Raw genomic sequence first — 55,604 nt, 5'->3', positions numbered from 1 at the left:
CTGCTCGGCAATCCCGGCACGTGCTACGAATGCGGGCACGAGCTCGGCAGCGGCGATCGTTGCCTCTCGTTCCATTTCGGACCGGTCTATATGGAACGGATCGTGGCCGGCGTGCCGGGCGCCAGGAAGCTGGCCTTCGAGGCGCCCCGCCTGCCACCTTTGCCGATCTTGGCGCCCTTGCTCGCCGAGGCGGAAACCGCACGCGAGATGGCCGACATCGACGCCTTCGAGGAACTCGGGCTGCGCATTGCCGGTGCCGCCGTGGCAAAAGTCTATGGGCCGACGCCTGTCAGGCGCACGCCAAGTCGCCGCGATCAGAAACGGGTTGCCGAGGCGGTGCGGCGGATCGAACTCGATGCCGACGGGCCGGTCTCGCTTGCAGCGCTTGCCGATGAGACCGCGACCAGCCCCTATCATTTCCTGCGTGTCTTCCGGCAGGTCGCGGGCATGACGCCCTATCAGTTCCTGCTCAAGACCCGGCTGCACAGAGCAGCGATGCGGCTGCGCATGTCGGATGATGCGGTCTCGGCGATCGCCTTCGAGGCCGGCTTCAACGATCTGTCGACGTTCAACCGCCGGTTTCGGCGTATCATGGGCGAAACGCCCGGTCAGTATCGCGCCTGCCGTGGTGCATTTCGCGACATCCGGGTCGCTCCGGTCTCGTGAAATCCGCGCCCACCCGCTCAGTGCTCGCAAAGGCAGCCACGGGTCCAATTCATCGCGCTCGTGGCTTTCGCTCAGGGAAAACGGTCGATTGCGGGCTTTTGCCTCGGTGGTGGAGAAACCGCCTTGGCCATATCGTCGCAATCAGTGGTATCCTTTTGAAATTACCACCAAAAATGACACTGGAAAAGTGCCTGACATGTTGGAGTTTCGGCCTTGCTTCCTATATAAGCACCGAGTGATTCCTGATTAGATTGTGATCCGATTTGACCGACCAGAAGACACCGCGCGGCGCCGACGGCGGCCCCACCGGCATCGAGCCGATATCCATCGTCGAGGAGATGCAGCGCTCCTATCTCGATTACGCCATGAGCGTGATCGTCAGCCGTGCGCTGCCCGACGTGCGCGACGGCCTGAAGCCGGTGCATCGCCGCATTCTCTTCGCCGCCCATGAGAGCGGCTACCACTGGAACCGCAAATATGTGAAGTCGGCGCGTCCCGTCGCCGACGTGATGGGTAAATACCATCCGCATGGCGACGCTTCCATCTACGACGCCTTGGTGCGCATGGCGCAGGACTGGTCGTTGCGCGTGCCGCTGATCGACGGACAGGGCAATTTCGGCTCCATCGACGGCGATCCGCCGGCGGCGATGCGCTACACGGAAGCGCGGCTGACCAAGGTTGCGCACGAGCTCTTGGAGGATATCGACAAGGACACCGTCGATTTCCAGGACACGTACGATGCGTCGGGCAGCGAACCGAAGGTTCTGCCTGCACGGTTTCCCAATCTTCTCGTCAACGGCTCGGGCGGCATAGCCGTCGGCATGGCGACCAACATCCCGCCGCACAACCTCGGCGAGGTCTGCAACGGCGCGATTGCCATCATCGACAATCCGGCGATCGATCTGCCGGCGCTGATGGAGATCATTCCGGGACCGGATTTCCCGACCGGCGGCATCGTGCTTGGCCGTTCCGGCATCTACAGCGCTTATGCGACCGGCCGCGGCTCAATCGTCATGCGTGGCAAGGTCAACATCGAACAGCGCGGCAATGACCGCGAGTCGATCATCATCACCGAAGTTCCCTACCAGGTGAACAAGTCGTCGATGATCGAGAAGATGGCCGAACTGGTGCGCGACAAGCGCATCGAAGGCATTTCCGACATTCGCGACGAGAGCGACCGCCAGGGCTACCGGGTCGTCATTGAGCTGAAGCGCGACGCCGTTGCCGACGTCATCCTCAACCAGCTCTATCGCTTCACGCCGCTGCAGACCTCCTTCGGCGCCAATATGGTGGCGCTGAACGGCGGCAAGCCGGAAGTGATGAACCTGACCGATATGCTGAAGGCGTTCGTCGCCTTCCGCGAGGAGGTGATCACAAGGCGGACGAAATTCCTGCTGCGCAAGGCGCGCGACCGCGCCCATGTGCTGGTCGGTCTCGCCATCGCCGTCGCCAACATCGACGAGGTCATCAAGCTGATCCGCACCGCGCCGGATCCGCAGACGGCGCGCGAGCAGTTGATGGAACGGCGCTGGCCGTCCGGCGACGTCGAATCGCTGATCCTCCTGATCGACGATCCGCGCCATCGCATCAACGAAGACGGCACTTATAATTTGTCCGAGGAGCAGGCGCGCGCCATCCTCGAACTGCGCTTGCAGCGCCTGACGGCGCTCGGCCGCGACGAAATCGCCGACGAGTTGAACACGATCGGCGCCGAAATCATTGATTATCTGGACATTTTGTCTTCCCGAGCGCGTGTCCAGCAGATCGTCAAGGACGAGCTTGCCGCCGTGCGCGACGAGTTCGGCACGCCGCGGCGCACCGAGCTCTCCGAAGGCGGTTCGGACATGGAAGACGAGGACCTGATCCAGCGTGAGGACATGGTCGTGACGGTGAGCCATTCCGGCTATATCAAGCGCGTGCCGCTGTCGCTCTACCGGGCTCAACGCCGCGGCGGCAAGGGCCGCTCCGGCATGTCGACCAAGGAAGAGGATTTCGTCACCCGGCTGTTCGTCGCCAACACCCATACGCCAGTGCTGTTCTTCTCCTCGCGCGGCATCGTCTACAAGGAAAAAGTCTGGCGGCTGCCGATCGGCAACCCGCAGTCGCGTGGCAAGGCGCTGATCAACATGCTGCCCCTGGAGCAGGGGGAACGCATCACAACCATCATGCCGCTGCCCGAGGACGAGACCAGCTGGGGTGAGCTCGACGTGATGTTCGCCACCACGCGCGGCACTGTGCGCCGCAACAAGCTTTCCGACTTCGTCCAGGTCAACCGCAACGGCAAGATCGCCATGAAGCTGGAGGAGGAGGGCGACGAAATCCTCGGCGTCGAGACCTGCACCGACAATGACGACGTGCTTTTGACCGCCAGTTCCGGCCAGTGCATCCGCTTCTCGGTCGGCGACGTGCGCGTCTTCCAGAGCCGCAATTCGGTCGGCGTGCGTGGTATCGCGATGGCTAAAACCGACAGGGTGATTTCCATGGCGGTGATCGAGAACGTCGATGCGCCGCCAGCCGAGCGCGCCGCCTATCTGAAGCGGGCGGCGGCCGAACGGCGGCTTGCCGCCGGCATCGCTGCCGGCGAAGAGGAAGAGATCGCGCTGACCAACGAAGAGGTCGGCGAGGAGACCGAGCTTTCCGACGAGCGCTACGAATTCCTCAAGGCACATGAGAAGTACGTGCTGACGGTGACGGAATATGGCTACGGCAAGCGCTCTTCGTCCTACGATTTCCGGCTGACCGGACGCGGCGGCAAGGGCATTCGCGCCACCGATGTTTCCAAGGTAGCCGAGATCGGCCGGCTGGTGGCGACCTTCCCGGTCGGCAATGACGATCAGATCATGCTGGTATCAGACGGCGGCACCGTCATCCGGGTGCCGGTCAACGGCATCCGTTTCGCCAGCCGCGCCACCAAGGGCGTGACCATCTTCAATACGGCCGAAGGTGAAAGGGTGGTTTCGGTCGAGCGGATCTCTGAGCCGCAATCGGACGAGGAAGAGATCGTTGAAGTCGGTACCGAGGCCACTCCTGCGCCTGATGCCGGTCCCGAAGGTGCGGAGTAAGCACGGCATCCAGAGTTCGATTTTGACATAGCAACGCCGGCCCATCGGCCGGCGTGGCAGCAAGTCTGGACCGACTTAGTGGTGACGATACGGCTTGCGGGGGCCGAAGCCTTCGAAGCGTTTGGTGTTAGCCTTGACGCGGACGCGTTGTGCCTCATGATGCAGCCCAAGTAGGGTGGCGATCAGCATGGCGACGGTCATTGCGATGGCGAGCATGTAGATCAGCATGTGCGTGTTCTCCTGCGCCTTACAACGGATAGGTGGGATTTTGGTTTCATCTTATTAAGGCGCAACCTAGTGAACGCTGCGTGAAGGCTCCGTGATCAGCGTGTTCATCTGTCGTCCATGTGCCGGAAAAGGTTCACGGCCGGCGCGCCAATCGGATTTGCCTTTGCGAGAGAGGCTCGCTAGAGCCTGTTCCATCTTGATGGACGGAAGATGGAACAGGCTCTAGCTTTCATTTGAGCATGATCTTTTCCAAAAACCGGTTTCCACTTTTTGGGATCATGCATTAGAAGCACCAGCCATGACTGAACGCATCGCCCTCTATGCCGGCTCTTTCGACCCGCTGACCAATGGCCATCTCGACGTGCTGAAGGCGTCGCTGGCCGTGGCCGATGTCGTTTATGCGGCGATCGGCATTCATCCGGGCAAGCAGCCGCTGTTTTCCTTCGAGGAACGGGTGAAGCTGATCGAGACGGCGACGAAAGCGGAATTCGGCCGCGACAGCACCCGCATCAAGGTCGTCGCCTTCGACGGTCTGGTCATCGACGCTGCCAGGAAGCAGGGCGCGTCGATCATGATCCGCGGCCTTCGCGACGGTACCGACCTCGACTACGAGATGCAGATGGCCGGCATGAACGAGACCATGGCGCCTCAACTGCAGACGGTTTTTCTGCCCGCCAGCCCCTCCGTGCGCACCATTACCGCCACACTTGTCCGCCAGATTGCCTCGATGGGAGGCGACATTCGCCCCTTCGTGCCGGCGGCGGTTGCCGGTGCGCTCACCGCCAAATTCGCAAAATAAGTTTCTCGGAGAAAACCATGCAGCTGAAGAAGCTCGCCTCGTTCCTCGTCGTGTTTGCCGGCCTCGTGACCGCATCGGTCTCGGCTTTCGCCGCCGACCCGGAAAACACCATGATCATCACGCTGAAGGACGGCGATGTGACCGTTGCTCTTCGGCCCGACCTCGCACCCAAGAACGTTGCCCAAATCAAGACGCTGGTGCGCCAGGGCGCCTATGACAACGTCGCCTTCCACCGCGTCATCGATGGTTTCATGGCGCAGACCGGCGACGTCAAGTTCGGCAACATGACGAAGGGTTTCAGCGCCGAGGCCGTCGGCACCGGCGGTTCCGATCTGGCCGATCTGCCGGCTGAATTCTCGCAGACCGAACGCTTCAAACGCGGCGTGGTCGGCATGGCCCGCTCGCAGGACCCCAACTCCGCCAATTCGCAGTTCTTCATCATGTTCGCACCGGCGCCGCCACTTGATGGCCAGTACACCATCGTCGGCAATGTCGTCAGCGGCATGGAGCTGGTGGACAACATCAAGAAGGGCGACGAAGCGGACAATGGCACGGTCACCGATCCTGACCGGATGATCAAAGTGCGCATCGCCGCCGACAAATAACTATGTTTTTTCAAAAGGATATCTGACATGGCCGAAATCAAAGATCGCGAGAACGCGCTCATCATGGAAACGACGAAGGGCAATGTGGTCATTGAACTTTTCCCCGACCTGGCGCCCGGCCATGTCGCCCGCATCAAAGAACTGGCCCGCGAAGGCGCTTATGATGGGGTGGTCTTCCACCGCGTCATCGAGGGCTTCATGGCGCAGACCGGCGACGTCAAGTTCGGCAATTCGACCAAACCGACATTTGCTCCATCCCGCGCGGGCATGGGTGGCTCGGAGAAGCCGGACCTGAAGGCCGAATTCTCAAACGCCAACCATGGCCGCGGCACCTGCTCGATGGCCCGTTCGCAGAATCCGAACTCGGCCAATTCGCAGTTCTTCATCTGCTTCGACGATGCCGCCTTCCTCAACCGCCAGTACACGGTCTGGGGCCAGGTCATCGAAGGCATGGACAATGTCGACAAAATCAAGCGCGGCGAGCCGGTGCAGGATCCCGACAAGATCGTGTCGCTGAAGGTCGCGGCCGACGTCAAGTAAGGGTAATCGATGATGATGGGCGTCGTATGGTCGCTTCTCGGCATCCTGTCCGGCGCCTTCATTGCCATTCAGGCGCCAATCAATTCGCAACTGGCGCGCGATCTCGGGCTTCCGGTCGCGGCGGCGGCGTTTTCGTTTCTATCGGGCGCGATCGTGCTTGGCGTCATCTCCCTCGCGGTGGTGAAGCTGCAAGGCATCTCGCTCGAATGGAAAGCGCCGGCGCCCTGGCTGTTCGTCGCAGGCGGAATGCTCGGCGGCTTCTATGTGACGCTGTCGACGATCCTGACACCGCGCATCGGCGCCGCCGCGCTGATGGCGTTTCTGGTGGCCGGCCAGTTGCTGGCCGGCATGCTCATCGACCGCGTCGGCTTCCTCGGCGTCGCGGTGCGTGAAATCTCGCTCGGCCGCGTTGCCGGCGCGGTGCTGCTGCTGGCCGGAGCGCTGCTCGTCCGGCTCTATTGATGCGCGTCGACCTCTTTGATTTCGAATTGCCGGAGGAGCGCATCGCGCTTCGTCCGGCAGAGCCGCGCGACAGCGCCAAGATGCTGGTCGTGAAGCCAGGCGAGGGGCTCGACGACCGCACGGTTAGTGACCTGCCATCCTTGCTCAGGGCCGGCGACGTGCTGGTGTTCAACGATACCAAGGTCATTCCGGCGCAGCTCAAAGGCATCAGGCGGCGCGGCGAGGCGGCGGCACAGGTAGAGGCCACGCTGCACATGCGCATGGCACCCGACCGCTGGCTGGCCTTCATGCGGCCGGGCAAGCGCATTGCTGCCGGTGACCGCATTCATTTCGGCCATGACGGCAATTCCTGTTTTCTCGGCCAGCTTGACGCTACGGTGATCGAGAAAGGCGAGGGCGGCGAGGCGCTGCTTGGCTTCGATCTGTCAGGGCCTTTCCTCGATGAGGCGCTGCACGCGGTCGGCCACATTCCGCTGCCGCCCTATATTGCCTCGAAGCGCGATGACGACGAACGCGACCGGGCCGACTACCAGACCATCTATGCCCGCGAGGAAGGTGCCGTCGCGGCACCGACAGCGGGCCTGCATTTCACGCCGGAGCTTTTTGCAGCGCTTGACGCCAAGGGCATCGAACGCCGCTTCGTCACCTTGCATGTCGGCGCCGGTACGTTCCTGCCGGTGAAGGCGGACGATACCGCCGACCACAAGATGCATGCCGAGACGGGTTCAGTCAGCGCAGAAACCGCCGACGCGTTGAACGCAGCGAAGGCGAGGGGCGGACGCATCGTCGCCGTAGGCACAACCTCGCTGCGCCTGCTGGAGAGTGCTGTGCGTGAGAACGGTGCCATGGCTGCCTGGTCCGGCCCAACCGACATCTTCATCACGCCCGGCTATCGTTTTCGCACCGCCGACTTGCTGATGACCAATTTCCATCTGCCGCGCTCGACGCTGTTCATGCTGGTTTCGGCCTTCAGCGGACTTGATACGATGCGTGCGGCCTATGAGCATGCCATCGAGAACCGTTACAGGTTCTATTCCTATGGCGACTCAAGCCTGCTTTATCGAGCGGAGACGAGCGATGGACGATGACCTCAAGAACATGGACCGCGACGCCCTGATCGCGGAGGTGAAGAAACTGCGCGCCGGCATTCGTGCCCACCGCGATGCAACAGGGCATGATCTGTGCTGGCATCACTCCGATTTGTGGTCGCTGTTGCCGGAGAGGATCGAGCCGGCGATCGCCGTGCCGCCCTGGCCCAAATTCATGCGCGGCTGCATCCACTACCGGCAGTCGCTCGACAGGCAGGCACCCGGCGCACCGGTCCATGACAAGGAATTCAATGGCTAAGCCGTTCAGCTTCAAGGTTCTGGCGACTGACGGCAGAGCACGGCGCGGCGTGATCGACATGCCGCGCGGTGAAATCCGCACGCCGGCGTTCATGCCGGTCGGCACCGGCGGCACTGTCAAAACCATGTATATGGACCAGGTGCGCGGTGTCGGTGCCGACATCATCCTGGGCAACACCTATCATCTGATGCTGCGGCCCGGCGCCGAGCGTGTGGCGCGGCTCGGCGGCTTGCACGAGTTCGCGCGCTGGCCACATCCGATCCTGACTGACAGCGGCGGTTTCCAGGTGATGTCGCTGTCGAAGCTGAGAAAACTGACCGAAAAGGGCGTCACCTTCCGCTCGCATATCGATGGCGCCGCCTACGAGATGTCGCCGGAGCGCTCGATCGAGATCCAGGGACTGCTCGATTCGGATATCCAGATGCAGCTCGACGAATGCACGGCGCTGCCGGCCCAGATGAAGGAGATCGAGCGCGCCATGGAGTTGTCGCTGCGCTGGGCCGAACGTTGCAAGACGGCGTTCGGCGACCAGCCGGGCAAGGCGATGTTCGGCATCGTGCAAGGCGGCGATAACGCGGCACTACGGGTGCGGTCGGCGCAGGCGCTGAGCGCGATGGGGCTGAAGGGCTACGCTGTCGGCGGTCTTGCCGTCGGCGAACCGCAAGCGGTGATGCTCGAGATGCTCGACATCACCTGTCCGGAACTGCCTGATGACAAGCCGCGCTATTTGATGGGCGTCGGCACGCCTGACGATATCCTGAAATCCGTGGCGCGAGGTATCGACATGTTCGATTGCGTGATGCCGACACGGGCCGGCCGCCATGGCCTTGCCTATACAAGGCGCGGCAAGGTCAATTTGCGCAATGCCCGCCATGCCGACGACCCGCGTCCATTGGACGAGGAGAGCGATTGCCCTGCCGCCCGGGACTATTCGCGTGCCTATCTGCACCATCTGGTGCGCTCGCAGGAGGCGCTTGGGGCGATGCTTCTGACATGGAATAATCTTTCCTACTATCAGAAGCTGATGCAGGACATTCGCACCTCGATTGGGGCCTGCGCGTTCGAAGCGCGCTCGGCAGAGATCGCAGAAGGCTGGGCAAAGGGCGATATCCCGTTGCTGTGAAGCCTCAGGTGCTGAGTGAATTCGAGGCGCGCAGGCTGCAGCCGGTGATCTGGAAGGTGCCGTCGGGCTGCTGCTGCAAGGTGTAGACAGCCTCGTAGTCCTTGCCGTCGGGTCCGACGATAAGCACCTGCTGGACGATCGAACCCGGAGCCGTCTCCTCGACCTTGCCGAAAGAGTAGGTTTGCGGCTTGCGCACCGGCGGATAGCCGTTGGTCACCATGTTCATGAAGGCGTCGACGGTCGGAAAAATCCGTTTCACGTTCGGTGCGGCGAAACTGTAGGCGGTGGCGCCGTCATTGGCGATGAGAGCCTTCAACTGGCCGTCGATGACGGACTGCGCTGCCTTGATCTCAGCGTCGCCGGCAAACGCCGACGACACCAAGATGAATGGAATGACTGCGAATGCGAAAAAGGCGCGGCGCATGGCCTGTCTCCATTGGCTCGCGAAATATCTTCCCTCAAAACGTGCTGTCCGAAGACGCATCATAACATACGCTTGGCGGTGCATCCCGGTTTCAGCGATTGGTGAATATTCATCTCGCCCGGTTAGACGCGGCATGTCGGTGGCGGAGCTGCGGGAACCGCAGCCCGAGCCCAGGCCGGCTGGATACGGATTCCAGCGCTTGAAAGCCCGCCTCCAGTCTGCCAGAAGGGCCGCTTGGACTTGGATGTTTAGCGGGACGAAGCCATGAAGGCATTTTTCGTGCAGATCAAATGCGAACTGGGCAAATCCTATGAGGTTGCCAGCGCGCTTGCCGATGCCGAGATCGCTTCGGAAATCTACTCCACCGCCGGCAACTACGATCTGCTCGCCAAATTCTATGTCGACGACGAGGAAGACGTCGGTCATTTCGTCAACGAGAAGGTGCAGATTCTCCCCGGCATCAAAGACACATTCACCGTCGTCACGTTCCGCGCTTTCTAGCTGGAAAACCACTTGCCCGGACACGAGGCAAAGCCTGATTACTGTTGTATTTCAGCTGCCTCAATTTTAGGCAGCCGCAACATACTGATCGTGCGTATCTCCCAAATCACCGATTGCGCTTGATTTTCTCCGGCGACGCCAGTGAAATGGTGTCACAGGGGAGTATGCGATTGGCAGCGTTCGATGAAATGCTTCCGGAAGTTTCCGGATTGAGAAGACCGTATTCGGCTTATGATCGCTGGCTGAAGGAGCAGGATCCGGCCAGGCTTACCGAGAAGATGCAGGACGCCGAACGCGTCTTCCGCAAGACCGGCATCACCTTCGCCGTCTATGGCGAGCAGGAAGCCTCCGAACGGCTGATCCCTTTCGACATCGTTCCCCGCATCATTTCGGGCAATGAGTGGCGGCGTCTCACGCAAGGCATCGAGCAGCGCGTGCAGGCGCTGAACGCGTTCCTCGACGACATCTACCATCGCCAGGAAATCCTGCGCGCCGGGCGCGTCCCAAGGGAACTGATCGCCAGGAACGAAGCATTCCTGCCGGAAATGATCGGGGTCAGGCCGCCGGCCGGCGTCTACACTCACATTATCGGCGTCGACATCGTCCGCATCTCAGAGGACGAATTCTATGTGCTGGAGGACAATGCGCGCACGCCGTCGGGCGTCTCCTACATGCTGGAGAACCGCGAGACGATGATGCAGCTGTTCCCCGAGCTGTTCCAGAAAATCAAGGTGCGGCCTGTGGAGAACTACCCGCAGCTTCTGCGCCAGTCGCTGGCGGCAGTGCGGCCGCAGAGCACCAAGGGCGCGCCGACAATTGCGGTGTTGACGCCCGGCAGCTTCAACTCCGCCTATTTCGAACACGCCTTCCTGGCCGACCAGATGGGCGTGCAACTGGTCGAAGGCCAGGATCTGCGGGTCGTCGACGGCCATGTCGCGATGCGCACGACCGAAGGCTACAAGCAGATCGACGTGCTGTACCGCCGCGTCGACGATTCGTTCCTCGACCCGCTGACCTTCCGCCCTGACTCTACACTTGGCATACCTGGCATCATGGATGTCTATCGTGCCGGCAACATCACCATCGCCAATGCGCCGGGCACCGGTATCGCCGACGACAAGGCGATCTATTCCTACATGCCCGAGATCATCGAATTCTATACCGGCCGCAAGGCGATCCTCGGCAACATTCCGACCTGGCGCTGCTCGGAACCCGACAGCCTGAAATATGTGCTCGAACACATCGATGAGCTGGTGATCAAGGAAGTCCATGGGTCCGGCGGCTACGGCATGCTGGTTGGGCCGGCGGCGACCAAGAAAGAATGCGAGACGTTTGCCAAGAAGCTGGCGGCCAAACCCTCCAATTACATCGCCCAACCGACATTGGCGCTGTCGACATGCCCGATCCTGACGGAAAAAGGGCTGGCTCCACGCCACGTCGATCTCAGGCCCTACGTGCTGGTCTCCGACCGCATCCAGATCGTCCCCGGCGGGCTAACCCGCGTCGCGCTGAAGGAAGGCTCGCTGGTCGTCAACTCCTCGCAAGGCGGCGGGACGAAGGATACGTGGGTGCTGGATGATTAGAGCGAATAGCGAATAGTGAATAGCGAATAGGGGAAGGAGGGCAGCAAGACGGCGATCAATTCTTACAGGGACTTAATTGTCTGGAAGGCAGCCGTCGAGTTGGCTGTAGATTGTTATTCCGTAACGAAAGCCTTCCCAACCGGCGAAATCTACGGGATGACCTCTCAGATGCGGCGGTCGTCCGTATCAATTGCCGAGAACATCGCCGAAGGACATGGGCGAGAAAATACAGGATCATTCATTCAGTTTCTGCGCATGGCGCAGGGATCTCTCAAAGAGTTGGAAACACACCTGATCTTGTCTGAAAAAGTAGGGTTAATGGTTGAGGCGGAGGTGGTGCGTTTGCTTAGCAAAGCCGATGAGATCGGGAAAATGCTGCGTTCCATGATCAGGAGTTTGCAACAAAAGTCATGAAGCCGATATTCCGCTATTCGCTACTCGCTATTCGCTATTCGCTCAAAATCGGGGCACGTTGACATGCTTCTCGGCCGCACCGCCAACGGGCTTTACTGGATGAACCGCTACATAGAGCGGGCGGAGAATATGGCGCGGCTGGTCGATGCCGGCCTGCGCATGGCGCTGACCCGCACCCAGAGCGCGTCGGAAGAGTGGAATTCGGTGCTGCTCAGCGCCGGTTCCGACATCACCTTCAGCCAGAAATATTCTGACTATACCGCCGCCAATGTCGCCGACTTTCTTTTGCGCGACACGTCGAATCCCTCGAGCACAATGTCTTCGATCGAAACGGCCCGCAACAATGCCCGCATGGTGCGCACCGCGCTGACGCGCGAGACCTGGGAAAGCATCAACGAAGCCTGGATGGCGCTGAAGCGGATGCTGGCAAGGCCGATCGACGAGCGCGACCTACCCAGCGTGCTCGACGCCATCAAGCGCGAGACGGCGCTGATCCGCGGCTCGTTCTATGGCACCATGCTGCGCAACGAGATCTTCGATTTCTCGCAGCTCGGCACCTATGTCGAGCGCGCCGACAACACGGCGCGCATCCTCGACGTGAAATACTACGTGCTCTTGCCGTCGATCTCCTGGGTCGGCTCGACGCTCGACAACTACCAGTGGGAATCGATCCTGCGTTCGGTGTCGGCGCATCGCTCCTATCGCTGGGTCTATGATGCCGACTACAAACCGACCAACATTGCCGACTATCTGATCCTCAATGTCCGCATGCCGCGTTCTCTGACCTTCTGCTATCGCTTCCTGTCCGAACATCTGAAGTTCCTCGGCGACGACTATGGCGAGCGCCATGCCTGCCACGCGACGGCGGACAAGACGCAGGCCATGCTTAGAGCAGGATCGATCAAGGACATATTCGACGCGGGCCTGCATGAATTCCTGGCCAATTTCATTCGCGACAACACCAGGCTTGGCGACGAGATCGCGCAGGACTACCGGTTCAATTGAGCATGACTCCGAAAAGTGGGACAAGATCATGCTCACAGGCGGGACATAGCGCATGCGGCTGAAGATCACCCACCGGACCGAATACCGCTACGATGCACCGGTGCACTATCTGTTGCAGCGCTTGCGGCTGCTTCCGGTCAGCGGATCGACGCAGACCGTTCTGTCCTGGGCTCTGACCATCGAAGGCGCGCGCGAAGAGGTTCGCTTTGTGGACCATTTCGGCAATGACACAAGGCTGCTGAGCGTCGAGGGTGAGCGCGACTTCATCACGGTGGAAGCATCAGGCGAAGTGGTGACGCGCGACACGGCAGGCGTCTCCGGACCACACCAAGGCTTCACGCCGCTCTGGCTGTACAGCCATGAAACGCCATTGACGGCGATCGGCAGCGGTGTTCGCGAACTCGCCGCATCGATCGGCAAGGGCACTGACATCGAAAGGCTGCACCGGCTGATGGCAGTCATCGGCGAGCGCGTCGCCTACACGTCCGGCACTACCAATGCGACGACGCCCGCGGAGGAAGCCTTGGCGCTCAAAACCGGTGTCTGCCAGGATCACACCCATATCTTTGCCGCCGCGGCGCGCGCCATGGGCTTTCCAGCCCGCTATGTCAGCGGCTATCTGATGCTGGATGCGACGGTCGAGCAGGCCGCAAGCCATGCCTGGGCCGAAGCGCATGTTTCGGGCCTCGGCTGGGTTGCCTTCGATGCCGCCAATGGCATTTCGCCTGACGAGCGTTATGTAAAGGTGGCGACGGGACGCGATTACCGCGACGCTACGCCGGTGTCGGGAATTCGGCTGGGACAGGCGGAAGAACAGCTTGCCGTCACCGTCACGGTGGAGCAGTAATCCTTCGCAAGATTGCCGGTGGGGCGGTTCGTCGTTTCACGAAAACGATGAACCACTCCACTTGTTTTGTTTGGAGCAATTCCGGGCGGAAAACCGCCTTACACTTTTTCTGGAATTGCTCTAGGGAGATTCCATGACTTATTGCGTTGGCCTGAAGATCGATCGCGGGCTCGTGTTCATGTCCGACACGCGCACCAATGCCGGCATGGATTCGATTTCCACCTTCCGAAAGATGCATGTCTGGGAGCAGCCGGGAGAGCGCGTCATCGTGCTGATGTCGGCGGGCAACCTGGCGACGACGCAGGCCGTGGTCAGCCTGCTTGACGAACGCACCAAGGCCGTTGCCGATCGTCACGCCACGCTGCTGGAGACGCCATCAATGTATCAGACGGTGCGGCTGGTCGGCGATACAGTCAAGGAGGTCATCGCCAATTCGTCGCCTGCGGGCGAAAAGGCAGATTCCTACTTTAATGCCTCCTTCATCCTCGGCGGCCAGATCAAGGGCAGCGAACCGCGCCTGTTCATGATCTACCCCGAAGGCAATTTCATTGAATCGACCGATGACACGCCGTTCTTCCAGATCGGCGAGACCAAATACGGCAAGCCCATCATCATCCGCGCCTATGAAAAGTCGATGAGCCTTGCCGAGACGGTGAAGCTGCTGCTGGTGTCGTTCGATTCGACGTTGAAGTCGAACCTGTCGGTCGGCTTGCCGCTCGACCTGCTCTTCCTTGAGAAGGACGCCTTCACGGTCGGGTTGAAGAAGCGGTTCGGTCAGGACGATCAGTACTATCGCACGATCTCGGACGGCTGGTCGAATGCGCTGAAGACGGCTTTTGCCAGCCTGCCGGAATTCCCTGGATAGCGAAGACGCGCCTCTGTTCCTTCCTGCCAGGTACACCTGCGTCGGGCGCGTCTTGCTCGAAGCGATTTAACGCACAGAAATAGGTATGAGTATCGTTTTTGAACCTTTGCGTCTAAACCAGGTTATTGCTTCCGAATCTGAATTAGAGCGCACGATATCGACTTCCAAATAGTAGTCTCCACCCTTCAAGGGCGCGTTCAACGTGATCTCGACGGTCTCGGACTTCCCGGGCTCAATTGGTGTGTCGAAGGGCGTTAAAGGATTGTCTGCTGATATCACATCTCCGTTTTGGTCGATGAGGCGATAACCAACCGACACCAGATAGTCTTTATCAGTTGAAGACCACGTCTTCGTGCTCTTGTTTGCTACCAAAACCGGGATGATAATTACGCCTCCGGCAGCACTCTGCGCCAGAGGGAGGCTTCCTTTGTACTCCAATTCAGCCAGGTATGCCGGGTATCCTTTAGGAGGCCCTACGCTCAGATCGAATGTAAAATATCCTCTACCGTCGAGGTAAGATAGACAAAATGATTGACGCAAGAAATATCCTTAAGGCCTGTTGGACTACACCATGCATGATTCCAATGGTGAAGATATTTCTATTCCTAATGAACAGAAAACTACACGCGGTGCCGAAAATCATGGTGGCGACCATCAGTATTATGTTTGGCGCGTGGATAAGGCAAAATACAAATGATGAGCAAAGAATCGCTGTCGGCTTGTTTCTAAATATTGCTAGCGTTCGTTGCAGAATAAAGCTCTGCAGAAGAAATTGCTGAGCCGTGCCAGACAGGATGGCTACAAAAATGTCTGATAATAAAGTCCTGCCAGTTATTTTCTGTTTTGATAGATATCCATCTATTGATAAATAGTTATTTGATATGGCCATGATGGCGATTGCGCATATACAGATAATGAGAACTAAATATATGCAGTCGCGTCCTGAGATCCAAATGTTTCTAGTAGTAAGACCCATTTCTCGCGGCGAAGTACGTCGTATGTAGATGCTTGCCAGAATAAAGCATACAATTGAAGCGATCAGAAATGATCGTATAAAGTTCTTTTCTAGCCAAATCTCGTAGAAGAATGCCGATACGCTGTCCGGAACCGCGATATTTAGACGATATATGCTCCAAAACCAGAGCGGCACTATCCATAGATAAGTGACGAGCAATCCAATTAAAAACAAAAGTTCAAATAAAGAGGCCCCTCTGGGATATCTCTTATAGATCCATCTCAACCACACCAAATTGAAAGCCCCCATTTACGACAATAGGTCGTAGTTATTTTTTGATCGATTTAAGTTCACGCGCCAGCGCAAGTCAATAACCTCCGGAGAGGCTGGATGTTCTGGTTGGAATCTGCCGGAGGCGAATGGGAAATGACCGTGGGGACAAGCGATCTGACTTAGAAAGTTGAGAATCTGATCTCCAGTTGGCCCAACTGTCGATCTGCCATTTCCTGGTTCTCGACGTAGAATAGGATCAGGTCTTCATTCCGGCCGTTGGTGGGGAACTGCACGACTGTGAAGCGATGCCGCCGCTGCTGGATCGATTTCGACCCTCAAGAAGATCAATGTCCGGGAGCCTGGCGAGCGCGTGCGTCGTCGTGCTGGCGATCTGGCGACGACGCAGTTTGTGATCAGGCCGCTGGACGAACACACCAAGGCAATTCTACCGTCGCGCCGCAGAGGAAATGTCCACTCCAAGGGGGATACGATGAACAGTGATGATTTTCGGCAGTGGTCGCGGCGCGCCGCCGACTGGGGCGCCGACTATCGCAACACGCTGCGCGAGCGGCCGGTGCGGCCACTCGTCGAGCCCGGCGACATCTTTAGAAGCATAGAGGCTTCGCCGCCGGAAGACGCCGAACCGATGGACCGGATCTTCGCCGACTTCGAAGAGAAGATTTTGCCTGGCATGACGCATTGGCAGCATCCGCGCTTCTTCGCATACTTCCCGGCCAATGCGGCGCCTGTTTCGGTGGTGGCGGAATATCTGGTTTCGGCGATGGCCGCGCAATGCATGCTTTGGCAGACGTCGCCAGCGGCAACCGAGCTCGAAACACGCACCGTCGACTGGATGCGCCAGGCGCTCGGCCTGCCGGAAGGGTTTTCCGGGGTGATCCAGGATTCAGCCTCGTCGGCGACGCTGGCCGCGGTGCTGACCATGCGTGAACGGGCGTTGGACTGGCAAGGCAACAAACAAGGGTTGGCCGGGCAGGCGCGGCTGCGCATCTATTCCTCCGACCAGGTGCACACCTCCATCGATCGGGCGATCTGGATTTCCGGCATCGGCGAGGACAATCTCGTGCGCATTCCTGTCGGCGACCGTTTTCTCGCCATGGACACGGCAGCGCTCGAGGCGGCAATCGTCGCCGACCGGGAAGCCGGCATGCTGCCGGCGGGGATCATCGCTTGTGTCGGCGGCACCAGCACCGGCGGCACCGACGACATTGCAGCGGTCGCCGAGGTGGCGCGGCGGCATGGCCTTTATCTCCACGTCGATGCCGCCTGGGCCGGATCTGCGATGATCTGTCCGGAGTATCGACATTTCTGGACGGGCGTTGAAGGTGCCGATTCGGTCGTTTTCAATCCGCACAAATGGCTCGGAGCCCAGTTCGACTGCTCGATCCAGTTCCTGCGCGACCCGGAAAGCCATGTCAGGACGCTGGCCATCAAACCGGATTATCTGAAGACGCATGGCCGCGACGGCATCATCAACTATTCCGAATGGTCGGTGCCGCTCGGCCGGCGCTTCCGCGCGCTGAAATTGTGGTTCCTGTTGCGTGCTCATGGGTTGGAAAGCCTGCGAACGATGATCCGCAACCACGTCGCGTGGAGCGAAGGGCTTGCCGCGCGGCTGGCAAGCGAGCCGGACTTCGAGATCGTCAGCGAACCGATGCTGTCGTTGTTCTCGTTCCGGCACAACGCGGTAACCGACGCAGATACGGACGCGCATAATCTACGGCTTGTGAATGCGATCAACGACGGTGGCCGCATCTACCTGACGCAGACGAAAGTCGATGGGCGGATAGCAATCCGTTTCCAGGTCGGCCAATTCGAAGCGACCGCCGCCGATGTCGATATGGCTTTCACCGTCATCACGGAAATCGCTCGGGGTACGGCCTGATCTGGTCCGGCCGGAATTGCGCTGGCGTTTGCCTTTCCAATCATATGCATTTCATTAGCCGGCTTATACCTTTTCATTGGTTTCGTTTTCGACTATAGACAAGAAAAACGAAAACGGGAGGTTGTCCTATGTATTTGTCGCCACGCCATGCCGAAATCATCCAGATGGCCAAGGATCATGGTCGGGTGCTGGTCGAGGATCTGGCCACACATTTCAATGTGACGCCGCAGACCATACGCAAGGATCTCAACGACCTGTGCGACCAGCGGCTGCTTTCGCGCATCCATGGCGGCGCGTTGTTCCCGTCCGGCATCGAGAACATGGAGTATGAGGCCAGGCGCAAGATCGCCGCCGACGAGAAGGAGGCGATCGGCCGGGCGGCAGCCAGGCTGATTCCCGACAACGCCTCGCTGTTCATCAACATCGGCACCACGACAGAGTCGGTCAGCAAGGCGCTGCTCGATCATACCGGCCTGATGGTGATCACCAATAACATCAATGTTGCCAACAGGATGCGGATATATCCGTCGATTGAGGTTGTGATTGCGGGTGGCGTCGTGCGTGGTTCCGATGGTGGCGTCGTCGGCGAAGCGGCGGTCGACTTCATCAGGCAGTTCAAGGTCGATTATGCGGTGATCGGCGCCTCGGCGATCGACCATGACGGCGCCTTGCTCGACTTCGATTTCCGCGAGGTCAAAGTAGCGCAGGCAATCATCGCCAATGCAAGGCATGTCATCCTGGTTTCCGACCAGACCAAATTCGAGCGAACCGCACCGGTGCGCATCGGCCACCTGTCGCAGGTCAACACCTTCATCACCGACCGTTGCGACATCCCGTCGGTGCGCAAAATCTGCCAGGAGGCCGAGGTTCAACTGATCGAGACTTCGCTCGCCTAGGCGATTTCGGCTTGGCATCACACGCTCGTGATATTTCGTTTGACATTCGTTATGATTTCGAAATAATCCCGACACGGTTTCGTAAAAGGCCAAAAATGGTGCAATGCGAAATCGTTGGAGGAATTTGTGGAAGCATCTCCGATCCGTGACATTTTCGTCATAGGCGGCGGCATCAATGGCTGCGGCATTGCCCGCGATGCTGTCGGGCGTGGCTTTTCCGTCTTCCTCGCCGAGATGAACGACCTCGCCAGCGGAACCTCCTCAGGCTCGACCAAATTGATCCATGGCGGCCTGCGCTACCTCGAATTCTACGAATTCCGCCTGGTGCGCGAGGCGCTGATGGAGCGCGAGGTTCTGTGGAAGAACGCGCCGCACATCATCTGGCCGATGCGCTTCGTGCTGCCCTATGCCAAGGGCCTGCGCCCGGCCTGGCTGATCAGGCTGGGTCTGTTTCTCTACGATCACATTGGCGGGCGCAAATTGCTGCCGGCGACCAGGACGCTTGACATGGCCAGGGATCCGGCCGGCAAGCCTTTGAAACCATTGTTCAAGAAGGCCTTCGAATATTCGGATGGCTGGGTCAATGATGCACGGCTGGTGGCGCTGAACGCGCGTGATGCCGCCGATCGTGGCGCAACGGTCCGCACCCGCACGAAAGTGGTCGGCGCGCGCCGCGAAGGCGGTTTGTGGACGGTTCAGATCGAGGACCTGCAGACCGGCAAGACCGAAGAGATCAAGGCGCGCCTGCTGGTCAACGCCGCTGGCCCCTGGGTCGATCATGTGCTGTCCGGCGTCGTTGGGCTCAACGATGTGCACAATGTCCGCCTCGTGCAAGGCAGCCATATCGTCATCGCCAAGAAATTCGACGATCCGCGGGCCTATTTCTTCCAGAACAGGGATGGTCGCATCATTTTCGCCATTCCTTACGAGGACGAGTTCACCCTGATCGGCACCACGGACCAGGATTACCCCGGCGACCCGCATGACGTGAAGATCAGCGACAAAGAGATCGACTACCTCTGCGCCGCGGCAAGCGAATATTTTGCGCAACCGGTCAAGCGCTCGGACATCGTCTGGACCTATTCGGCCGTGCGTCCGCTCTATGATGATGGCGCCTCCAAGGCCCAGGAAGCGACGCGCGACTATGTGCTCAAGGCAGATGGCGGCGAGGGCGCTGCCCCGATCATCAACGCCTTTGGCGGCAAGATCACCACCTATCGCCGGTTGTCGGAATCGATGCTGGAAAAGATCGAGGGTTTTCTCGGCAAGCGCGGCAAGCCATGGACGGCAAACGCGCCATTGCCGGGCGGCGATTTCCCGGCCACCGGTTTCGATGCCGAAGTGGCGAAGCTGAAAACCGCCTATCCGTTCCTCGACGCGCGCCTGGCCCGGCGACTGACCAGGCTCTACGGCACCCGCGCAAGGATGCTGTTGGGGTTGGCCAAATCGAATGCCGATCTGGGCCGCAACTTCGGCGCCGATCTTTTTGAGGCTGAGGTGCGCTATCTCGTTCAAAACGAATGGGCTGTCACCGCTGAAGATGTATTGTGGCGCCGGACCAAGCGCGGTCTGTATCTCAGCCGCGAGCAGGTAGCGGTGCTCGATGAATTCATGCACGGCATAAGCCGGCGACATGTCGCGGCTGCGGAATGAAGAGGGTTTGAGCTGATGCAGAAAGCCTGGGAGGAGGCGTCATGCTGGAACTAAGGAACGTCACCAAGACGGTTGGTGCGGTCGAGCATATCCGCGACGTGTCGCTGACGCTCCAGCATGGCTCGCTCAACGTACTGCTCGGGCCCACGCTTTCCGGCAAGACCAGCCTGATGCGGCTGATGGCCGGCCTCGATGTGCCGGCCTCCGGTTCGATCTGGTTCGACGGTCAAAATGTCACCGGCGTGCCGGTGCAGCAGCGCAAGATCGCCATGGTCTACCAGCAGTTCATCAACTATCCGGCGATGACCGTCTACGAGAACATCGCCTCGCCGCTCAGGGTGGCTGGCACCGAACAGGCGAAGATTGACAAGGAAGTGCGCAATGCCGCCGCACTTCTCAAGCTGACACCTTATCTCGACCGCACGCCGCTCAGCCTGTCCGGGGGCCAGCAGCAGCGCACCGCACTGGCGCGTGCCATCGTCAAGAATGCCAGCCTGGTGCTGCTTGACGAGCCGCTTGCCAATCTCGACTACAAATTGCGCGAAGAGCTGCGCGCCGAACTGCCGAGGATCTTTGCCGCCACCGGCGCCATCTTCGTCTATGCCACGACCGAGCCGCACGAAGCGCTGCTGCTCGGCGGCAATACGGCGACACTTTCCGAAGGACGTATCACCCAGTTCGGCCCGACAATCGACGTGTTCCGCAAGCCGGTCGACCTGGTGACGGCCAGGACTTTCGCCGACCCGCCGCTCAACACCATCGTGCTGGCCAAGAAGGGTCCGGACTTTTTGCTCGAAGGCGGCGTCAAGCTGCCGGTGCCCGCCGAACTCGTCGGCATTGCCGATGCGAACTATACGGTTGGCTTCCAGCCGCACCATCTTTCACTCGATCGGCCCAATGCGTTGGCCGTGCCGGTGCGTGCGAAGGTCACCATCACCGAGATCACCGGGTCGGAGAGCTTCATTCATCTCGACTTCGCCGATGCGCGCTGGGTCATGCTGAGCCACGGTATCCTCGATTTCGAGATTGACGCCGCGATCGACGTGTTCATCGACCCGCGCCACATCATGGTCTTCGACAGGCAAGGCAGCGCCGTAAGCGCGCCAAAGCTGGCGGCATAGGAGAGCGATATGGCGCGCATCGACGTCAATCACATCCGCCACTCCTACCTACCGAACCCGCGCACGGATGCCGATTTTGCGCTCAAGGAAGTGCATCACATCTTCGAGGATGGTGGCGCCTATGCGCTGCTCGGGCCTTCGGGCTGCGGCAAAACCTCGCTGCTCAACATCATTTCGGGCCTGCTTCATCCCTCGCATGGCCGGTTGCTGTTCGACGGCAAGGACGTGACCAACTTGTCGACGCAAGAGCGCAACATCGCGCAGGTGTTCCAGTTCCCGGTCATCTACGACACGATGACCGTCTACGATAATCTGGCCTTCCCGCTGCGCAATCGCGGCGTGCCGGAAGCCGATGTCGACCGCAAGGTGCGCGAGACGCTGGAGATGATCGATCTTGCGTCCTGGGCGAAGAAGAAGGCGAGGGGGCTGACAGCCGACCAGAAGCAGAAGATATCGCTCGGCCGCGGACTGGTGCGCTCGGATGTCAACGCCATCCTGTTCGATGAGCCGCTGACCGTCATCGATCCGCACATGAAGTGGGTGCTGCGCTCGCAACTAAAGCAGTTGCATCGCCGCTTTGGCTACACCATGGTCTACGTGACGCACGACCAGACCGAGGCGCTGACCTTCGCCGACCAGGTCGTGGTCATGTACGATGGCGGCATCGTGCAGATCGGCACGCCGGCGGAACTGTTCGAGCGACCGCGCCATACGTTTGTCGGTTATTTCATCGGCTCGCCGGGCATGAACGTCATGCCGGTGGCGATCGAGGGCAAGACGGCGATGCTTGGGGCCCAGCGGATCGAACTGCCAGGCGCACCCAAGGCAGCCAGCGGCGCCATAGAGCTTGGCATTCGTCCCGAATATGTCCGGCTTGGCCGTGACGGCATGGCCGTACAGGTCAGCAAGATCGAGGATCTCGGCCGCCACAAGGTGGTGCGCGCGAAGCTTGAAGGCCGCGACATCGCTGCCGTGATCGGCGAGGACGAAACCGTACCCGCCGATCCGAGGGTGCGGTTCGACCCGGCCGGCATCAACATCTATGCGGATTCCTGGCGCGTCGAGATGGGGGCATAGATGGAAAAGACTTGGAACAACAAGGCCTGGTTCCTGGTGCTGCCAGTGCTGGTGCTGGTGGCATTCTCGGCGGTCATCCCGCTGATGACGGTCGTCAACTATTCGGTGCAGGACACTTTCGGCAACAACGTCTTCTTCTGGGCCGGCACCGAGTGGTTCGAGGAACTGCTCTCTTCCAGCCGCTTCTGGGAGGCGATGGTCCGCAACCTGATCTTCTCCTTTATCATCCTCGCCATCGAAGTGCCGCTCGGCATCTTCATAGCCCTCAACATGCCCAAGAAGGGGTGGGGCGTGCCGGTCTGCCTGGTGCTGATGGCACTGCCGCTGTTGATCCCGTGGAACGTCGTCGGCACCATCTGGCAGGTTTTCGGGCGCAACGACATCGGCCTGCTCGGCTATTACGTCAATGCGCTCGGCATCGACTACAACTACGTACAGGATTCGTTCGACGCCTGGGTCACCGTCATCATCATGGATGTCTGGCACTGGACCAGCCTCGTCGTACTGCTCTGCTATGCCGGCCTGGTCTCCATTCCGGATGCCTTCTATCAGGCGGCCAAGATCGACGGTGCCTCGCGCTGGGCGGTGTTCCGCTACATCCAGCTGCCGAAGATGAACCGTGTGCTGCTGATCGCCGTGCTGCTGCGCTTCATGGACAGCTTCATGATCTACACCGAACCTTTCGTGGTGACGGGCGGCGGCCCCGGCAATTCGACGACGTTCCTGTCGATCGACCTCGTCAAGACGGCGCTCGGCCAGTTCGACCTCGGGCCGGCCGCGGCCATGTCGCTGGTCTACTTCCTCATCGTCCTTCTGCTGTCATGGGTGTTTTACACCGTGATGACCAACTACGACGCGGAGCGCTGAGATGGGCGGCGCCAACGAAAGAACGACGAGGCAGGACAGAGTGAGCGAAACGACGGCTTCGGAAGGGCTCGCCAGTGCTATGTCGCAGGACCAGATCGCGCGGCTGATGCGCCGCCGCGGCGAGGAATCGCGCTGGTGGTGGATCGTGCCGACGGTCTACATCATCGTGCTTTTGCTGCCGATCTACTGGCTCATCAATATGAGCTTCAAGACCAATGCCGAGATCGTCTCCTCGCTGACGCTCTATCCGCATGCACCGACGATCGCCAATTACGTCACCATCTTCACCGATGCGTCCTGGTACTCGGGCTACGTCAACTCGATCACCTATGTGGTGATGAACATGGTGATCTCGGTGGCTGCGGCGCTGCCGGCGGCCTACGCCTTCTCGCGCTACCGCTTCCTCGGCGACAAGCACCTGTTTTTCTGGCTGCTGACCAATCGCATGGCGCCGCCGGCGGTGTTCGCGCTGCCGTTCTTCCAACTCTACTCGGCCTTCGGCTTGATCGACACGCACATTGCGGTGGCTTTGGCGCATTGCCTGTTCAACGTGCCATTGGCGGTGTGGATCCTCGAAGGCTTCATGTCAGGCGTGCCGAAGGAAATCGACGAGACGGCCTATATTGACGGCTATTCGTTTCCGCGCTTCTTCGTCAGGATATTCATGCCGCTGATCGCGAGCGGCATCGGCGTCGCCTGCTTCTTCTGCTTCATGTTCTCATGGGTGGAACTGCTGATCGCCCGCACGCTGACCACGACCGACGCCAAGCCGATCGCCGCCACCATGACGCGTACGGTTTCGGCCGCCGGCATGGACTGGGGCCTGCTCGCCGCCGCTGGTGTGCTGACGCTGATTCCCGGCGCGCTGGTCATCTGGTTCGTGCGCAACTACATCGCCAAGGGCTTCGCCCTGGGGAGGGTTTGATGAAACGAACGCAGAAGTTCGCGCGCAACACCATCGCCAAGGGCTTCGCCCCGGGAAGGGGTTGGTCATGAATTTCGACCTGACCTGGATGGCATGGACCTGGCCGACCGCGGCCTTCTTCGGAACCATCCTTTTGCTGCTGTGCAGCATGGCGGCGTGGGAATATGTGTCGCCGGGCGGCAGTCCGCGCGTCGGCGTCCTGCGCTTCGAGACGACGCGTGGCGACCGTCTCTTCCTGTCGCTGCTGGGCAGCGCCTTTATCCATCTCGCTTGGCTGGGTCTTGTCGGACCCAACCTGTGGTGGGCTCTCGCTCTCTCCGTGGTCTACGCCGTCGGCGTGTTCCGCTACGTATAGAGGGGGAAACTGTTGGAGCGACCGCGTGCCGGCGGCCGCTCCAGATCGCACTTGAAACCTTAAAACAGTGGAGGAAACACAATGCGACGGCAATTTCTAACATCAACGACTGCGCTTGTCCTATTGCTCGGGGTTGGCAACGCCTACGCCGGAATGGACGAGGCAAAGGCTTTCCTGGACAAGGAAATCGGACCGCTTTCGACGCTCGACCGCGCCGGCCAGGAAGCCGAAATGCAGTGGTTCATCGATGCCGCAAAGCCTTTCGCCGGCATGGACATCAAGGTCGTTTCGGAAACCATCGCCACGCACCAGTATGAATCGCAGGTCCTGGCGCCGGCCTTTACCGCCATCACCGGCATCAAGGTCACGCATGACGTCATCCAGGAAGGCGACGTCGTCGAGAAGATCCAGACCCAGATGCAGACCGGCCAGAATCTTTATGACGGCTGGGTCAACGATTCCGACCTGATCGGCACCCATTGGCGTTACCAGCAGGTGCGCAACCTGACCGACTGGATGGCGGGCGACGGCAAGGACGTTACCAATCCGAACCTCGACCTGAAGGACTTCATCGGCACCTCGTTCACGACGGCGCCCGACAAGAAGCTCTACCAGCTGCCCGACCAGCAGTTCGCCAACCTCTACTGGTTCCGTTACGACTGGTTCAACGACGAGAAGAACAAGGCCGACTTCAAGGCCAAGTACGGCTACGACCTCGGCGTTCCGGTCAACTGGTCGGCCTATGAGGACATCGCCGAGTTCTTCACCGGCCGTGAGATCGACGGCAAAAAGGTCTATGGCCACATGGACTACGGCAAGAAGGATCCGTCGCTCGGTTGGCGGTTCACCGACGCCTGGCTGTCGATGGCGGGCAACGGCGACAAAGGCCTCCCGAACGGCCTGCCCGTCGACGAATGGGGCATCAAGGTTGACGAGAATTCGCGACCGGTTGGCTCCTGCACGGCGCGCGGCGGCGACACCAATGGCCCGGCGGCCGTCTATTCGATCCAGAAGTACCTCGACTGGCTGAAGGCCTACGCTCCGGCCGAAGCCCAGGGCATGACCTTCTCCGAATCCGGACCAGTTCCGGCTCAGGGTGCGGTCGCGCAGCAGATATTCTGGTACACCGCCTTCACGGCTTCGATGGTTGATGCCGGCGCAAAGGCAGTGCTGAACGACGACGGCACGCCGAAGTGGCGTATGGCACCGTCGCCGCACGGCGTCTACTGGAAGGACGGTATGAAGCTCGGCTACCAGGACGTGGGTTCCTGGACGCTGATGAAGTCGACCCCAACCGACCGCGCCAAGGCCGCCTGGCTTTACGCGCAGTTCGTCACCTCGAAGACCGTCGACGTGAAGAAGAGCCATGTCGGCTTGACCTTCATCCGCGAGAGCACGATCCACGACAAGAGCTTCACCGAGCGCGCTCCGAAGCTCGGCGGCCTGATCGAGTTCTACCGCTCGCCGGCGCGCGTCCAGTGGTCGCCGACCGGCACCAACGTGCCTGACTATCCGAAGCTGGCACAGCTTTGGTGGCAGGCGATCGGCGATGCTTCGTCGGGCGCCAAGACGGCGCAGGAAGCGATGGACTCGCTCTGCGGCGAGCAGGAAAAGGTGATGAGCCGTATCGAGAAGTCGGGCGTCCAGGGCGATATCGGCCCGAAGATGGCCGAAGAGCATGACCTCGCCTACTGGAACGCCGACGCGGTCAAGAAAGGCAATCTCGCTCCTCAGCTCAAGATCGAGAACGAGAAGGAAAAGCCGATCACCATCAACTACGACGAACTGGTGAAGAGCTGGCAGAAGTAGCATTGTCTATGCGGGCGTTCGCGCGTCCGTGTGAAATTGGGGGAGGCGGCTCGTTGCCGTCTCCCCTCTTTGTATCGAGGCGGAGGGCGCTGGAATGAGCGGTTTTGTGCTGGCAATCGACCAGGGAACGACTTCGACACGGGCGATCCTGTTCGATGGCCAGATGAAGGTCGTCGGCAGCGGGCAGAAGGAATTCACGCAGCATTATCCGGCCTCCGGCTGGGTCGAGCATGATCCGGAGGAAATCTGGGCGAGTGTGGTGGCGACGGTGAAGGCGGCGCTGAAGAAGGCCGGCCGGAATGCTTCCGAAGTGGCTGCGCTTGGCATCACCAACCAGCGCGAAACCGTCGTCATCTGGGACAGGGCGACCGGCAAGCCGATCCACAACGCCATCGTCTGGCAGGACCGGCGCACCGCGCCGCTGTGCCAGAAACTCAAGAAGCAGGGGCTGGAGAAAAAGTTCACCCGCAAGACCGGCCTGCTGCTCGATCCCTATTTCTCCGGCACCAAGATCGCCTGGATGCTCGACAAGGTGAAGGGCGCCAGAAAGCGCGCCGAGCAGGGCGAATTGCTGGCCGGCACCATCGACAGTTTTCTGATCTGGCGGCTGACCGGCGGCAAGGTCCACGCCACCGATGCCACCAACGCCTCGCGCACGCTGGTCTACAACATCGCTGAGAATGCCTGGGACGACGAGCTGCTGGCCATTCTCAACATCCCGGCAAAAATGCTTCCCGAGGTAAAAGACTGTGCCGATGATTTTGGAATCACGGAAAAAAACCTCTTTGGCGCCGAGATAAAAATCCTCGGTGTCGCCGGCGACCAGCATGCCGCGACCATCGGCCAAGCCTGTTTCGAGCCGGGCATGATGAAATCCACCTATGGCACCGGCTGTTTTGCGCTGCTCAACACCGGCAGCGACCTGGTGCGCTCGAAAAACCGGCTTTTGACCACCATTGCCTACCGGCTGAACGGCAAGACGACCTATGCGCTGGAAGGCTCGATCTTCATTGCCGGTGCTGCGGTCCAATGGCTGCGCGATGGCATCAAGGTGATCGGCAAGGCCGAGCAGAGCGGCAGACTGGCGGCCGAGGCTGATGCGACGCAAAACGTCTATCTGGTGCCCGCCTTCGTCGGTCTCGGCGCACCGCATTGGGACGCCGGAGCACGTGGCGCCATTTTCGGGCTGACCCGCAATTCCGGTCCGGCAGAGTTCGCTCGCGCCGCGCTGGAAGCCGTGGCCTACCAGACACGCGATTTGCTCGACGCCATGCGCAAGGACTGGAAGGGCGCCTCAGCCAGGACAGTGCTCAGGGTCGATGGCGGCATGGTGGCGTCGGACTGGACCATGCAGCGGTTGGCCGACATCCTCGATGCGCCGGTCGACCGTCCGACCATTCTCGAGACGACCGCGCTGGGCGCCGCATGGCTGGCTGGCTCGAAGGCAGGTGTGTGGCCGGATGCCAAGAAGTTCGCGAAAAGCTGGGCACTGGAGCGACGATTCCAGCCGGACATGGATGGCTCCGTGCGCATAGCCAAGCTTGCTGGCTGGCGCGATGCTGTTCGCAGAACGCTGAGCGTGCAATAAGCACCCGTGAGGTGATGAGTGATGGGGCGAGGGGATGAAGCCAGACTGGTATCCTGCGTGGCGCGACGAGGCTATCGAACAGCTGAATGCCAAGAATGACCGGTTGCAAAAGGAATTCCGCCTCGGCAGTTGGTCGCGCTATGACTATGACATAGCGACCAGAAGGCTTTTGTTTGCCAAAGACGGGGATGTCAAAGTGACCGCAGAGGTCCAGATTGCCGGTTCCACGAGCGCTAAGTCACAGAGTTGGCTCTGGGCTTGGGCAAATTCAAATTGGCCCGACAATGTCATGATCGGTGCAAAGCGGGTTCGATCCTTCGGCGAGACGAACAGCATCGACGAACTGACCCAGACTTACGTTACGGATGTGGATGATGACTTGGAGGTGCTTGGGTGGGAACTGAGCGCAGTAGCGGTTCGAATTTGCGATGCCCTTGGAGCATATCGATCACCGAGCGCGGAAGGCGATGCGCGTTATTACATCATCAAGGGCATCAGTTGGGCGGGCTGACCGAAAAGAAAGGCCCGCGCCACTTCTGGCACGGGTCTTCAATGGAGCGCTATCACTTCCACTCACTCAATCAGTAGGGCGAACGGCACTCACGGCGCGGGCCGTAATTCGGCTGGAACGTGTTGTCCGAAGCGCGGTAGCTGCGATAGTGATCGTAGCACCACTGCACATGCGAATTGCCCTCATAGACGCGATTGCGTTCGTTGTTGATGATGGCGCCGGTGATCAGCGCGCCGGTAGCGAAGGCCGCGAGCGGGAACCAATAATCGCCGTGGCGGCGATAGCCGGGGCGATATTCGCGATAGCCGCGATGGCCGTTCCAATAGATCACGCGATTCCGGGAAAAATTGCGGTCACGCGAAAAGCTGCGATTGTAGCGGTTCTTGCGCCACTCCTGGTACTGGACTGTCTGCACATCCGGCACCGCGACCTGGGATTGCGGCACATAGCTCGGTTGGGCGTTGACGGGCAGCGCCTCCGCCGTAACGAATGTGGCCGAGAGCGTGGCGGCCAGCATACCCACTGTGATTCTGTTCATTGCTCTTCTCCTCAAGGGTTAGCGGACGTCCCCGTGCTGGGAAAACGAGTGGCCTATGCAATTGTTCCGGGGACAGGATGCCGCTGCGGGCAAAACGGCTGAGCTCCTTAGTTGCTCTCTCCGCTGATGCGGCGAGAGAGTGTCGCGACGTGGCGAAGCCATGTTTACGAACCCTCTTTTTCCGGTTGACCGGTCGAGGCACTCTCCCTATGTTCCGCGCAATTTCGAGGGCGGCTTTTGAGCCCGCGGGAGCGCGTAGCTCAGCCGGTAGAGCAACTGACTTTTAATCAGTAGGTCATGGGTTCGAATCCCATCGCGCTCACCAAATCGCAATAAATCCACCATAGCCTGCGGGGAGACTTTCCCACGCGCACGGCAGCAGCATTACGGCTCCGATCGATCCGATGGCTGTTGCCATCGACCGGTTGCCGACTGGCACGAAGCGTCAGCGCTTCCAGAAATCGCGGTGCGGCACGTGCAACTCGTCCTCGATTTCGGGGAAGGGGCCAATGACCTCGATCTTTTTCTGGCCGGAGCCGAACACGGTGCGCGAGGAGAGGCTCATCGTCGGGTTCTCAGGGTGATCCCCGGTCAGCGCAAGGATCTTGGTCTCATCGCACCCGTAGACCAACCGCCCGATATTCGCCCAATACATCGTGCCAGCGCACATCGCGCACGGCTCAAAGGTCGAGACTAGCGTGCATTGCCACAGGAACTCCGGCTCGTAGGCCGCCGCGGCGCGCCGGGCGATCTCGGTCTCGGCATGGCGCACCGTGTCGAGATTGCCCTGCCGCATCAGGATGTGGTCGTCCGGCCCGACCAGGACGGCGCCGAAGGGATGATGCCCATGCGCCGCCGCCTCGCGCGCGACTTCATCGGCGGCGCGGAGGTGGGCGAGCATCTGATCGCGGGTCATGGCAAAATCCTGACGCACCGGCATCCACTCGATGAGCGGCTCTATGAGCCGAGATTGCTGCCAAGGGACGCTCGTGGCAAGAGCTAACCGCCGCTTGAGACCTTTGCGCTGGGATATCGGACCTTTGCTCTATAAACGCCGGCCGGTCTTGGCGTCGAACAGGTGAGCACAGGCGCGGTCGACCTCGATGCGCACCGGCTCGCCCTGCTTCAGCGCAAGCCGTTCGCGGAAAAGGCAGGAGATCTCTTCGCCGCCACAATCCACCTTGGCGAAGATTTCCGACCCCGTCGCTTCCAGGAGCCTGACATTGCCAGGGATGCCTTGGGCAGTCGCCCGAATATGTTCCGGGCGGATGCCATAGACGAGGTCGTTCCCCGAAGCATGCGCCGGGTGGATGCCTTCCGGCAGTGGCAGGGTCAGTCCGCCGGTGCTGCGGAAAACGCCTTCCTCGATACGTCCGGCAATGAAGTTCATGGCGGGCGAGCCGATGAAGCCGGCAACGAAGAGATTGGCCGGACGGTCATAGAGATCNGATCGAGCGGTGCGCCGATCTGCTCGACGAGGCCGTCGTGCAGCACGACGATCTTGTCGGCCATGGTCATGGCCTCGATCTGGTCATGCGTGACATAGATCGTCGTGGTGCCCAGTCGCTGGTGCAGCGCCTTGATCTCGCCGCGCATCTGGACGCGCAATTTGGCGTCGAGATTGGAGAGCGGCTCGTCGAACAGGAAGACTTGCGGGTCGCGCACGATCGCGCGGCCCATGGCTACGCGTTGGCGCTGCCCGCCGGAAAGCTGGCGCGGGTAGCGGTCGAGCAGCTTGTCGAGACCGAGAATGCTGGCGGCCCTGCCGACGCGGCTGGCGGTGTCGGTCGGATCGGCTTTCTTGATCTTCAGGGCAAAGCCCATATTGTCTGCCACCGTCATATGCGGATAGAGCGCGTAGTTCTGGAACACCATGGCGATGTTCCTGTCCCGCGCCCGCAGATTGTTGACGGTGCGATCGCCAATGGCGATCCTGCCGCCCGAGATCGTTTCAAGTCCGGCAATCATGCGCAGCAGCGTCGACTTTCCGCAGCCCGACGGACCGACCAGGATGACGAACTCGCCATCGGCGATATCGACGCTGACATCGTGAATGATCTTGGCCGTTCCGAAGGCCTTCTGCACGTTGTTGATTGTCACCGAAGCCATTGGGTTTCCTCGAAAAAAATTGGATGTAGGGTAGCGCTCAGCCGCCCTTGACGGCGCCGGCGGTCAGTCCGGCGACAATCTGCCTTTGTGCGAACATGGTCAGCACCAGCACCGGCAGCGTCACCACAAGTGCGGCGGCGGCGAGCGGTCCCCAGCTCACCTGTTCGTAGGAAAGCATGTTGTAGACGGCGACCGGCAGCGTGCGCGTTTCGCGGCTGGCGAGCACCACGCCGAAAACGAAATTGTTCCATGAGAAGATGACGGACAGGATGAAGGCAACCACGATGCCCGGCTTGGCTATGGGCAAGGCGACCAGGCGGAACACCTGCCAGGAGCTGGCGCCGTCGATGTTGGCCGCTTCCTCCAGCTCCATCGGCGTGGTCTCGAAATAGCCGATCATCACCCAGACGACGATCGGCACCGTCACCACCAGATGGATGATGATCTGCGGCCAGAGCGTGCCGAGTATGCCGACCCATTGGAACAGCAGAAACAGCGGGATGAGATAGGAAAGCCCCGGCGTCATGCGGGCGATCATGATGACGACCGCCGACCGTTCGGCCTTGAGCCGTGCGATGCCATAGCCGGCCGGCACACCGATCAGCAGTGCCAAAAGTGTCGCCGTGCCGGTCACCAGAACCGAATTCCAGAGATAGAGCAGGAAGTTGTTCTCCTCGAACACCTTTGCATAGTTCGACCAGGCGAGATGTTCGGGGATCAGGATCGGCGGATAGGCGCCGTTGTCGATCTCGAATTTCAGCGACAGCGAGATCATCCAGAGGAAGAACAGGATCGCCGGCGAGACGAAGACCAGGGCCGCGAAAAACAGCCCGACCTGATTGAGCAGCCGTGAACTCATCTATTTGCCCTCCACGCCGATCCACTGGGAGCGCTGGCGCAACATCAAGAGGATGAAGGACAAGGCGACGATGACGATGAAGAACACTACGGCCACGGCCGAGCCATAGCCGATGTCGTAGTAGGAGAAGGCGGTGTTGTAGAGATAGATGTTGATGGTCTCCGAGGCCGTACCGGGTCCGCCCTGGGTCATCGCGTAGATGATGTCGAAGCTCTTCAGCGCATCGATGGTGCGGATGATAACCGCGATCATCAGGAACGGCGCGATCATCGGCAAGGTAAGATAACGGAATTGCTGCCAGGCATTGGCGCCATCGATCTCGGCGCTCTCGAATGGCTCGCGCGGCACGGACGCCAGGCCGCCCAGCACGATCAGCATCACCAGCGGTGTCCACTGCCAGGTCTCGACCGCGACCAGCGAGGGGATGACCGTGTTGGCGTTGAAGATCCATTCCTGCGCCGGGATGCCAACCAGCGACAGCAGGTAGTTGAGGACACCGAGCTGAGGATGGAACATCATGGTCCAGACCAGCGCCACGGCGACGGGCGTTGCCATCATCGGCATCACGAAAACGCCGCGCAACAGACCGCGCAGCGGAAACCTGGCGTCGAAGATCAGGGCGGCGACAGTGCCGAACAACATCGGCGCGGCAACCGAGAGGAAGGTGTAGCTCAAGGTGTGGAGCAGCGATTCCCAGAAGCGTTGGTCGACTGCCAGCCGAAAATAGTTTTCCATCCCGGCAAAGCTTCGTGACTGACCGAGCGTCCAGCGGTTGACGCTCATCCACAGCGTAAAGGCCCAGGGAAAGACGATCACTGCGCCGACGACGACGAGCGCCGGAATGACGAAAGGCCAGTAGTTGGGAGCCAGCCGGATCGTCTGGCTCCCTTCGATGGCTTGCGTCGTCACCCCGGTGCGTTCTGGGGCGGTGGCGGACATCAGCCTTGCTCGCTCCTGTCGAGGACCGGCTGGAACTGCTCGGTGGCCCTCTTCAGCTCTTCCGCCGGATCGGCGCCGGCAATCAAATTGGTCAGCGCCACGCCATAGATGTCGCGGAACTCGGTGACCGGGATAATGACCGGCAGCGACAGCCGGCTGACATTGCCGGAGCCGACCACCGCATCGAGCCAACTCGCCGGCATGGTGACGCCTTCGCGCACCTTGGGATCTTCAAGCACCGACTTGCGGAACGGGACACCGGCGCCTGCCTGCAGCAGGCGCGCGCCCATGGCCGGCGACACTGCCCACTGGCAGAACAGATAGGCGGCCTCCTTCTTCTCGCTGGCGGCCGTCACGCCGATGCCGTCGCCGAACGTGCCCGAGGCGTGCGCCTTGGGGCCCTTGGGCATAACACCATAGCCGACCTTGCCGACCACCCGCGATTTTTCAGGATTTTCCATCGGCGGGGCAAAGCCCACACCGTCGAACCACATGCCGATCTTGCCTTGCAGGAAGGCGGACTGCGCTTCGGCCCAGTTGAAGCCGGTGACGCCTGGAGGCGCGGACTTGGTCATCAGCCTCTGGTATAGGCTGGCGGCCTCGATCGCCTCGGGCGACATCGTGCGCAGCTTGCCCTGACCATCGAGTGGCGTCATGTCGTAGCCGAGCATCAGTGACGTCCACACTGGCGTGTTGGCGTTCTTGATGCCTCGGGCGACGAAACCGTAGGTGTTGTTCGACGCGTCGGTCAGCGCCTCGGCGGCGGCCACCAGTTGCTCGAAGGTTTCGGGATATTTGAGGCCCTTGGCCTCGAAAAGCTCCTTGTTCCAGTAGACGATCCAATAGTCGACCGAGAAAGGCAGCGAGCGCAGCACGCCCTGGCTGTCCTTGGCGAACAGCATGCCGGCATCGGCGAAATCTCTTTCGACCAGGCCGGGATCGGTCAGGGCGGGGTCAGTGAGATAGCCCGATATGTCGGCAAGCCAGCCGCCCTTTTCAAACTGCCGCTTCTGCACATGGTAGCTTAGATGCACGACGTCGAAGCTCGGCTTGCCGGAGCTCAGTTCGATCACCGTCTTCTGGCGCTGCTGCTGTTCGGGCGTCGCCTCGGCATTGACCTTGATCCCGGTCAGGTCCTCGAACTCGGCGAGATATTTTATGAGGGTGTCGCTGCGCGGACTTTTGACCAGATTGACGTCGAGCGTCGTGCCGGCAAAGCGCTTCCAGTCGACGGCGGCGGCAAAACTTGGGCGGACGCCCGCAAGCCCGGCGGCAGCGAGTGCCGCGGTTCCTTGCAAGAGTTGCCTCCTGGTTGGGTTGAACAGATTGGACGACATTTCTTCCTCCCGGTTGCTGTCGTTGTCGATTGCGCCGCGACCGCGGCGCGGCTCATGATTCCTCAGATTTGCAGCGCCAGCCGGCGCGCCTTGTCGATGTGCAGGCTGATCGCCTCGACCGCCTTTTGCGGGTCGCGGCTCTCCATGGCTTCGATGACCGCGAGGTGCTCACGCATGACCGGCACGACGCGCCCGTCGATGCGGAAGCGCTCCTGATGGATCAGCCGGATCTTCACCGAGTTGACCAGATAGGCCTTGGCGATGATCTCGTTGCCCAGCGCATCGATGAAAGTGTCGTGCATCGCCCAGTCGATCTTTTGGGCCTTGGCTTCCATTTCCGGCGTCGGGGTCTGCGAAAGGGCTTGCGCCAGCATCTCCTCATGTTCGCGTCGCAGGCGGGCAAGTTCCTCGTCGGGCGCGCTGGTGGTGAACAGCGCCACCGCTTCGCGCTCCATGAACAGTCGGAACTGAAAAGCCTCGCGGATCAGACTGATGTCTATATGGGCGATCTGCATGCCGCGCTGCGGGATCGTCGTCAGAAGCCCTTCGGCCTCGAGACGCGGCACGATTTCGCGGATGGCGCCGAGCGGCAGGCCGGTGAAGGCAACCAGTTCGCGCTGCGACACGAATTGGCCCGGCAGCAAATCGCGAGCCAGCAAATGCCGTGTGAAGCTGGCATAGGCTTTTTCCCTAAGGGTGGTCGGTTCGCTGCCGTCTTCCATTTCAGCGCGCTTTCCTTTGCCGGTCAGGCTGATTCCCTGGCAAACAGACTGTCATAGGCGACGGCAAGCTGTTGGCGCCCCTGCGAAGCGATCGGCTCCAGCGGTGGGCGGACCGCCAGCCAGCGGTCGTCGCCGGTCTTGCGCGCCACCATGACCTTCACCGCCGGCGTGACCGGATATTTGAGCAGTTCGAGCACGAAACGCTCGACGCGGATATCATCGCGCCCGTCCTCGGCCATGGCGCGGATCTCGCCGGTGACGAAATTGGCCATGCCGGAGATGGCGCCTTGAGAGCCAATTCGCACCGCCCGCGCCAGATGCCGCTCGTCACCGATCAGGATGACCAGATCGCCATGGGCGCCGATCAGCGCCTCGCTGTAGGCCCAGTCGCCGCCGGAATCCTTGACCCCCGCGACGACATCCGGAAAGGCGGTGCGCAAGCGGCCGATCAGGCCAAGCGAGAGCTTCACCATCGTGACAGAGGGGATGTTGTAGAGAAGCACGTCACGGGCGAGCGGACCGAGCGCGGCAAAAACAGTGGAAAACCAGCCGAAAAGACCGTCTTCGCCGACATTCTTGAAGTAGCTCGGCGGCGCAAGCAGAATGTTGCGGGCGCCGCGCTGCAAGGCATGCCGTGCCTGTTCGGCGGCGTCTTCGGCCGCATCGACCAGCACGCCGGCAACAAGCTGATGTGGCAAGATGCCGGCAGCCAGCATGGCTTCGGTCACCGACCGCCGCTCCGAGGCGCCCACCGATGCGCCTTCGCCGGTGGTGCCGAAAAGCGTCACGCTGGTGCACCCCTCCGCCAGGCAACGCCCGGCCTGGGCGATCATCGGCGCGATGGCGATCTGCCCGGAGGCATCAAAAGGCGTGGTGAGGGCGGCTGAAAGGCCAAAGCGTGATGTCACCGGGAAGTCTCCGAAAGATGTTCGAAGGCAGTGATAGCCCACTAACATGTCAGTTGTAAATCTGGTTGGTGCGTTTTTTCAAGGGCTGCTGGATGGTGATGGTCGGGCCCTTCACAGATCGTCTGGAAGACGGAGGGCTGGGCTCTCCGCTACTTGTGCCTTGTGGCGTTTCCCGACACGAGTCGCTGGGCAACAGGCTGCACATTTTCCTTGTAGGTAATGCACCTGTCGTAAACCTTGTTCACCACGCGCTCCTTGCCAATTCGCTCCCACTCCGGCGTCCAAGGCGCATCCCAGTCAAAGTGCTGCGAGATGAGAAATTCTCTGTCGAAGCACTGCGGATCCCGATCCAGAATCTGGCGCGCTTCATCCGCCAATGGCGTATAGGCTTTGACCGCAGCCATCTTCCTGGTGCGAGCAGCCGAATCCAGTTGAGTTTCCACTTCGATAACCCCCGGCACATTGGGGACTGCGGCAGTGCAAAGCTGCTTGCGCCCTGGCCGTGTGCTTTGCAGCAGCCTATTGAGGGCATTGCCGAATGCATATGCCAGATCGTGCATCGGATTGTAGCCATCGACCGCGTCCGAGACGATTTGCACGTCCTTCATATCAGACACATCGAGGTTGATTCTCGCCAGCACATCGGCAAAGACTCCACAGTCCCTAGCCAACAGCGCTTTATACCAGGCGGCGTCCGGAATATCGCCAAACACCGCCCCAGCGGTTGCGCCAACAGCTTCCACCACGTCGCGTGAATATTGGGTTCGGGCAGAGTGGCGGCCGCCTGAACCATCCGTCAAAAGGTAGATTCGCGGTTTCTTGAGCTCAAGCCAGTGATGAATCCTAAGCTCATGCCCGGGATGTGCAAGGATCAGCACATATTGCAACTTTTCGGACAAGCTACGGCTCCAATCCGGGTTTCGGCACACATCCGCGCCTTGGATCGCATCAAGGCGACTAGGCATCAAAGGTTCCCAACATCGAGTTGGCGCGGTTCAATTTTGTACAAGCTTGTCGGGTCAATGCCTTCAAACTAAGAACGCTGCCTAGCATCTGTTATCCTCGCAGCCAATGCGCTTGCGAAACAGCTAAGGAGGCGGCATTGCGGGTTCTCATTACCAATCTGTTCGCGTCGCAAAACAGCGGTACCGAAGCCGTTGTCGAATTGCTGGCCGACGGGCTTCGCGGTGCCGGTCATCAAACCATGGTGCTGGCTCCAACCCTTGGCGATATGGCCGACAGAATGCGCCGACGAGGACACCATGTGGTCGACCGGATTGCAGAAATCGTCGAAAAGCCCGACATCATCCATGGCCAACATTTGACGCCTTGCCTGACCGCGCTGGCGCGGTTTCCCGATGTGCCAGCCGTGTTTTCCTGCCACAGCGCTTTCTTCGAAGTCGAAGCTCCCATGCTTCATCCACAGATACGCCGCTGGATCGCGGTCGATGAAGCCTGCAAGGCCAAATGCCTGTCACGCGGCGTACCGGCTGACAAATTGGACCTCATCTACAACGCGGTCGACCTTCAACGTTTCAAGCCCCGCCTGCCGCTGCCTTCCAGACCCGCCAGAGGGCTGCTGCTGACCAAGAATTTCGAACACCAGCAGGCAGTGCGCGAAGCCTGCTCGAAAAGCAACGTTCACCTGGATGAGTTGGGTCCGGCTACAGGACGCTTTTCTCATCAACTCGAAAAGGATTTGCTCGAATACGACATCGTGTTTGCAACCGCCCGTATGGCCATTGAAGCCGCCGCGGTGGGGTGCTCAGTCGCCGTCTGCGACGCGCGTGGCTTCGCCGGCTTGCTGGATACGGCAAACATGAAGGCATGGCGGCAAATGAACCTAGGCGTTGGCCTTTTGACCAAGCCGACCACCGTCACAAATCTGATGGAAGCGATCTCGCGGTTTGATGCCGGCGATGCCGCCAAGGTTTCCGCCTATTTTCGCGAAGTGGCTGATATCTCGCACTTCGTCGATGAGCATCTCAGGGTCTACAATCAGTCCATTGAGGCCGATACGGATACGACCGCTGACGAACGCTCGCTGGCCACCGCGTGCTGGATCGAGGAAATCGGCGTATCGCTTCCGCCGCGCAGATGGGCCGCCATCGTGAAGGAGATGCATGGATGGCAGACTTCGCCAGATCAGGCCGCGCTTGTGGAATTGCTGCGATCAAACACAAAAACGTTGGAGAGCAACATCGCAGCGTTGACGGAGCTTGGAAAACAGGTCGGATCCATTGGACCGGAAATTGGAAAAATTGGCCCGATCCTGGATGTCTCCATTTCGCTCAACAGTGCGGCTCAGGACAACCGGGCTGCATTGCATCGAATTGACAAGGAGCTTTCGAGCCTTTCAAGTTTCGTCAGCGAGACGAAACGGCTCTACAACGGCATGATCCCGCTGCTTATGAGAAAAATGTTTCTTCGGGCTCGCAGGCGAGGTTGAAGGGTGTGTGACGACTTACGCGGCTACGCAATTTGCACATCGCCGAGATCTGGCAGTAATTTCCTGTGCCAGCATCTCAGTGGCACTGGTGTGCTTGGACACCCGCTCGAATATTTCAATTGGCGGGGGCGCCGGTTTTTCGACGATCCAGACTTTCCCGAAAATGTAGTCGGGCAGGTCGAAAAAATTCTCACGATGGGCGCAACTCCCAATCGTATCTACGGTCTGAAAATCTTTGCTCACCAGCATGATTGGATTTCAGGACAGATCGACTGGTTCGATGCGCTTCCGAATCTCCAGTTCATCTTTCTTTCGAGGCGAGACCTTCTCGGGCAGGCTATATCCTGGGCGAGAGCTCTCCAGACCAGTCAGTACCGATCGACTCAGCAATCGAGTCAAACAGCGGTGTTCGATGCTGAGCTGATTCAGAGGCAACTCGACGCGCTGGTCCGGGAAAGGGCGCGCTGGGAGATGTTTTTTGCCCGAACCGGGATTAGCCCTCTCCGGCTCGAATACGAGTCGATAGTCGAAACTCCACCGTATGCCGTCCGTCAGGTCGCGGACATGATGGGCGTGGCGCTTCAACGCAGCCCGGATTCCATCAGCGTTGGGATCCAACAACAGCGAGATTCGATCAGTCTCGAATGGGCAGATCGTTTCAAAGGGGAACGCGGCAATCCAAATAGACTGGACCTTGTATAGACCTGTCTGCATGCAGCGGTGACGAGCGCCGAGCGGATCAGGGGCCAAGCTGCCCTTCAGGAGCTTTCGAACACCAGCGACACATTCCCGCCGGCGTGGCGCTCGAGGCGGCCGGCGAGGTCGAGTTCCAGCAGCACCATGAAGACCTGGGCCGGGTGCAGGGCGGTGTGGCGGATGATCTCGTCGATCGGCACGGGCGTCGGGCCGAGCGCCTCGATGACTCGGGCGCGATCGCTTTCGCCGGGCGGCGGCGTGACCGAGAAGTCGGGCGGCTCTTCGAACGGCGGCACGTCGGGCGCCCGCATGCCGGTCAGCGGGGCAATCGCCCTGGAAATGTCCGATGCCTCGGTGACCAGGGTGGCGCCGTCCTTGAGCAGGCCGTTGGTGCCGGCGGCGCGTGGGTCGAGCGGCGAGCCGGGTACGGCGAAGACCAGCCGGCCCATCTCGCCGGCGAGCCTTGCGCTGATCAATGATCCCGAGCGTTGTGCTGCCTCGACAACCACCAGCCCAAGGGTCGCGCCCGCGACAAGGCGGTTGCGGCGCGGGAAATCCTGTGCGCGCGGCTGCCAGCCGAACGGCATTTCCGATATGACGGCGCCGCGCTCGGCGATTTCCTCGCACAAGCCGGCATTTTCGGGCGGGTAGGGCAGGTCGAGGCCTCCAGCCAGAACTCCGATCGTACCGGTCGCAAGACTGCCCTGATGCGCCGCCGTGTCGATGCCGCGCGCCAGGCCGGAGACGATTGCGTAGCCGTCGCGTCCGAGTTCCGCCGCCAGCATGCGCGCCATCTTGATGCCGGCCAGCGATGCGTTGCGGGCGCCCACGATGGCGACCCCCGGCAGCCGGAACACTGCGGCATTGCCTTTGACCGCCAGCAGCGGTGGCGGATTGTCCATGTTGCGCAAAAGCGGCGGATAGTCTGTCTCACCGATGCCGACAAAGCGCGCGCCAGCCTTTCTGGCCGTTTCCAATTCGGCCTCGGCTTCGGCAATGGAAGGAATGCGGGCGATGCGTTTGGCGCCGCCTGAAATCATCAGCTCCGGCAGTATTTCGAGCGCCACTTCGGCTGAACCGAAGCGGTTGATCAGGTCGCGAAAAGAGGCGGGGCCGACATTCTGGGTGCGGATCAGCCGCAGCCAGCTCAGCCGCTGCCGGTCGCTGAGGCGCGGCCCGGCAGCCGGCTCGCTCACTCCCTGGCTCCGATCTTGCCCTCGTTGCCGGCAAGCAGGCGCGAAATGTTTTCCCGGTGCTTGATAAAGATGACGATGCTCATCACCACGAACAGGGCGGCATTCTGCGGCGTGCTCAACAGATAGAGGGCGATCGGCACGACGATGGCGGCCGTCAGCGCCGCCAGCGAGGAATAACGGAACAGGAATGCCATCACCAGCCAGACGATGGCGAAGATCAGCGCTACCTGCCAGGCAAGGGCGATCAGCACGCCGAGATAGGTGGCGACGCCCTTGCCGCCCTTGAAACCCAGCCATACCGGGAAGAGATGGCCCAGAAAGGCGCCAAGGCCTGCCCAGATCGCCAGTTCAGGCGAAAAATGGCCTGATATCAGCACGGCGGCCGTGCCCTTCAGCGCGTCGAGCAGCAGCGTCGCGGCGGCAAGGGCCTTGTTGCCGGTACGTAGAACATTGGTGGCGCCGATGTTGCCGGAGCCGATCTTGCGCACATCGCCAAGGCCGGCCGCGCGGGTGAGCAGAAGTCCGAAAGGAATCGAACCAAGCAAATAGCCGAACACCAATGCCAGGAGCAGGCTGTAAGTCATTGTTTCCCCCGCATTTCCCCCAGTTTAGCCGGATCAGGCGCGGTGCGCGGTGGCCAGCTCAGAACGAGAACACTGTGCGGCCCGCCACCAACGTTTGCAAGACCCTGCCTTGCATGCGTGCGCCTTCGAAACATGTGTTCTTCGAGCGCGAACGAATGCCGCTCTCGCTGACGATCCAGGGTTCCTCGAGATCGACAAGCGCAAGATCGGCGACAGCGCCCGGCTTCAGCGTGCCGCCGGGCAGTCCGAACAATCTCGCCGGGGCGGTGGACAAGGTTTCGACCAGCCTCAGCAACGGCACGTCGCCATTGTGGTAGAGCCGCAATGCCGCACCCAGCAGCGTTTCGAGTCCGATGGCACCGGCCGCCGCATCGGCGAAGGGCAGGCGCTTGGTGTCGACATCCTGAGGATCATGCGAGGAGACAATGATGTCGATCGTGCCGTCCCTGACTGCCTCGATCATCGCCAGCCGGTCTTCCTCGGCGCGCAAGGGCGGCGTCAGGCGAAAGAAGGTGCGGTATTCGCCGACGTCGTTTTCATTCAGCGACAGATTGTGGATCGCGACACCTGATGTCACGGCAGCACCGTCGGCTTTCGCACGCGTCACGGCGTTTGCCGCCATCGCCGTCGAGATCTTTGCCGCGTGATAGGAGCCGCGCGTCAGCCGCGCAAGGGCAAGATCACGCTCCAGCGGGATGGATTCTGCTTCACGCGGAATGCCGGAGAGGCCGAGCCAACTGGCGTAGAGGCCTTCATTCATCACGCCGGTCGAGCCAAGGTCGGCGTCCTGCGTCTCATGCACGATGGCGGCGCCGAAGTCACGCGCATAGGTCAGCGCACGGCGCATCACCAGCGCGCTCGATATGGTGTGGCGGCCATCGGTGAAGGCGACGGCGCCGGCTTCGCGCAGCAGGCCGAACTCCGTCATTTCGCGCCCGTCGAGGCCCTTGGTGATTGCCGCCGCCGGAAAGACGTTGACGCTTGCCGTCTCCTTGGCGGTGCGCAGCACGAACTCGACCAGCGCCACATTGTCGATCACCGGATCGGTGTCGGGCATCATGACGATAGAGGTGACGCCGCCGGCTGCCGCCGCGACACTTGCCGACGCAATGGTCTCGCGATGCTCGCCACCTGGTTCGCCGATGAAGACGCGGCCGTCGATGAGGCCTGGAATGATCGCCTTGCCGGTGCAGTCGACGACGATAGCGCCCTCGGGCGTGCCCTGGTTCAGCGCCGTCTTGCCGGCGGCAACGATCTTGCGGCCGTCGACGATGACGGTGCCGACTTCGTCCATACCACACGAGGGGTCGACGATGCGGGCGCGCTCAAAGACCGTTGTGCTCATGCGCCACGGCCCTCGTGACTGCGACCCTCTTGATTGCGACCCTCCTGATTGCGACGGGGGTCGAGCAGGGCTTCCATGACGGCCATACGTACAGCAACGCCCATCTCGACCTGTTCCTGGATGACGCTCTGCGGACCGTCGGCGATTTCCGAGGCGATCTCGACGCCGCGGTTCATCGGACCGGGGTGCATCACCAGCGCGTCGTCCTTGGCAGCCTTCAACTTCTCGGCATCGAGGCCGAAATAGCGGAAATATTCGCGCACCGAAGGCACGAAGGCGCCCTCCATGCGCTCGCGCTGCAAGCGCAGCATCATAACCACGTCGGCGCCCCTGAGTCCCTCGGCCATCGAGTGGGTGACGATGACGCCCATCTTCTCGATGCCGGTGGGCAGCAGCGTCGACGGCGCGACGACGCGCACCTGGGCGCCAAGCGCGTTGAGCAGCATGATGTTCGAGCGCGCCACGCGCGAGTGCAGGATGTCCCCGCAGATCGCCACGATCAGCTTCGACAGCGGGCCTTTGGCGCGGCGGATGGTCAGTGCGTCGAGCAGTGCCTGCGTCGGGTGCTCATGCGCGCCGTCTCCGGCATTGACGACGGAGCAACCGACCTTCTGCGCCAGAAGGGCGGCGGCGCCGGCCGACTGGTGGCGAATGATCAGGATGTCGGGGCGCATGGCGTTCAATGTCATCGCCGTGTCGATCAGCGTCTCGCCCTTCTTCACCGAGGAGCTCGCCACCGACATGTTCATGACATCGGCGCCGAGCCGCTTTCCGGCCAGCTCGAACGACGACTGCGTACGCGTCGACGCTTCATAGAACAGGTTGATCTGGGTGCGGCCGCGCAGCGTCGAGGTTTTTTTCTCGGACTGCCGCGAGATCGCGACCGCGCTGTCCGCCCGGTCGAGCAATAGCTCTATGTCGGCGGGGGAAAGATCGCGGATGCCCAGAAGATGGCGGTGAGGGTAGAGTGGCAGGGACGAAGCGTCGGTCATCTCAAGGCGCTGCTATAGGGTGGAGATTTTGTGGCTGCAAGCGCCAGCTTTGGATTGGAGCCGTTCTCCTCAATTTTTTCGTGTAGATGGCCGATTAAATCGGCCGGTATTTTCATCGCGCGCGCCGCATGGCTTGGGCTATATCTAGCCGACGGCTTCGGATTCGTGGCTTTCTGACGACAAGTGCCTTTGTGCCGATAGAAGGATTGGGCGTGACCGACGACGTGACGAACCAGCCGCCGCCGCTTACGGGCGGCAACGCCTGGCGGGGCGATCCGTTGCTGATCCAGCTCGCGGAGCGTTTTTCCGATCCAGTGCGCAAGGATCTCGACGGGCTCGGTCGGTTCGTGCTGACGCAAGAGGCGCAGGAACTGGCCCGGCTCGCCAATGTCGAGACGCCGAAGCTCAGGACGCATGACCGCCAGGGACGGCGCATCGATGTGGTCGAGTTCCATCCCGCCTACCACGCCTTGATGCGCCGCTCGGTGGCCAACGGGCTGCATTCCTCCGTCTGGGAAAACGGCGACGCCGAGATCGGCCGCCGCCATCAGGTCCGTGCCGCCCGGTTCTATCTGACGGCGGAGCTCGAGACCGGGCATCTCTGCCCCATCACCATGACCAACGCTTCGCTGGCGGCCTTGATGGCCAGCCCAAAACTGTTTCGCGAATGGGCGCCGCGCGTGACGACGCGCAAATACGACCACAGCCAAAAGCCGCCGGTCGAGAAGACCGGGCTGACGCTCGGCATGGGCATGACCGAGAAACAGGGCGGCACCGATGTGCGCGCCAATGTGACAAGGGCGGAACGTGCCGGCAGCGGGTTTTATCGCCTGACCGGGCACAAATGGTTCATGTCGGCGCCGATGTCCGACGCGTTCCTGGTGCTGGCGCAGGCGCCGGAGGGATTGTCGTGCTTTCTGGTACCGCGCGTTCTCGGTGACGGGTCGGGCAACGGCTTCCGTTTTCAGCGGCTGAAGGATAAGCTCGGCAACCGTTCCAACGCGTCCTCCGAAGTGGAATTCGTCAACTCCATCGGCGAGATGGTCGGCGAACCGGGTGCCGGCGTGAAGACGATCATGGACATGGTCACCCTGACCCGGCTGGATTGTGCCATCGCATCCTCGGCGATCATGCGTGCGGGCCTCGCCGAGGCCGTTCATCACGCGCGCCACCGACAGGTGTTCGGCTCGACACTGATCGAGCAACCGTTGATGCAGCGCGTGCTGGCCGATATGGCGCTCGATGTGGCGGCAGCCACCGCGCTGTCGTTCCGGCTGGCGCGGTCCTTCGACGAGGCGGCGAGCGATCGCGGTGAAGCGGCCTTTGCCCGCGCCATGACGCCCGTCGTCAAATACTGGGTCTGCAAGATCGCGCCGCCGCTGCTCTACGAGGCGATGGAGTGTCTCGGCGGCAATGGCTATGTCGAGGAGGCGCCGCTCGCCCGCTATTATCGCGAGGCCCCGGTCAACGCGATCTGGGAAGGCTCGGGCAATGTCATGGCGCTCGACGTGCTGCGCGTGCTTGGCCGCGCGCCTGGCCTGTTCGAGGACGTGCTGGCCGGCATCGACCGTGACCTCGGCACTGGCGGACGCGGCACGATCGGCGTGCTGAAGGCGGCGATGCAGGTTGCGTCAACCGATGAGGGCTCGGCCCGTCTGCTCACCGAACAACTGGCGCTGTCGGCAGCGGCAGCGGAGTTGCGCCGTCTTGGGGCAGGGCGGATCGCAGATGCTTTCGTCGAGACGCGTTTGGCAGGCCAATGGCGCAATACCTATGGCATGCTCGATTCTCGCCACGATGCGCGCATGATCATCGATACGCTCTATCCGCCGGTGAATTGAGCGGCGAGCATCGCAAGAACCGGCGTTTGATGCGTCGGTGGGCATCCCCACGCGTACGGCTAATCGCCGTTAACCTTAACAAATGGTTTCCGTTGCGGTGTCGAGCGGCAGGGCCCACTGTCCCGGCGAAAGCAGGGAATGGTTCAAATTTGGCCGCTCCTTGCTTTGCGAAGCGGGAACGGCGATGCGACACGTACTGACCTCTTTTCTGGCCTTGCACTGGGCGATCGTTTTCGCCCTGCTCGCACTTATCTGCATCGACGGAAGCCGTGGTGTGGTGACGGCTCTCGGCGTGTTGGGAGCCACAATCGAGGACAGCCGGCTCATCGACCTCGACAAATTTGTCGTCGTGGCGCCGCTCGCGACCGCATTGCTTGTCGTGGCGGTGCTGTTCTTCTGGGCCTTTGTCGAAACCCTGATCAACGACGCTACCAGCCAGGGCGTCGACAGCGTTGCCCGCATCGCCTTCATCTGCGCGTCCGGTGTGTTGTCGCTGATCGTCGTCGGTGGTGCCGCGCAAGGCATCAACGGGTTGTTCATGGTTGTCGCCGTGCAGTTGGCAGCACTTCTGGCGTCCTATGTCGCCATGCTAGCCGAGCGGCGATCCGCGGTTGCGGTGGTTGCTTCAGGCGAGGGCGAGGTTCGCGCCGTCGCGCATGGCATGGCAAAGGCCGCAGCCCACAATTCGCTGCTTTCACTCATATCGGGCCGAACAGGCTCTAATTCCGGGGGAGACCGCTGATGCGTTACATCTTCGCATCCTGGGCGGCCCCCATGGCGATTTTCTGGGGCTGGTTCTATCTGTCGGCCAATGACATCAATTTTGGCTACACGATGCTCAGCCGACAGATGCACGACTTCTTCTTCCAGCTCTATGGTCAGATGCTCGGCATCGATCCGGCGACCATCCCCGACATGGTGGCAAAGGCCTGCGTCTTCGACGGGTTTCTGCTGATGGCATTGTGGGCGTTCCGCCGCCGTCGCGAGATCACAGGCTGGGTCAGCCGGCGTTGGGCAGGTCCGGGTCCGTTCGACCGGATGCGTGGAGCGATTGAAGCCGGTCCAAAACTCCCTGCAGAATAAACGCGGCTGCCGCCGAATCGATCTTGCCGGCGCGTTTGCGGCGCGAGAAGTCCATCTCGATCAGCGTTCTTTCGGCCGCGACCGTCGATAGCCTTTCATCCCAGAGCACGAAGGGCAGGTCGCTGATCTGCGCCATGTTGCGAACGAAGGCACGCGATTTCTGCGCGCGCGGCCCTTCTGAACCGTCCATGTTGATCGGCAGCCCGATCACCACCGCGCCGGCGTTCTCCTTTTGCAGCAAGGCGAGCAGCACCGCCGCATCGAGCGAGAATTTCCTTCGCATGATGACTGGTCGCGGATGGGCGAAGGAAAACCCCTGGTCCGACACCGCGACGCCAATCGTCTTATCGCCGAGGTCGATCCCGGCCAGCGTCTTGCCTCCGGTTAACCGCGCCGGCAATTCCTCGATCGTGATAATGCCCACCGGCGTCCTTCACCTTCACCGCTATGTGTTCTCTCAAACGCACAACGGACACTGTAACCCTTTGATCTCCGGTCTATCGGCGTTCTATCCTTTGGCAAGCCAAAAATCGAGGAGTGCGTTCCATGAAACTGACCTGGTATGGCCACTCGGCCTTTCGCATTGAAACCGCTGACGCCAAGATCCTCATCGATCCCTACCTGATCGGCAATCCGTCCTGGACGGGCGGCTGGGAAGGGCCCGCCGAGGGCGTCACGCATGTGCTGCTGACGCATGGACACAGCGACCACATCAGCGGCGCGCTGGAAGTGCTTGGCAAAAGCGGTGCCCAACTGGTCGCGAATTTCGAGATCTGCATGTACCTGGTCGGCAAGGGCGTCAGCGACAAGAAGATCAACCCCGGCAACATCGGCGGCACCGTCGATTGCGGCAGCTTCACCACCACGTTCGTCCAGGCGCTGCATTCCTCCTCGTTTGGCGAAGAGGGTGGTAAGAACGTCTATCTCGGCAATCCCGGTGGTCTCGTCCTGCACTTCCCGGAAGACAAAACGCTCTACCACATGGGCGACACCGACATCTTCTCCGACATGGCGCTGATCAACGAATTGCACGAGCCGAAGATCGGCATCGTGCCGATCGGCGACCGCTTCACCATGGGTGGCGCGGTGGCGGCACTTGCCTGCCGCCGGTTCTTCAAGTTCGAGACCGTGGTTCCCTGTCACTTCGGCACATTTCCGATGATCGATCCGACCGCCGATAAGTTCGAGGCCGGCCTGGAAGGATCCGGTGTGACGGTGGCATTGCCTGACATCGGAGAGACGATTACGATTTAGAAGTAGCCAAGGCGGAATAAATCGGTGTTGGGGCGATCTCTTTACGTGTCCATGTTTGTTGCGGCATCGCCCGCGCTCGCCGCGGATGATTTCATAGAGGGCGTCTATCTTCAGTCCGAGGAGCTTTGCAAACAGGCCAAAAAAGACACGCTGCAAACGCTTGTCGACGCAGGGAACATCGTGCTTTCGGCCCGCGGCCTGCAAAGCGTCGAATACAATTGCGAGTTTCTGCAGATCAGCAAGGCGACGGCCTCGCAAAGCTGGGCGGTGACGGCAATCTGCCAGGAGCCGGGCTATGTCTTTCCGGATGTCCTCTCGGTGACGCAAATCAACCCGAAGCAGGTCGATCTCGCGTCGGTTCGGCCCACCGATAGCGAAAGCGAGGCAAGCGGCAACAGCGGCAGCTACTATCTGTGCGAGGGCGTTGCCCTGCCGTAGACAGCACCTTGCCCTTGGACCGATGGCCGAGAGCCGGGCCGCCACCACGGTCCGGTCTGCCGCATGATGCATGTTGCGCACCGCGCGCGGCGCCGCTATAGCCCGAACTGGTTTTCCCCGAGGCAAAAACATGTCCGTCGATCTGCAAACAGTGAAGCGCGTCGCGCATCTCGCCCGCATCGCGGTGAATGAAGAAGATGCCGAGCGCATGACTGGCGAGCTGAACGCCATCCTCGGCTTCGTCGAGCAGCTGAACGAGGTCGATGTTTCCGGCGTCGAGCCGATGACCTCGGTGACCCCGATGGAGATGAAGAAGCGCCAGGACGTTGTCACCGACGGCAGCAAGGCGACCGATATCGTCGCCAACGCGCCGGCGACCGACGAGAATTTCTTCCTCGTTCCGAAGGTCGTGGAGTAGCGGGCCAATGGCAATCGAGATCGCCATCGAGACGCCGCTGCAGGACGATGTGCGCGGCCTGGTCAAGGAACTCAACCAGACCTTGCTCGAATTGACACCGCCGGAGCACTGCTACCACCTGACGGTCGAGCAGATGGCCGGCGACGACACGACCGTCTTCATCGCCCGCGAGGATGGTCTCGCTGTTGGCTGCGGCGCGCTGAAGCGCCATGACGGCGCCATCGGCGAGGTCAAGCGCATGTTCACGCGGCCTTCGCATCGCGGCCGCAAGATCGGCGCCAGGATCGTCGAGCGGGTCGAGGCGCTGGCGCGCAATGAGGGACTGACGCGCCTGGTGCTGGAGACGGGCGATCGCCATCCCGCCGCGTGGACCGTCTACGAACGTGCCGGGTTTTCGCGCTGCGGCCCGGTGCTGGATTATCCCGATTCCAAGTGGTCGGTTTTTTACGAAAAGAGCCTTTGATGAGCGACCTGACCCAGCTGACGATTTCGCAGGCCCGCGCCAAGCTGCGCGGCAAGGAGATCACCGCGACCGAGATCACCGAGGCCTATCTGTCGGCCATCGATCGCGCCAATCCGGCCCTCAATGCCTATGTCGCGGTGACCGGCGACAAGGCGCGCGACATGGCCAAGGCCTCCGACGCAAAACTGGCGAAGGGCGAGGGCGGTGCGCTGGAAGGCATCCCGCTCGGCATCAAGGACCTGTTCGGCACCGAAGGCGTCCATACCCAGGCCTGCAGCCATGTGCTCGACGGTTTCAAGCCGCGTTATGAATCGACCGTCACCGCCAATCTGTGGGCCGACGGCGCGGTCATGTTGGGCAAGCTCAACATGGACGAATTCGCCATGGGCTCGTCGAACGAGACGTCTTATTACGGGCCGGTCATCAACCCGTGGCGGCGGTCGCGCCTCGACACTGTGGTGATGCCGACGACGCATCAGGGCGACGGCGGCTTCGTCTCGGCCGGCGGCACCAGGACCGCGCGCAGCCTGGACAATGCGCAGCTGGTGCCGGGTGGTTCTTCCGGCGGTTCGGCGACCGCGGTTTCGGCTTTCCTGTGCGCCGGCGCCACGGCGACGGATACTGGCGGCTCGATCCGCCAGCCGGCAGCCTTCACCGGCACCGTCGGCATCAAGCCCACCTATGGCCGCTGCTCGCGCTGGGGCATCGTCGCCTTCGCTTCGTCGCTCGACCAGGCCGGCCCGATCGCCCGCGACGTGCGCGATGCCGCGATCCTGTTGAAGTCCATGGCGTCCGTCGATCCGAAGGATACGACCTCGGTCGACCGGCCGGTGCCGGACTATGAGGCGGCGATCGGCAAGCCGATCAAGGGCATGAAGGTCGGCATCCCCAGGGAATACCGCGTCGACGGGATGCCCGAAGAGATCGAGGCGCTTTGGCAGAAGGGCATTGCCTGGCTGAAGGACGCCGGCGCCGAAATCGTCGACATTTCCCTGCCGCATACCAAATATGCCTTGCCGGCCTATTACATCGTAGCCCCGGCTGAAGCTTCGTCCAACCTCGCCCGCTATGACGGCGTCCGTTATGGATTGCGCGTGCCGGGCAAGGATATCGTCGACATGTATGAGAAGACCCGCGCCGCCGGCTTCGGCCGCGAGGTCAAGCGCCGCATCATGATCGGCACCTATGTGCTGTCGGCCGGCTACTACGATGCCTACTATCTGCAGGCGCAGAAGGTGCGCAATCTGATCAAGCGCGACTTCGAGACCGTCTTCGCCGCCGGCGTCGATGTCATCCTGACCCCGGCAACGCCGTCCGCCGCCTTCGGCATCGCCGATGAGGACATGGCTGCCGATCCGGTCAAGATGTATCTCAACGACATTTTTACGGTCACGGTGAACATGGCCGGCCTGCCCGGCATAGCCGTGCCCGCCGGGCTCGACGCCAAGGGCCTGCCGCTTGGGCTGCAGCTGATCGGCCGGCCGTTCGACGAGGAAACCCTGTTCCAGACCGCTGCCGTCATCGAGCAGGCGGCCGGCACATTTCAGCCGGAAAAGTGGTGGTAAGCATGCCGCTCGTCTAGCGCATGACCCCGAAAATCGACATCGATTTTCGGAAAGGATCATGCGCAAAATCAAAGTGTTACAGCGTCCTTTGCGCGTCCAAGCACGCGCGGCGCTGTAATGGGGTGAGCGATGTTCTTCTATTTTTCCAAGATATTCTGGTTTTTCATCCAACCGCTCAATTTGGCGATCTTCCTGCTGCTGGCGGGATTGCTCGCGGCGATGATCGGCCGGCGGCGGCTGGCGGTCACCGGCAGCGTGCTGGCCCTCCTGATCCTTGCGCTGTCGGCCTGGACGTCGCTTGGCGCCATGATGCTCAACCCGCTGGAAGAGCGCTTTGCGCGCCCGAAGCTGCCGGAAAAGGTCGACGGCATCGTCGTGCTCGGCGGCGGTTTTGAAGGCGCCATCAATCTGGTGCGCGGCGGCTATGAGCTTAACAGCAGCGGCGATCGGATGGTCGAGGCCGCGATTCTGGCCCGGCGCTTCCCCACTGCCAAGGTGATCGTCTCGGGCGGCACCGGCGAGTTGTTTCCCGACGGCGAGGGCGACGCCGCCACAGCGCCTCGTCTGCTCACCGCGCTTGGTGTGACGGCCGATCGCCTGATCCTGGAGAACAGATCCCGAAACACCTACGAGAATGCCGTCTTCACCAAGGAACTGGTGACGCCGAAGCCCGGCGAGACCTGGCTGCTGGTGACCTCTGCCTTCCATATGCCGCGCGCCAAGGCGCTGTTCGACAAGGCCGGCTTTGCGACCGTTCCCTGGCCGGTCGACTATCGCACCTCGGGGCGGGAAGGCATCGGCCTCTTCCGCGACAATCCCACCGATTCGCTGCAGACCACCAGCATCGCTATTCGCGAATGGGCCGGACTGATCGCCTACTGGCTGTCGGGGCGGATCGATCGACCCTTTCCTGGCGGCTGACCGATCACCGCTTGCCTGGCCGCCGAGAAGAACTGGCGCCGCACCAGCACGGCCAGCAGCAACAGCGTCGACAACACGAAAACCATGGGGTCGACGAACCAGCCGAGATAGCCGATCGAGAAGAACACGCCGCGCAGGCCGGAGTTGAAATGTTTTCCGGCGAGCATGTTCATCTGTGTCGCGCGCCAGACCGCCGTTTCGGTAACCGGATTGCGCGAGGCTTCGCCATGCGGGATCGGCACGGCGCCGATCAGGATCGTGCAGTAGTTGAACAGCCGATAAGCCCAGCCGAATTTAAAGAACGAAAACGCCAGGATCAGCACCAGTCCGAACACCTTTATCTGGAAGGCCGCGCGTGACGGGGCGCCGCCCAGGGGCAGATCGCTGAGCACTTCAAGAACCCGGTCGGACGCGCCCAGCAAGGCAAAGCAGCCGCCGATCGCGATCAGGGAGCTGGACGCGAAGAAGGCGGTGCCTTGCTGCAGACCGCTCATGATGGCGGTGTCGACGATGCGGATCTCGCGCTCGGCCATGGTCCGCATCCAGGCTTGCCGCTGTGCATTCATCGCCGTGGTCAGCGACACCCGGCTGGTCAGCTTGCCGTCGGAAGCGAGCGTGTGCAGCAGCCACGCGACGAGGAAGAAGGCCAGCGCCGCGAGATCGGCTGTCGAAAGATCGATAGAATCGCCCATAGGCTGAATCTATCACATCCGGTGCGGTCGCTTCGATGTCCGCAACCAGCGATCTAGGGCTTCGAATTCAGGTGAACAAAAGACCTGACGACGGCCAGTTCGGCGATGTCGGCAGCTTTTGTGCCGGTAGCTTTTCACGATAGGAATTTTTTCTTGATTTCGTGACCCCAGCTATGGTACATATTCGTTCATGGTGTTGATTTGCGCCAGCGACCCGCCGCGCAGGCGGGTTTTTCGTTTCCGTCAGCCAACGCGCCGGCGAAGGCTCCGAAGGAACCCCTTAACCCGAGTTCGTAGCCTTGACCAGCGATCGGCATCAATGTCGCTGCCGGAGCAAACAAGGTCGGCGGGTGCGGCGCCGCGGTTTCCAAAAGAGCGGAAACATCTGGGAATTCCTATATGTAGTCCTCGACCTGAATCCAGGAGACAACGCCGCGTGTTCCTTTCGGTTTTCGACCTGTTCAAGATCGGCATCGGACCCTCGAGTTCTCATACGATGGGGCCGATGACCGCCGCAGTGCGGTTTCTCGATGAGGTCGCGGGAAATGACTGGCCGCGCCCGGCGGGCGTGAAGGTCGATCAGCTTGGCGCCAGCCTGCACGGATCACTCGCCTATACGGGCATTGGCCATGGCTCGGATCGCGCCGTCGTGCTCGGCCTTGCCGGCCTGACGCCACAGACGGTCGATCCCGACCAGGCCGATGGCATTGCCGGCCGCATCGCCGCCGAAAAGCGCATCTCGCCGCCCGGCCATCCCTCCTATCGCTTCGATCCGGCAACCGATCTGGTGCTGGACCGCAAAACTCCGCTCACCGGACACGCCAACGGCATGGCGTTCTACGCCTATGATTCAGGCGGCCGCCTGCTGCTCAAGCGCATCTACTATTCGATCGGCGGCGGCTTCGTGGTTTCGGAAGAAGAACTGCAGCGGATGAAGGCCAAGGGCTCGGTGACATCAGAAGGCAAGAAGGTGCCTTATCCGTTCAAGAACGCGGTCGAGATGCTGGCCATGGCCGGCAAGAGCGGCCTTTCCATCGCTGACATGAAGCGCGTCAACGAGGAGACGCAGATGTCGCGCGAGGAGCTCGATGCCGGCCTTGACGACATCTGGAGCGCCATGAAGGGCTGCATCGACCGTGGCCTGTCGCAGGACGGCATCATGCCGGGCGGATTGAAGGTGCGCCGCCGCGCGCGCATGCTGCATGACAAGCTGCAGGAGCAGTGGCAGCAGAACAGGCCCAACCCGCTGCTCGCCAATGACTGGCTGTCGATCTACGCCATGGCTGTCAATGAGGAGAATGCCGCCGGCGGTCGCGTCGTCACCGCGCCGACCAACGGTGCTGCCGGCACGCTGCCGGCGGTGTTGCGCTACTGGCTGCATTTCCATCCCGAGGCCGACCAGCCGAGCATCCGCGACTTCCTTCTCACGGCAGCTGCGGTTGGCGGCATCATCAAGACCAACGCCTCGATCTCGGGCGCAGAGGTCGGCTGTCAGGGCGAGGTCGGGTCGGCGTCGGCGATGGCCGCGGCCGGCCTGTGCGCCGTCATGGGCGGCACGCCCGAGCAGGTCGAAAACGCCGCCGAGATAGCGCTCGAACACCATCTCGGCATGACCTGCGATCCGGTCGGCGGGCTGGTGCAGGTGCCGTGTATCGAGCGCAATGCGCTGGGCGCCGTCAAGGCGGTGACGGCCGCGTCGCTGGCCATCAAGGGCGACGGCATCCATTTCGTACCGCTCGATGCAGCGATCGAGACCATGCGCCAGACCGGCCTCGACATGAACGAGAAGTACAAGGAAACCAGCCTTGGCGGGCTAGCCGTCAACGTCGTGGAATGCTGAGGGCTGGCCTAAACTGCTACTGTGGAGAAGTCGGTCAAGCCGTTGACGCGTCCGCGCGGCGGACTAAACCTTAAGCGATGTCTCTCAATCTCATAAAACTGTGTGTAGGCTGCGACAGCGTCGAGGATCTCGAAGAGTGGATTGCTTTCCGTCTCGACGAACGGCGGCGCGCCGGTGAGCCGGTCGAGCAATATCACACCACCCGCATGGTGCCGACGCGCGGTGCCGAAGTTACCGATGGCGGTTCGCTCTACTGGGTGATCAAGGGCAATGTGCAGTGCCGCCAGCTGATCACCGAGATCCGTCCATTCACGGACGGTGAGGGCATCGGCCGTTGCCACCTGATTCTCGACCCCGAGGTTGTTCGAACCGACTGGCAGCCGCGGCGGGCCTTTCAGGGCTGGCGCTATCTGAAGCCGGCGGACGCGCCGGCCGATCTCGGCCAGGGCAAGGCGGGGCTGATCGAGATGCCGCCGAAACTCAGGCGTGAGCTTGCCGATCTCGGTCTGCTCTGACCCCCCGGAATCCGAGCCTCTGGCTCTCAATGTTGCCTTGGGCGGGGCTTGCAAGCGGTGGCACAGCGCCACATCTTGTTTCCATGAACGACAAGAAGCAGCCCGTGCCCGCAAGGGCCAATCCTGCGCCGGTCAAACCTCAATCCAATGCCGGCGAGATCGAAGCCTTTCTTCGGCAGGCAAGGACGCTGGCTGCCTCGGCGAAGGGGTCGGGCAGGCTGATCCTTTCGCTCGACGCGACGATGAGCCGCCAGCCGACCTGGGATCTGGCTTGTGAGCTGCAGGGCCAGATGTTCGATGCCGTCGGCAAGGCCGGAACCCTCAGTGTCCAACTGGTCTATTTTCGCGGCCTGGGCGAGTGCCGTTCTTCTGCTTTCGTGACCGATACCAGTGCCTTGAAACAGTTGATGACGCGAATCCAATGCCGCAGCGGCCACACCCAGATCGGCAAGGTGCTGACGCACGCGCTGAAACAGACCGGTACGGCCAAGGTCAATGCGCTGGTCTATATCGGCGATGCCATGGAAGAAAACATCGACGATCTGGCCGAAAAGGCCGGCAGCCTCGGCCTGCATGGCGTGCCTGTCTTCGTTTTCCAGGAAGGTCATGATTCCGGCGCAGAAAAAGCGTTCAAGGAAATCGCCCGGTTGTCCAAAGGGGCTTGGTTCCGATTTGACAGGCGGGCTGCCGCGACTCTAGCCGAACTGCTTTCGGCGGTTGCGGTGTTTGCAACCGGCGGGCTGGCGGCGCTCGAGGCCAGAGGCAGGCCGGAGGACCGGCTGATGATCGAGCATCTGCGGGGCAGCGGGAACTGATGGGCGCGGTTATCTTATTCGTTGCATTGCTTCTGGTGCTTCTCGGCGCGGTGACCATCTTTCTGCGCGCCGATCCGGGAAAACTGGCGAGCGGAATGCGCACGCTCGGACCGGTTCTCCTGGCGCTGGTCGGCGTCACTTTGCTTGTGGTCGGGCGCGAAGGCATCGCCGGCATCATACTGGCCGCGGCAATTGCCTGGTACAGTTCTGTGCGGATGAAACACCAGACGGCCAGACCGGTGCAGGGCAAGCGTTCGACGGTGCGTACCGCCGCATTGGAAATGGAGCTTGATCACGCTACTGGCGGCCTGGAGGGCCTCGTGCTGGCCGGCCGCCATGAAGGCAAGATGCTTGGTGCGATGGGATTAGCCGAATTGCAGCATCTCTACCGGGAACTCTCCGGCGACCCGGAGAGCCGACAGCTGCTAGAGACGTATCTTGACGGCAGATTTCCCGTCTGGCGCAAAAACACTGATGCGGACGGTGGCGAAGGGTTGGGTGTTGCGCCAGGTTCGGGCGCCATGACTAAGGAGGAGGCCTACAAGGTCCTTGGTCTTGAAGCGGGGGCCGCCGCGGCGGATGTCCGCAAGGCGCACCGCCGCCTGATGCAGCGCCTCCACCCCGATATCGGCGGCACGTCTTTCCTGGCGGCGCGGATTAACGAAGCCAAGGACGTCTTGC

The 55,604-nt window shown here is 61.2% G+C and carries 59 protein-coding genes, 1 tRNA gene and 1 pseudogene (2 of these 61 running past the window's edge); 43 read left to right on the top strand and 18 right to left on the bottom strand.

The features are described 5' to 3' along the window. On the top strand, positions 1 to 666 hold the 3' portion of the coding sequence (locus X744_RS156580) for an AraC family transcriptional regulator (RefSeq protein WP_023759321.1). The gene continues 189 nt to the left of window position 1, outside the view; 666 of the gene's 855 nt are visible here — the last part of the coding sequence; the start codon falls outside the window, past its left edge; the stop codon is at positions 664 to 666. A gap of 263 nt (positions 667 to 929) precedes the next feature. Beyond that, positions 930 to 3,728: a DNA gyrase subunit A gene (gene gyrA, locus X744_RS156585; RefSeq protein WP_023759320.1), complete on the top strand. Its 2,799-nt coding sequence runs from the start codon at positions 930 to 932 to the stop codon at positions 3,726 to 3,728. 75 nt (positions 3,729 to 3,803) lie between these two features. Here the strand turns inward: gyrA and X744_RS1000000172010 are convergent, their stop codons facing one another. After that, positions 3,804 to 3,956, bottom strand: coding sequence for a hypothetical protein (locus tag X744_RS1000000172010; RefSeq protein WP_023759319.1), 153 nt, complete (start codon positions 3,954 to 3,956; stop codon positions 3,804 to 3,806). A gap of 298 nt (positions 3,957 to 4,254) precedes the next feature. Here X744_RS1000000172010 and coaD point away from each other — a divergent pair, with 298 nt between their 5' ends. The 7 genes from coaD to tgt are packed head-to-tail and all read left to right on the top strand — an operon-like array spanning position 4,255 to position 8,832. Next, a complete protein-coding gene (gene coaD, locus X744_RS156590; RefSeq protein ID WP_023759318.1) occupies positions 4,255 to 4,755 on the top strand; it encodes a pantetheine-phosphate adenylyltransferase in 501 nt (166 codons plus the stop codon). A 17-nt stretch (positions 4,756 to 4,772) separates the two neighbouring features. Next, the gene (locus tag X744_RS156595; protein WP_023759317.1) at positions 4,773 to 5,360 is read left to right on the top strand and encodes a peptidylprolyl isomerase; all 588 of its coding nucleotides are present in this window, start codon (positions 4,773 to 4,775) and stop codon (positions 5,358 to 5,360) included. Between the two features lie 27 nt (positions 5,361 to 5,387). Next, on the top strand, positions 5,388 to 5,900 hold the full coding sequence (locus tag X744_RS156600) for a peptidylprolyl isomerase (RefSeq protein ID WP_023759316.1): 513 nt from the start codon (positions 5,388 to 5,390) through the stop codon (positions 5,898 to 5,900). Between the two features lie 12 nt (positions 5,901 to 5,912). After that, positions 5,913 to 6,362 (top strand): DMT family transporter, encoded by a 450-nt coding sequence (locus X744_RS156605; RefSeq protein WP_023759315.1) that lies wholly within the window; start codon positions 5,913 to 5,915, stop codon positions 6,360 to 6,362. Next, on the top strand, positions 6,362 to 7,450 hold the full coding sequence (queA, locus tag X744_RS156610) for a tRNA preQ1(34) S-adenosylmethionine ribosyltransferase-isomerase QueA (protein WP_023759314.1): 1,089 nt from the start codon (positions 6,362 to 6,364) through the stop codon (positions 7,448 to 7,450). Before X744_RS156605 ends, queA begins: the two co-directional genes overlap by 1 nt. Continuing rightward, positions 7,440 to 7,709, top strand: coding sequence for a hypothetical protein (locus X744_RS156615; RefSeq protein ID WP_023759313.1), 270 nt, complete (start codon positions 7,440 to 7,442; stop codon positions 7,707 to 7,709). The genes queA and X744_RS156615 overlap by 11 nt, the downstream gene beginning before the upstream one ends. Beyond that, a complete protein-coding gene (gene tgt, locus X744_RS156620) occupies positions 7,702 to 8,832 on the top strand; it encodes a tRNA guanosine(34) transglycosylase Tgt (protein WP_023759312.1) in 1,131 nt (376 codons plus the stop codon). The genes X744_RS156615 and tgt overlap by 8 nt, the downstream gene beginning before the upstream one ends. A gap of 4 nt (positions 8,833 to 8,836) precedes the next feature. Here tgt and X744_RS156625 read toward each other — a convergent pair whose 3' ends face one another. Further along, positions 8,837 to 9,256, bottom strand: coding sequence for a DUF4864 domain-containing protein (locus tag X744_RS156625; protein WP_023759311.1), 420 nt, complete (start codon positions 9,254 to 9,256; stop codon positions 8,837 to 8,839). 264 nt (positions 9,257 to 9,520) lie between these two features. On the opposite strand from X744_RS156625, the gene X744_RS156630 reads away from it, so the two are divergent. The 6 genes from X744_RS156630 (at position 9,521) to X744_RS156655 (ending at position 14,471) form a co-directional block, all read left to right on the top strand. Next, positions 9,521 to 9,757, top strand: a complete 237-nt coding sequence (locus tag X744_RS156630; RefSeq protein WP_010909609.1) for an Lrp/AsnC family transcriptional regulator — start codon at positions 9,521 to 9,523, stop codon at positions 9,755 to 9,757. A gap of 170 nt (positions 9,758 to 9,927) precedes the next feature. Continuing rightward, the gene (locus X744_RS156635) at positions 9,928 to 11,340 is read left to right on the top strand and encodes a circularly permuted type 2 ATP-grasp protein (protein ID WP_023759310.1); all 1,413 of its coding nucleotides are present in this window, start codon (positions 9,928 to 9,930) and stop codon (positions 11,338 to 11,340) included. A gap of 54 nt (positions 11,341 to 11,394) precedes the next feature. Next, positions 11,395 to 11,754, top strand: a complete 360-nt coding sequence (locus X744_RS156640; RefSeq protein WP_084025415.1) for a four helix bundle protein — start codon at positions 11,395 to 11,397, stop codon at positions 11,752 to 11,754. Between the two features lie 63 nt (positions 11,755 to 11,817). Continuing rightward, entirely contained in the window at positions 11,818 to 12,759 is a 942-nt protein-coding gene (locus tag X744_RS156645; RefSeq protein ID WP_023759308.1) for an alpha-E domain-containing protein, read from the top strand. Between the two features lie 52 nt (positions 12,760 to 12,811). After that, entirely contained in the window at positions 12,812 to 13,606 is a 795-nt protein-coding gene (locus X744_RS156650; RefSeq protein ID WP_023759307.1) for a transglutaminase family protein, read from the top strand. Between the two features lie 133 nt (positions 13,607 to 13,739). After that, positions 13,740 to 14,471 (top strand): peptidase, encoded by a 732-nt coding sequence (locus X744_RS156655; protein ID WP_023759306.1) that lies wholly within the window; start codon positions 13,740 to 13,742, stop codon positions 14,469 to 14,471. Positions 14,472 to 14,537: 66 nt separating this feature from the next. On the opposite strand, the gene X744_RS1000000174470 is transcribed toward X744_RS156655, so the two are convergent. Beyond that, on the bottom strand, positions 14,538 to 15,011 hold the full coding sequence (locus X744_RS1000000174470; RefSeq protein ID WP_198032225.1) for a hypothetical protein: 474 nt from the start codon (positions 15,009 to 15,011) through the stop codon (positions 14,538 to 14,540). Positions 15,012 to 15,042: 31 nt separating this feature from the next. On the opposite strand from X744_RS1000000174470, the gene X744_RS1000000175990 reads away from it, so the two are divergent. From X744_RS1000000175990 to X744_RS156710, 12 genes are all read left to right on the top strand, one after another. Then, positions 15,043 to 15,168 (top strand): hypothetical protein, encoded by a 126-nt coding sequence (locus tag X744_RS1000000175990; RefSeq protein ID WP_280948951.1) that lies wholly within the window; start codon positions 15,043 to 15,045, stop codon positions 15,166 to 15,168. 1,021 nt (positions 15,169 to 16,189) lie between these two features. Next, positions 16,190 to 17,602 (top strand): aspartate aminotransferase family protein, encoded by a 1,413-nt coding sequence (locus X744_RS156660; protein WP_023759303.1) that lies wholly within the window; start codon positions 16,190 to 16,192, stop codon positions 17,600 to 17,602. 128 nt (positions 17,603 to 17,730) lie between these two features. Continuing rightward, entirely contained in the window at positions 17,731 to 18,498 is a 768-nt protein-coding gene (locus X744_RS156665) for a DeoR/GlpR family DNA-binding transcription regulator (protein WP_023759302.1), read from the top strand. Between the two features lie 126 nt (positions 18,499 to 18,624). Continuing rightward, entirely contained in the window at positions 18,625 to 20,151 is a 1,527-nt protein-coding gene (glpD, locus tag X744_RS156670) for a glycerol-3-phosphate dehydrogenase (RefSeq protein ID WP_023759301.1), read from the top strand. A gap of 41 nt (positions 20,152 to 20,192) precedes the next feature. Beyond that, a complete protein-coding gene (locus X744_RS156675) occupies positions 20,193 to 21,272 on the top strand; it encodes an ABC transporter ATP-binding protein (protein WP_023759300.1) in 1,080 nt (359 codons plus the stop codon). Between the two features lie 9 nt (positions 21,273 to 21,281). Beyond that, a complete protein-coding gene (locus X744_RS156680) occupies positions 21,282 to 22,349 on the top strand; it encodes an ABC transporter ATP-binding protein (protein ID WP_023759299.1) in 1,068 nt (355 codons plus the stop codon). Beyond that, positions 22,350 to 23,216 carry a sugar ABC transporter permease gene (locus X744_RS156685; protein WP_023759298.1) on the top strand — a complete coding sequence of 289 codons (867 nt, stop codon included), beginning with the start codon at positions 22,350 to 22,352 and terminating at the stop codon, positions 23,214 to 23,216. A gap of 1 nt (position 23,217) precedes the next feature. After that, complete coding sequence (locus X744_RS156690; protein ID WP_023759297.1) at positions 23,218 to 24,141, top strand: carbohydrate ABC transporter permease; 924 nt, start codon at positions 23,218 to 23,220, stop codon at positions 24,139 to 24,141. A 67-nt stretch (positions 24,142 to 24,208) separates the two neighbouring features. Further along, positions 24,209 to 24,496 carry a DUF2160 domain-containing protein gene (locus X744_RS156695; protein ID WP_023759296.1) on the top strand — a complete coding sequence of 96 codons (288 nt, stop codon included), beginning with the start codon at positions 24,209 to 24,211 and terminating at the stop codon, positions 24,494 to 24,496. A gap of 81 nt (positions 24,497 to 24,577) precedes the next feature. Continuing rightward, positions 24,578 to 26,305 carry an ABC transporter substrate-binding protein gene (locus tag X744_RS156700; protein ID WP_023759295.1) on the top strand — a complete coding sequence of 576 codons (1,728 nt, stop codon included), beginning with the start codon at positions 24,578 to 24,580 and terminating at the stop codon, positions 26,303 to 26,305. A gap of 94 nt (positions 26,306 to 26,399) precedes the next feature. Further along, positions 26,400 to 27,893, top strand: a complete 1,494-nt coding sequence (gene glpK / locus X744_RS156705) for a glycerol kinase GlpK (protein ID WP_023759294.1) — start codon at positions 26,400 to 26,402, stop codon at positions 27,891 to 27,893. A gap of 34 nt (positions 27,894 to 27,927) precedes the next feature. Beyond that, a complete protein-coding gene (locus X744_RS156710) occupies positions 27,928 to 28,404 on the top strand; it encodes a DUF6882 domain-containing protein (RefSeq protein ID WP_023759293.1) in 477 nt (158 codons plus the stop codon). A 70-nt stretch (positions 28,405 to 28,474) separates the two neighbouring features. Here the strand turns inward: X744_RS156710 and X744_RS156715 are convergent, their stop codons facing one another. After that, the gene (locus tag X744_RS156715; protein WP_023759292.1) at positions 28,475 to 28,942 is read right to left on the bottom strand and encodes a BA14K family protein; all 468 of its coding nucleotides are present in this window, start codon (positions 28,940 to 28,942) and stop codon (positions 28,475 to 28,477) included. A gap of 249 nt (positions 28,943 to 29,191) precedes the next feature. On the opposite strand from X744_RS156715, the gene X744_RS156720 reads away from it, so the two are divergent. Beyond that, positions 29,192 to 29,267, top strand: a tRNA-Lys gene (locus tag X744_RS156720). A 120-nt stretch (positions 29,268 to 29,387) separates the two neighbouring features. Here X744_RS156720 and X744_RS156725 read toward each other — a convergent pair. The 8 genes and pseudogenes from X744_RS156725 to X744_RS01000000169630 all read right to left on the bottom strand — a co-directional run bounded on the left by X744_RS156725 (position 29,388) and on the right by X744_RS01000000169630 (position 36,715). Then, a complete protein-coding gene (locus tag X744_RS156725) occupies positions 29,388 to 29,858 on the bottom strand; it encodes a nucleoside deaminase (protein ID WP_023759291.1) in 471 nt (156 codons plus the stop codon). 129 nt (positions 29,859 to 29,987) lie between these two features. Further along, positions 29,988 to 31,051, bottom strand: a pseudogene (gene ugpC, locus X744_RS01000000169635) (sn-glycerol-3-phosphate ABC transporter ATP-binding protein UgpC). 37 nt (positions 31,052 to 31,088) lie between these two features. Next, positions 31,089 to 31,910, bottom strand: a complete 822-nt coding sequence (locus X744_RS156730) for a carbohydrate ABC transporter permease (RefSeq protein ID WP_023759290.1) — start codon at positions 31,908 to 31,910, stop codon at positions 31,089 to 31,091. Then, positions 31,911 to 32,849, bottom strand: a complete 939-nt coding sequence (locus X744_RS156735) for a sugar ABC transporter permease (RefSeq protein WP_023759289.1) — start codon at positions 32,847 to 32,849, stop codon at positions 31,911 to 31,913. Continuing rightward, complete coding sequence (locus X744_RS156740) at positions 32,849 to 34,186, bottom strand: sugar ABC transporter substrate-binding protein (protein WP_023759288.1); 1,338 nt, start codon at positions 34,184 to 34,186, stop codon at positions 32,849 to 32,851. Before X744_RS156740 ends, X744_RS156735 begins: the two co-directional genes overlap by 1 nt. A gap of 62 nt (positions 34,187 to 34,248) precedes the next feature. Continuing rightward, positions 34,249 to 34,908: a GntR family transcriptional regulator gene (locus X744_RS156745; RefSeq protein WP_023759287.1), complete on the bottom strand. Its 660-nt coding sequence runs from the start codon at positions 34,906 to 34,908 to the stop codon at positions 34,249 to 34,251. A gap of 23 nt (positions 34,909 to 34,931) precedes the next feature. Beyond that, positions 34,932 to 35,816: a dihydrodipicolinate synthase family protein gene (locus X744_RS156750; RefSeq protein WP_023759286.1), complete on the bottom strand. Its 885-nt coding sequence runs from the start codon at positions 35,814 to 35,816 to the stop codon at positions 34,932 to 34,934. A gap of 149 nt (positions 35,817 to 35,965) precedes the next feature. After that, the gene (locus tag X744_RS01000000169630) at positions 35,966 to 36,715 is read right to left on the bottom strand and encodes a hypothetical protein (protein ID WP_245266604.1); all 750 of its coding nucleotides are present in this window, start codon (positions 36,713 to 36,715) and stop codon (positions 35,966 to 35,968) included. Between the two features lie 203 nt (positions 36,716 to 36,918). Between X744_RS01000000169630 and X744_RS156755 the strand changes: the two genes are divergently transcribed. Beyond that, the gene (locus X744_RS156755; RefSeq protein ID WP_023759284.1) at positions 36,919 to 38,265 is read left to right on the top strand and encodes a glycosyltransferase; all 1,347 of its coding nucleotides are present in this window, start codon (positions 36,919 to 36,921) and stop codon (positions 38,263 to 38,265) included. A 3-nt stretch (positions 38,266 to 38,268) separates the two neighbouring features. Further along, positions 38,269 to 38,967, top strand: a complete 699-nt coding sequence (locus X744_RS156760) for a Stf0 family sulfotransferase (protein WP_084025411.1) — start codon at positions 38,269 to 38,271, stop codon at positions 38,965 to 38,967. A gap of 56 nt (positions 38,968 to 39,023) precedes the next feature. Here X744_RS156760 and dprA read toward each other — a convergent pair whose 3' ends face one another. Genes dprA through X744_RS156780 form a run of 4 tightly spaced genes read right to left on the bottom strand, consistent with a single transcriptional unit; the run spans position 39,024 to position 43,078 of the window. Then, on the bottom strand, positions 39,024 to 40,157 hold the full coding sequence (gene dprA, locus X744_RS156765; protein ID WP_023759282.1) for a DNA-processing protein DprA: 1,134 nt from the start codon (positions 40,155 to 40,157) through the stop codon (positions 39,024 to 39,026). Further along, positions 40,154 to 40,741, bottom strand: a complete 588-nt coding sequence (gene plsY, locus X744_RS156770) for a glycerol-3-phosphate 1-O-acyltransferase PlsY (RefSeq protein ID WP_023759281.1) — start codon at positions 40,739 to 40,741, stop codon at positions 40,154 to 40,156. Before plsY ends, dprA begins: the two co-directional genes overlap by 4 nt. Positions 40,742 to 40,799: 58 nt before the next feature. Then, positions 40,800 to 42,086, bottom strand: coding sequence for a dihydroorotase (locus tag X744_RS156775; protein ID WP_023759280.1), 1,287 nt, complete (start codon positions 42,084 to 42,086; stop codon positions 40,800 to 40,802). Beyond that, positions 42,083 to 43,078, bottom strand: a complete 996-nt coding sequence (locus X744_RS156780) for an aspartate carbamoyltransferase catalytic subunit (protein WP_023759279.1) — start codon at positions 43,076 to 43,078, stop codon at positions 42,083 to 42,085. Before X744_RS156780 ends, X744_RS156775 begins: the two co-directional genes overlap by 4 nt. A 212-nt stretch (positions 43,079 to 43,290) precedes the next feature. Between X744_RS156780 and X744_RS156785 the strand changes: the two genes are divergently transcribed. The 3 genes from X744_RS156785 to X744_RS1000000172005 all read left to right on the top strand — a co-directional run bounded on the left by X744_RS156785 (position 43,291) and on the right by X744_RS1000000172005 (position 46,002). After that, positions 43,291 to 44,919, top strand: coding sequence for a DNA alkylation response protein (locus X744_RS156785; protein WP_023759278.1), 1,629 nt, complete (start codon positions 43,291 to 43,293; stop codon positions 44,917 to 44,919). Between the two features lie 184 nt (positions 44,920 to 45,103). Next, positions 45,104 to 45,661, top strand: coding sequence for a hypothetical protein (locus tag X744_RS156790; RefSeq protein WP_023759277.1), 558 nt, complete (start codon positions 45,104 to 45,106; stop codon positions 45,659 to 45,661). Further along, positions 45,661 to 46,002, top strand: a complete 342-nt coding sequence (locus X744_RS1000000172005; RefSeq protein ID WP_084025409.1) for a DUF6105 family protein — start codon at positions 45,661 to 45,663, stop codon at positions 46,000 to 46,002. Before X744_RS156790 ends, X744_RS1000000172005 begins: the two co-directional genes overlap by 1 nt. On the opposite strand, the gene ruvX is transcribed toward X744_RS1000000172005, so the two are convergent. Further along, complete coding sequence (gene ruvX, locus X744_RS156795) at positions 45,920 to 46,426, bottom strand: Holliday junction resolvase RuvX (RefSeq protein WP_023759276.1); 507 nt, start codon at positions 46,424 to 46,426, stop codon at positions 45,920 to 45,922. The two genes, X744_RS1000000172005 and ruvX, sit on opposite strands and share 83 nt — an antisense overlap. A gap of 122 nt (positions 46,427 to 46,548) precedes the next feature. On the opposite strand from ruvX, the gene X744_RS156800 reads away from it, so the two are divergent. The 6 genes from X744_RS156800 (at position 46,549) to X744_RS156825 (ending at position 51,061) form a co-directional block, all read left to right on the top strand. Continuing rightward, a complete protein-coding gene (locus tag X744_RS156800) occupies positions 46,549 to 47,256 on the top strand; it encodes a metal-dependent hydrolase (RefSeq protein WP_023759275.1) in 708 nt (235 codons plus the stop codon). A 51-nt stretch (positions 47,257 to 47,307) separates the two neighbouring features. Continuing rightward, positions 47,308 to 47,694: a hypothetical protein gene (locus X744_RS156805; RefSeq protein WP_031260186.1), complete on the top strand. Its 387-nt coding sequence runs from the start codon at positions 47,308 to 47,310 to the stop codon at positions 47,692 to 47,694. Between the two features lie 130 nt (positions 47,695 to 47,824). Next, positions 47,825 to 48,112 (top strand): Asp-tRNA(Asn)/Glu-tRNA(Gln) amidotransferase subunit GatC, encoded by a 288-nt coding sequence (gene gatC, locus X744_RS156810; RefSeq protein ID WP_023759273.1) that lies wholly within the window; start codon positions 47,825 to 47,827, stop codon positions 48,110 to 48,112. A 7-nt stretch (positions 48,113 to 48,119) separates the two neighbouring features. Then, the gene (locus X744_RS156815; RefSeq protein ID WP_023759272.1) at positions 48,120 to 48,575 is read left to right on the top strand and encodes a GNAT family N-acetyltransferase; all 456 of its coding nucleotides are present in this window, start codon (positions 48,120 to 48,122) and stop codon (positions 48,573 to 48,575) included. After that, the gene (locus X744_RS156820) at positions 48,575 to 50,140 is read left to right on the top strand and encodes an amidase family protein (RefSeq protein ID WP_023759271.1); all 1,566 of its coding nucleotides are present in this window, start codon (positions 48,575 to 48,577) and stop codon (positions 50,138 to 50,140) included. Before X744_RS156815 ends, X744_RS156820 begins: the two co-directional genes overlap by 1 nt. Positions 50,141 to 50,269: 129 nt before the next feature. Next, positions 50,270 to 51,061, top strand: a complete 792-nt coding sequence (locus X744_RS156825) for a YdcF family protein (RefSeq protein ID WP_023759270.1) — start codon at positions 50,270 to 50,272, stop codon at positions 51,059 to 51,061. Here X744_RS156825 and X744_RS156830 read toward each other — a convergent pair. Further along, a complete protein-coding gene (locus X744_RS156830; RefSeq protein ID WP_023759269.1) occupies positions 51,016 to 51,753 on the bottom strand; it encodes a DUF599 domain-containing protein in 738 nt (245 codons plus the stop codon). The genes X744_RS156825 and X744_RS156830 overlap by 46 nt on opposite strands. 436 nt (positions 51,754 to 52,189) lie before the next feature. On the opposite strand from X744_RS156830, the gene X744_RS156835 reads away from it, so the two are divergent. The 4 genes from X744_RS156835 to X744_RS156850 form a co-directional block, all read left to right on the top strand. After that, positions 52,190 to 53,593, top strand: coding sequence for an L-serine ammonia-lyase (locus tag X744_RS156835; protein ID WP_023759268.1), 1,404 nt, complete (start codon positions 52,190 to 52,192; stop codon positions 53,591 to 53,593). Positions 53,594 to 53,670: 77 nt separating this feature from the next. After that, the gene (locus tag X744_RS156840) at positions 53,671 to 54,108 is read left to right on the top strand and encodes a DUF1489 family protein (RefSeq protein ID WP_023759267.1); all 438 of its coding nucleotides are present in this window, start codon (positions 53,671 to 53,673) and stop codon (positions 54,106 to 54,108) included. A gap of 83 nt (positions 54,109 to 54,191) precedes the next feature. Further along, positions 54,192 to 54,923, top strand: coding sequence for a hypothetical protein (locus X744_RS156845; protein ID WP_023759266.1), 732 nt, complete (start codon positions 54,192 to 54,194; stop codon positions 54,921 to 54,923). Further along, a protein-coding gene (locus tag X744_RS156850) for a DnaJ domain-containing protein (RefSeq protein WP_023759265.1) crosses the window boundary here: on the top strand, positions 54,923 to 55,604 show its 5' portion. Its footprint extends 17 nt past the window's final position; the window shows 682 of its 699 coding nt (coding positions 1-682); its start codon is at positions 54,923 to 54,925; its stop codon lies off the right edge, out of view. The genes X744_RS156845 and X744_RS156850 overlap by 1 nt, the downstream gene beginning before the upstream one ends.

Origin of the sequence: Mesorhizobium sp. LNHC252B00, assembly GCF_000502955.1 — a bacterium.
Taxonomy (GTDB): Bacteria; Pseudomonadota; Alphaproteobacteria; order Rhizobiales; family Rhizobiaceae; genus Mesorhizobium.
Note: the sequence above shows the minus strand (reverse complement) of the source record. Positions and strands in the feature narration are given on the sequence as shown.

What these genes read in the sequence shown, in the direction of transcription:
- X744_RS156645 (WP_023759308.1), top strand. Translation starts at nt 11,818, where the DNA reads ATGCTTCTCGGCCGCACCGCCAACGGGCTTTACTGGATGAACCGCTAC.
- X744_RS156730 (WP_023759290.1), bottom strand. Translation starts at nt 31,910, where the DNA reads ATGAGTTCACGGCTGCTCAATCAGGTCGGGCTGTTTTTCGCGGCCCTG.
- X744_RS1000000172010 (WP_023759319.1), bottom strand. Translation starts at nt 3,956, where the DNA reads ATGCTGATCTACATGCTCGCCATCGCAATGACCGTCGCCATGCTGATC.
- X744_RS156675 (WP_023759300.1), top strand. Translation starts at nt 20,193, where the DNA reads ATGCTGGAACTAAGGAACGTCACCAAGACGGTTGGTGCGGTCGAGCAT.
- X744_RS156815 (WP_023759272.1), top strand. Translation starts at nt 48,120, where the DNA reads ATGGCAATCGAGATCGCCATCGAGACGCCGCTGCAGGACGATGTGCGC.
- coaD (WP_023759318.1), top strand. Translation starts at nt 4,255, where the DNA reads ATGACTGAACGCATCGCCCTCTATGCCGGCTCTTTCGACCCGCTGACC.
- X744_RS156665 (WP_023759302.1), top strand. Translation starts at nt 17,731, where the DNA reads ATGTATTTGTCGCCACGCCATGCCGAAATCATCCAGATGGCCAAGGAT.
- X744_RS156655 (WP_023759306.1), top strand. Translation starts at nt 13,740, where the DNA reads ATGACTTATTGCGTTGGCCTGAAGATCGATCGCGGGCTCGTGTTCATG.
- X744_RS156710 (WP_023759293.1), top strand. Translation starts at nt 27,928, where the DNA reads ATGAAGCCAGACTGGTATCCTGCGTGGCGCGACGAGGCTATCGAACAG.
- plsY (WP_023759281.1), bottom strand. Translation starts at nt 40,741, where the DNA reads ATGACTTACAGCCTGCTCCTGGCATTGGTGTTCGGCTATTTGCTTGGT.
- X744_RS156690 (WP_023759297.1), top strand. Translation starts at nt 23,218, where the DNA reads ATGGGCGGCGCCAACGAAAGAACGACGAGGCAGGACAGAGTGAGCGAA.
- X744_RS156685 (WP_023759298.1), top strand. Translation starts at nt 22,350, where the DNA reads ATGGAAAAGACTTGGAACAACAAGGCCTGGTTCCTGGTGCTGCCAGTG.
- X744_RS156715 (WP_023759292.1), bottom strand. Translation starts at nt 28,942, where the DNA reads ATGAACAGAATCACAGTGGGTATGCTGGCCGCCACGCTCTCGGCCACA.
- X744_RS156695 (WP_023759296.1), top strand. Translation starts at nt 24,209, where the DNA reads ATGAATTTCGACCTGACCTGGATGGCATGGACCTGGCCGACCGCGGCC.
- X744_RS156790 (WP_023759277.1), top strand. Translation starts at nt 45,104, where the DNA reads ATGCGACACGTACTGACCTCTTTTCTGGCCTTGCACTGGGCGATCGTT.
- X744_RS156830 (WP_023759269.1), bottom strand. Translation starts at nt 51,753, where the DNA reads ATGGGCGATTCTATCGATCTTTCGACAGCCGATCTCGCGGCGCTGGCC.
- X744_RS156825 (WP_023759270.1), top strand. Translation starts at nt 50,270, where the DNA reads ATGTTCTTCTATTTTTCCAAGATATTCTGGTTTTTCATCCAACCGCTC.
- X744_RS156650 (WP_023759307.1), top strand. Translation starts at nt 12,812, where the DNA reads ATGCGGCTGAAGATCACCCACCGGACCGAATACCGCTACGATGCACCG.
- X744_RS1000000172005 (WP_084025409.1), top strand. Translation starts at nt 45,661, where the DNA reads ATGCGTTACATCTTCGCATCCTGGGCGGCCCCCATGGCGATTTTCTGG.
- X744_RS156700 (WP_023759295.1), top strand. Translation starts at nt 24,578, where the DNA reads ATGCGACGGCAATTTCTAACATCAACGACTGCGCTTGTCCTATTGCTC.
- X744_RS156680 (WP_023759299.1), top strand. Translation starts at nt 21,282, where the DNA reads ATGGCGCGCATCGACGTCAATCACATCCGCCACTCCTACCTACCGAAC.
- queA (WP_023759314.1), top strand. Translation starts at nt 6,362, where the DNA reads ATGCGCGTCGACCTCTTTGATTTCGAATTGCCGGAGGAGCGCATCGCG.
- X744_RS156595 (WP_023759317.1), top strand. Translation starts at nt 4,773, where the DNA reads ATGCAGCTGAAGAAGCTCGCCTCGTTCCTCGTCGTGTTTGCCGGCCTC.
- X744_RS156845 (WP_023759266.1), top strand. Translation starts at nt 54,192, where the DNA reads ATGAACGACAAGAAGCAGCCCGTGCCCGCAAGGGCCAATCCTGCGCCG.
- X744_RS156625 (WP_023759311.1), bottom strand. Translation starts at nt 9,256, where the DNA reads ATGCGCCGCGCCTTTTTCGCATTCGCAGTCATTCCATTCATCTTGGTG.
- X744_RS156840 (WP_023759267.1), top strand. Translation starts at nt 53,671, where the DNA reads ATGTCTCTCAATCTCATAAAACTGTGTGTAGGCTGCGACAGCGTCGAG.
- tgt (WP_023759312.1), top strand. Translation starts at nt 7,702, where the DNA reads ATGGCTAAGCCGTTCAGCTTCAAGGTTCTGGCGACTGACGGCAGAGCA.
- X744_RS156600 (WP_023759316.1), top strand. Translation starts at nt 5,388, where the DNA reads ATGGCCGAAATCAAAGATCGCGAGAACGCGCTCATCATGGAAACGACG.
- X744_RS156780 (WP_023759279.1), bottom strand. Translation starts at nt 43,078, where the DNA reads ATGACCGACGCTTCGTCCCTGCCACTCTACCCTCACCGCCATCTTCTG.
- X744_RS156660 (WP_023759303.1), top strand. Translation starts at nt 16,190, where the DNA reads ATGAACAGTGATGATTTTCGGCAGTGGTCGCGGCGCGCCGCCGACTGG.
- X744_RS1000000175990 (WP_280948951.1), top strand. Translation starts at nt 15,043, where the DNA reads ATGCATGATTCCAATGGTGAAGATATTTCTATTCCTAATGAACAGAAA.
- X744_RS156800 (WP_023759275.1), top strand. Translation starts at nt 46,549, where the DNA reads ATGAAACTGACCTGGTATGGCCACTCGGCCTTTCGCATTGAAACCGCT.
- X744_RS156805 (WP_031260186.1), top strand. Translation starts at nt 47,308, where the DNA reads ATGTTTGTTGCGGCATCGCCCGCGCTCGCCGCGGATGATTTCATAGAG.
- X744_RS156605 (WP_023759315.1), top strand. Translation starts at nt 5,913, where the DNA reads ATGATGGGCGTCGTATGGTCGCTTCTCGGCATCCTGTCCGGCGCCTTC.
- X744_RS156725 (WP_023759291.1), bottom strand. Translation starts at nt 29,858, where the DNA reads ATGACCCGCGATCAGATGCTCGCCCACCTCCGCGCCGCCGATGAAGTC.
- X744_RS156615 (WP_023759313.1), top strand. Translation starts at nt 7,440, where the DNA reads ATGGACGATGACCTCAAGAACATGGACCGCGACGCCCTGATCGCGGAG.
- X744_RS156745 (WP_023759287.1), bottom strand. Translation starts at nt 34,908, where the DNA reads ATGGAAGACGGCAGCGAACCGACCACCCTTAGGGAAAAAGCCTATGCC.
- X744_RS156775 (WP_023759280.1), bottom strand. Translation starts at nt 42,086, where the DNA reads ATGAGCACAACGGTCTTTGAGCGCGCCCGCATCGTCGACCCCTCGTGT.
- gatC (WP_023759273.1), top strand. Translation starts at nt 47,825, where the DNA reads ATGTCCGTCGATCTGCAAACAGTGAAGCGCGTCGCGCATCTCGCCCGC.
- X744_RS156630 (WP_010909609.1), top strand. Translation starts at nt 9,521, where the DNA reads ATGAAGGCATTTTTCGTGCAGATCAAATGCGAACTGGGCAAATCCTAT.
- glpK (WP_023759294.1), top strand. Translation starts at nt 26,400, where the DNA reads ATGAGCGGTTTTGTGCTGGCAATCGACCAGGGAACGACTTCGACACGG.
- X744_RS156820 (WP_023759271.1), top strand. Translation starts at nt 48,575, where the DNA reads ATGAGCGACCTGACCCAGCTGACGATTTCGCAGGCCCGCGCCAAGCTG.
- X744_RS156740 (WP_023759288.1), bottom strand. Translation starts at nt 34,186, where the DNA reads ATGTCGTCCAATCTGTTCAACCCAACCAGGAGGCAACTCTTGCAAGGA.
- X744_RS156735 (WP_023759289.1), bottom strand. Translation starts at nt 32,849, where the DNA reads ATGTCCGCCACCGCCCCAGAACGCACCGGGGTGACGACGCAAGCCATC.